The sequence below is a fragment of the Candidatus Harpocratesius sp. genome, from assembly GCF_054039255.1.
Window position 1 is genome coordinate 57,672 of sequence record NZ_JBPLBG010000035.1, and the last position, 50,183, is coordinate 107,854.

Genomic DNA, 50,183 nt, shown 5'->3' on the forward strand with positions numbered 1-50,183 from the left:
TAATAAAGGACTCTGCTTAAGATGATCAACTCTCTTCAATCTGCCACATTACATCAAAAATTGGGTGCTTTCTTTTCGAATCCTTATGATTTGGAGATTATTTTTCAACTTATTCAAAATAAAATAGCCACAGTAAAAGATCTTCAAAAATGGATATTTCCTCAGGTAAAAAGTAATAATCCACAAATTTATCGTCGATTAAAAAAACTTTCGCAAAAAGGGTGGATAATACCAGTTGGGATTAAGCCATTAACTTATGGAATTTCTGAACAGAAAATCTTTCGAGAATTACTGAATAAAGAGATAGAACAAACTCAAAATCACCTTCAAACCCAGAAAGAAAATTATTATGATATTGTAACAATTCTTGATGCTGCTCAATCTTCCACCAAAGAAGAATCTTCAAAAAAAGTCTATTATCATATAATTCCAAAAAATGTATCACCAATAATTAAACAATTGATTGCAAATGTGCATAATTCTACCAAATTGAGTATTTTTAATGGTGAATATGATATAACGATTGCTTTAAATCAAGAAAGACGGCAGTTTAAATTGAATTCAGTCGAGTTTATTACAGTTGAAAATCAGAAAGTTTTGTTTGGCGGGTTTATTTTAGTTAAAGTGCATGCAGAAAGCAATATGGAGAAGTTGATACATTTTTTACATGATTACCATGTAAATGGTCTACAATTTAGATATAAATTGGAAAAGAAGGGATACTTAAAAAAAAATGCCAGATCATTAATCGAATATAAATTTTCAGCAGATAGATCATCTTGCAAAGACCTTCTAAGTCAAGATGTGCAAAACTGCATAACAAGCACATTCCAAATTAAAATAAATACACAAATTTTCAAAGGTAAAATTTTGACAGTCCCAACATCAATTACAGTAAAATCTGAAAGAGAAGGTTTAAATCTTGATTACCTTACTCTTTGGGGCGAAAATGAGGAAATATTTCATGTTTTAAAAGAAAGAATTTTTAACTAATTAGTAATATAAACTAGTATATTCGTAATATTCGTAATATGCTTTTAAAAAATCCTTTTTGGGGTTTAAAATGGAACTCAATCAAAGAAAAATACAGAAATTTGCCAAATACAGCTATGCTATAACACTACCTAAATACTGGATTCAGAAACATGGATTGTCACCCAGTTCAAATAGCCAAAATCCTAAGAGAGAGACAGTAATTAACATGTATGAACAAGCAGATGGATCTTTAGCGCTTTATCCTACATCTCTTGAAAAATCAAAAAAAAATGTTATCTATAGATTCGATTTAGATGCAGTTTTAAAGAAAAATCCAAAATTTATTGATGAAAAGGGAATTCAATTAATTCTTATAAGTTATTACATGAACGGAGCTGCAGGTGTTGAGATACTAAGTAAATCTATTATTCCAAGAAAATTAATTGAACAAATTGAACAAGCTCAAGAGCGTTTATTATTCAATTGGAATTTAAATCAAATGTCTAATCATAAATTATTAATAAAGAATGTTTTTTCTGAGAGTCCAGAAAGTATTTTTCAAGAAGAGATTCCAAGATATATCAGAGAATGTTTCAGTATTTTAATATGGATGCTGGATGATCTTCAAGAATCTCTAGAAACACAAAATTTTGAAAGAATCTCTTCATTAAATGATCAAGATCAAAAAATAGATCGTTATTATTTTTTTATTGTAAGACAAATCCGTACAATCTTTGAACATCCACAAATTTCCAAACCTTTAAATTATTCACATAAGAAACTGATTGATTTGAGGTTACTTGCAAAAATTATTGAAGATGTTGGGGATTCTTTGAAGGAAATTGCTAATATTTTAGGTGATCTTCATAAAGTGATCATAGAACTTGGTTTACTGAATTATCTTAAAGATTTTTTCATTATTATTCATGATGAATATGGCATATTAGCCGATTTACTCCGCGATTTTGTTTCAGAAAAAGGTTCTTCTGTTGGAATGAACGAAAATGTAATGTCTTTAATTCAAAAATTTCGAAGGGATGGAAGTGTATTAGAAAAAAAATGGTTAACTCTTTCACCTAATACTCAAATTCTCCAAGATGGTCATACTTTTTATGACTATTATCGTGTAGCATGCTTAATTGAGAATTTAGAGTCTGTTTTTAAAAACATCTTCGATTTTACAAATATATTTTTCTAATTTTTTTTTTTTCACAAGGTTCCAAAGCATTAAAAAAAAGGCTTTATATACTATCAAAATTCTGCTTTCATATATGAAATTTTATAAATTGATAGAAAGCTTTCATATTGGGAATTTAAACATACGAAATCGTATGATCATGCCAGCGATGCATTTAGGTGCTTCTGATGATGGTTTTGTTACTGATAAAATAACTGAATTTTACCGTCGTAGAGCTGAGGGAGGAATAGGAATGATCATTGTTGGTGGAATTTCAGTCTCTAAACGAGGAGCTAGTGCACCTTTTATGCTTTCATTGGCCGATGATAAATATATTCCTGGTTTACGAACTCTAGTTGATAAAGTACATCATGAAGGTGCAAAAATTTGTGCTCAACTTTATCATGCAGGAGCATATGCATACAGCAGAATTATTGGTGAAAAAGCAGTATCTAGTTCAGCTGTCTATTCCAAATTTACACATGAAATTCCACGGGAACTTACTACCTCTGAAGTTGAAGAAGAAATTGAAATAATAACTAAAGCAGGTAAACGAGCAGTAGATGCTGGTTTTGATTGTGTTGAAATTTTAAGTTCAGCGGGTTATTTAATTGATCAATTCTTATCTCCATTGAAAAATAAACGAACCGATAGATATGGTGGTTCTACCCTAGAACAACGGCTAACATTTCCATTAGAATTAATTCAAAAGATGAAAAAAAGCTATGGAAATAAAATTATAATCGGTTGTCGTTTATCTGGAGATGATTTTGTTCCTGGAAGTAATACTTATAAAGAGAAAAAGAAAATTGCTCAAGCATATATGCGAGCTGGAATTGAATATCTTAATGTTACTGGAGGATGGCATGAAACAAGAGTACCACAATTACCAATGGATACTCCTCCTGCAGCTTTTGCATACCTTGCAAAAGAAATTCGAAAAGTTGTTGAAATACCTGTTTTTGTTAGTAATCGTATTAATGAACCGATGATAGCAGAACAATTATTACAAGATTTCTATGCTGATGCTGTTTGTTTCGGTCGTCCTTTAGTTGCTGATCCAGATCTTCCAAGAAAAATTCAAACAAATTCTTTAAACAAAATTCGATATTGTATTGGTTGTAATCAAGGATGTTTTGATGGTATTTTCCAATTAAAATCGCTGCAATGTACAATAAACCCACTAGCTATGAATGAATTGAAAATGCAAGAGATTAAACCTGCAACCCGATCACAAAAAGTGTGTATTATAGGTGCAGGTCCAGCAGGTTTAGAAGCTGCTCGAGTATTGGCTAAAAATGGTCATCAAGTAACAATTTTCGAAAAATCTTCCCGAATTGGAGGTCAAATCAATGTGGCACATGTTCCTCCTGGTCGCGAAGAAATTCGGCGAATTATTGATTATTATCAAAATCAAATTAAAGATTTGCAGATTGATCTTAAATTAAACACAAAAATCGAAATGAAAGAAATATTGAATGAAAAACCAGATTATATTCTTATAGCTACAGGAGTAAATTTCAAAATACCGCCAATTCCTGGATTTAACGGAAATCAAAATTGTAACGTATGTTTTGCTGATGAAGCGTTAAATGGTGATATTCTAATTGGTAAAAATATCGTAATAATTGGAGGTGCAGCAACAGGTGTGGAAACTGCACTTTGGGCTGCAAAAAAAGGTGCAATGTCTCCTAATATTGCTCGATTCTTAAGTTTTTATGGTGCTTTAGAATCATCAGAAGCCATGCAACGTACATTTCGTGGAGATCGACAGGTAACAATCATTGAATATCTTCCTAAAATTGGAAAAAGTATAGGAAAATCAACAAAATGGGTCTTTTTAGATGAAATCAAAAAATTAGGAATTAATGTAATAACTAATGCGGATATTATTGAATTAAAAAATAATACTGTGTTCTATAAAATACGTTCAGCTCCAGAATCTGATAAAGATAGAATTTTAAGCATAGGTAATGTTGATAATTTTATTTTGGCGACAGGTGTCATTCCAAATCGCTCTTTTGGAGAAGAATTAAAAGAATTTATAAATAACCAGAATGATTCTTCAAAACCAAAAGTAAAATATATTGGAGATGCCAAAAAAGTTGGCACAATTTTAGATGCAGTTCATTCTGGATTTAGGATTGCTTTTAAACTCGGCAAAGTCCGATAATTTTTTTTTTTAATTTAAATTTTCAAGGAATTTTCGAATAATAGTAAAAATAATAGCAATCTTTTTTTTATTTTTAATATTCTTTTAAATTGTGTGATTTTTCATTGTGAGCCATATAAATTCGATTAGTCCACGCATTTCTAAACAAACAGACAATTTTTTAGCTATAAATAATGGAATTTTAAAATTGCCGAAGGATGCAGAAAAATATATTTTTGAGGTCGTTTCTACTGTTTCTCATTATCTTGGTAAAGATTCAATAAAATCTATTGTATTATTTGGTTCTCTTTCTTATGGAACAATTACTAATAATTCAGATGTAGATTTATTGTTAGTTGTTTCAAATAAAGTATCATTTAGGAAGATCAAAAAAATTCATCATATTTTACAAACCATAGAAATTAAACATGATTATCTTTCATATCCAAAAAATTTAATTGAGAGAATTCTTCGAGTTGTAGAGCGAAAAACTGGAATGTTTTGTTCTCATTTCATATGTAGGGAAGCTGATTGGCAGAACGATAAATTTGCAAGAATTCTTTCTGTAAATCGAACTGTTTCAAGGTTATTAGCTCCTGATAAAATTGTCCTTGATTCGTTAAAACAAGGTGCAACTGTTTTATACGGACAATTGGATTTATCAATGGATGAAACACCATATTCATATCTACAAATTCTAAAATCTCTTTTTATGACACTTTTTTTGGCTTATGGGGCGATATTAATTATTCCGTTTGATCGGAAATTTAATAAATATATTTTAGAAGCATATAAATGGGCTCTTCGCGCTTCTTTTTTTTATTTATTTCAGAAAACAGCCAAATTGACCGAAATCTGTGATTATTTTACTTCTCACGGTTTTTCAAAACACTATATGAGTTTGTTTAACTTTTATCGTAAGCAAACGTATTCAGGATTTCATGTTCGATTTTGCTTACGCGTTCCTTTTGAAATTATGAAGCTTCATATTATGGCTTTAAAACTACAAAAAAGACTGGAGAATAATAATGACACAACAAAAAAGTGACACTATAGATAAGAAAAATAATGCTACGTTATATTCAAATGGAAATAAGGAATCTGATTTAATCGCTCAAAAATTTCCGATACTGGATATTAGAGATAAGAAATTAACTGAATTTCTTTATCATAATTCGATCTTCAAAAAAAACCGTTGGATTTGGCAGATTATATCATATTTTGGAGATCCAAGATTGTGGCTTCTTGTTTTTATTTTTTTTGGAGTTTATGGATGGTATTTTAAGGATTTAACATATTTGGCAATCTTCATTACAGGATTCTTTCAATCTTTTGTGATTTATTATGTAATAAAATTCGTGATTAAAAGACATCGTCCATTTAAGCAAAATGAGACAATCATTCGCTTGGATAGAACCGGATATGGTTACAGTTTTCCATCTGGCCATTGTCATCATTCTACCATATTATATGGACTAATTGCTTTAATTTGGTTACCTTTTTGGACTTTTCCTTTTATCATTATTTTAAATTTATTAATTGCATTTTCTCGAATAATGCTGGGTTGTCATTTTGTGTTTGATACAATAGTGGGTATTATTGAAGCATATATTGAATTAATAATCTTCTGGTGGGGTACAAAAATAATCTATTTAAAAATAGTTTATATCATCCAAAGCTTTATATTTTAAAATCTTATCAGATTCTCAAGATTTTTTTACTCATTCATATATTTTTCCTTTTTTTTCCTGTAAATTTAATAAATTTATCTAATTTTGAGAAATTACATTTAAATTTTGTGTTTTTTCATTTTCAAGATTAGTTTTATCAATTACTCTATCAGCAAATGTTTATAGGTTTACTTAACTTGATTTTTCTTTAATTATTTACAACAAAATAATGTGATTCGTATAATCAAAAGTTCAATGATAAGTGGTTTTCATATGAATTCTAAGAACTCTCGTTATATTTCGGGTGTAATTGTGATATTTTTACTTTCTTTATCGACTTGGAATGTAAATATCGCAATTTCTTCTAATTCTGAATCATCTCAGAGTTCTCCTTTGCTTTTTTTTAAGGAGGACACATTTTCAGATGAAACAGGATTTTCGCCTACAAATGATATCCAAGTTCCCAATTTTAATCCTGCAAGTTCTGCAAATTATGATCCTGGATTAAAATATGAATGGTGGAGCACTGATTGGACATATCGTTTTCCAATAGAAGTAAATTCGTCCTTCTATAATCGAACAGACTATTCTATTAATTTATATCTTAATTTCACTTCGATCTTAAGCGATTTAAGCTTATCATCGGAAGAATTTGATGAAAATTCCATCAGAGTGGTTCAATATGATGCATCAGGTTCTATGATTATTGCTAACTCAAGTTATTCTGATTCAAAGCAATATCTCTTAAAATCCTTATTTATTCCCACAGAAAATGTTTTTAATGCTTTGAATAATGCAACTGGTCGTCTATGGATTGAAATTCCTGGAAAGATGGAGGCAAATACAAATGTCACCTTAATGGTGTATTTTGATATCATATCAAATGGTCCAAAGGATTCTCTCGAGTCCGCTTTAACGTGGAAAACTAATTACAATTGGTATTCCGACCCAGTAAGTGATGGAAATTATCATTTAGCCTATGGAAGTTATCGAAAAAGCGCAGATATTGGATATGGTGAATTAACTATTTGGGATGAAGATCTCTCTTTAACCATGGGAGAACCACGCCAATATGATTATTTACAGAATCTTTTTGATATGGCACCTGGTGATTTTGATGGTGATGGTAATGTGGAACTAGTAATGAATGATATAAATGATGATTTTAAATTTATTGATTATAATAGCCAAACAGGGCAGTGGCAATCTATTTGGAATACACGATACTATTTTGAGGGATTAAATACCACTTACGGAAGTACTCATTATGATATTTATGCATGGGATATGGACCATGATGGAAAAGCTGAAATCGTTGCTCCTGATTATAATTATGATGCAAATAGCAAATATTCTATCGTTATATATGGATTATATCCAAATAAAACAATGTATATCGAAAATCGCTTAATTCTTCCATATCGAATGATGCATGCATCTTTAGTGGATCTTAACAATGATGGTTGGATGGATATTATAGTAGGTAATTATGCAGGAAATTATGGATTTGGATATTTTCTATATAATACTTCTACTGGTTCTTATGATTGGTATGGTGATTCAAGTAACTCTACTGATCAACGTATTCCTGGCTATGTTTATTCAATAATTGCTGAAGATATTGACTTTGATGGAAAAATTGAGGTTTTACTAAGTGGAAATTATTATGGCTATATCCATTTATGGGAATGGAATGGAACTGCTTTAGAATGGAAAGCTAATTTCATAACAAACACACCAAATGGTATGGTTTCTGATGTTGCTGACTGGGATAATGATGGCAAAATGGAAATATTAATGGGTAATAATGAAAATACCAATTCAACATCCATCCGAGTATATGAAGTAGATGGAGATAACTCAGTCAATTTAGGTCAGATGGAATGGTATAATGAAGACGTATTGTTTTCAAGAATAACATTTCCACGATTTGGTGATCCTGATAATGATGGTAATCTTGAAATTGTTGCTAATTGTTTTAGTGGACCTGATACAAGTACCTACTATGATGGACGTATGGTTGTTTGGGAACAATCTGATATGACAAATCCAGAATGGCAAAGTCCTGAAGAAGGATATTATATCGGTAATTATTATGTATATTCTAGTCAAATGACAAATATTTTTGGTGCATATGATTCTCGTATAGTTGCAGCTGCGCCTGTAATTTCAACTTATTCTTCAGAAATAAAACCACCGGATCTTACAATACAAGTCTATGATGTTGATAAATATCCAATTTCCAATTTGGGTGTTATATTAGATAATAAGAACGGTCCTGGAGATTATTCTGAGATTTTAAGTACTTCATCTGATGGGACTGCACAATTTACAGATCTTGATTTTGCAACATATAACTTAAATGTTTCAATCCAAAATCAATTTGGAAATCATTCTGTCTTTTCAGGAACAGTTACCATAAATAATACTAGAGAATCATTCCTTATCGATTCAGATTTATGGCAGATTCACTTCAAAGTCCATGATGTAGATAACAACCCTGTGAGTCTCGGAAATCTTACTCTTTACGAAGGAAATTGGGGTGATACTTCAAATCTTGCTGAATATACTTTGGATGGTTCTGGTGAGGCATCTGCTATTTGGTTAAATCGAAATCCTGGAAATCTATATAAGTTTTCTGTTGATTATCAAAATACTAATTACAACCCATCAATTACACCTGTTCTTAATAGTTCCTTAGATCAACAAGATCTAACTGAATCAGCATATGATCTAAATGCAAGTGTTCCAACTGATTTAACTGGTGGAGATTATGAATATCAATGGTTTATTTATGCAAATGGAACTACTGGTACTTCCATTAATCAAATCGGTGAGCAATCAATAAATTGGTTGAATATTTCTCTCTCAAATATTAGTTCATATATTTCTAGAGTTGATATTTATGGTTTAGATAATCAAGGTGGATTTAATTTATTAAAAACATACACTGAAGATTTTACTGGAAATAATGTTAAAGATTGGTCAGAAGAATATTATCTCTGGAATTATGTTAAACCAATATATGGATTAAATATAAAGATTCGTACGCATAATGATTCAAATATTGTTCAATATGGTCAAATCTATATGGAACTACAAGAAACATATGTAAAGAATGTAGAAATCCCTATTGCTCAGCAAAAAATTACTGTAGTTGATCCTGATGGAACTAATATTGAAGGTGCAATGGTAGAAATTATTCAAAATGGAATTTCACTAGTCAATTTAACAAGTGATGAACTTGGTATTGCTCAAGATTCGTTTGGATTTAATTTTTGGTATAAATTAAAAGATGGATCATCTTCACAAGGAAACTATACCGCATATATTTATTATGGAGGGAGTAAAAAACCATTTAAAAATGTAAGTGATAGTGGAAATTTTGTAGATTTCTATAATTTTACTTTAGCTGGATATAATGAAGTAACATTTAACGTATCTATCTATCCTGATGATTATCAAACATATCTTACAAATATTACCGCTATTCCAACCAACTTTGATTTTTCAAGTACGCTATCATTTGATGTAAATGTATCTGTTTCTTACAAATCAAATCCAGCTACATTATTTAACGCTGATACAGTAGGTGTTCGTTTAGAAAATGTAGAATCATTGCAAGAAGTATATTACAATGCAAGTGTCACTCGAATAAGTACTGGAGTTTATCGTATTAAGATCAATCCTGAAAATGATGGAATTTCAGTGGATGAAGCTAGCAATGTTTATCAATTGAGTGTTTGGGCATCAACTACAGGATATGGTGGAGATCCAACCCCTCTTGTAAAAACAATAACAATTAATCCGATCGCTACAACTGCAGCAGTCTATACTGAATCATCTCTGATTGGATCTACTCTTGAAGTATATTATGGAACTCAAGTTTCTGTCACTTTAATTTATCAGGCAAATTCTGCAGATGTCGGCAGTGCCACTGCAACCATTGATTGGGATTATGATTCAAATCAAGCAATGAATGAAGTAAGTAATGGTGGATACACAAACTATACTTTCACAATTAACACATCAAAGGTAGCAAGTTTGGGACAATATCAAATAAATTTTGATGTTAGTCATCTGAATTATAGTTCTCAGACGCTTTCATTTGATTTGATTATTAAAGAGATTAATACTTCCATTAATAGTGCAGATTACATTGATCCTATAGAGCTTTATTGGGAAGAGAACTTTACATTTACAATAAATTATACCGATGTTGTAAATAATCTTGCTGTAAGTGGGGCTGATGTCTATTATTATATTTTCGGAGATCCAACATTTACACCTCATCCATTAACTGAAACTGCAACTCCTGGAATTTACAGTATTACGCTAAATAGCACTGATTTTGGACAAGCAGGTGAATATAATTTCCAAATTTTAGCTGAAAAGGAATTTTACAAAACAAGTCAAGTATGGATAACTGTTGATATATCAATTGTTCCTACGGAATTTACAACTCCAGTGTCTAATATTGCTATAACATGGGGTGAAAGTTTCACAATCTCAACAACATTCATGGACGTTAGAGGTACTGCTGTTGCTATTACTGATGGGAATGTTTCTGTTGATTTTACTGGACCAAATGGTTATGAAAATCATACTCAATTATCCCACACAGGTAATGGAGATTATAATATCACATATAATGCAGAAAATCATACTTTTCCTGAAGCAGGAACCTATACTTTTGTGATTACAGCTACTAAAAATCAATATGAAACTCAAGTACTTACAATATCTGTTGATATTGCAATTGTACAGACAAGTTTAACACCTGATGCGACAACTATTGATATATATTGGGGAGAACTTTTCACTTTGGGAGTAACATATGAAGATGTTTCAGATTCACAAAACCCAATACCAATTTCGACAGATGCATCCGTTTCTTATAGTGTTTCTGGAATGGATAGCCTTGTAGGTACATTAGATTTCCAAAGTAGTGGATATTATTCAAAAGATTTCAGCTCAACGATGTTTGGAACTACAGGGTCTTATACAATCCAAATTGAAGCAAGTAAATCAGAATATGAAACACAGCGAATTTCAATTATTGTAAATGTAAATCAAATCACCACTAGATTGACAACTGTAAACACCTTAATTTCAGTTGCTTGGGAAAATGATTATACATTAAATTGTACATTTGAAGATACTCATGGAGCAAGTACTGTTCCAATAACTGATGGAACAATTACCTACACTGTAATTGGTCCTAATGGATATACAAGTTCTGGATTTTTAACCCATTCAAGTGATGGAATTTACTTAAAATCCTTTAATCCATCTGAAGATTTACCAGAGAAAGGAACTTATGTATATAACATTATTGCTCAAAAAAACCATTATGTAACACGTAATTTAACCATTACAGTAGAAGTTGCAACAATACCTACTTCCTTAACTGCTGCAGATGAATCAATAGTAGTTCAATTAGGTAATTCATTTACTCTCGCTTTACTTTACCAAAATAATGAAACAGGAACTCCTGTACCAATAACATCTGATGCAACTGTCTCATATGAAGTTTCAGGACCAAATGGATTTTCTGATACTGGAGTAATTTCTCATATTGGAAGTGGTTGGTATAATATTACCTTAAATGCTGACGATTTTGGCCAGGGTACTTTTACATTTTTAGTCACTGCAACAAAGAACCAATATGAAACGAAACAATTAAGCATAATTGTTGATATTGGCTTAATTCCAACTCAACTAAATGCTTCAAATGAAGAAATCACACTTTATTGGACTCAAAATATCACACTTCAAGTTCAATATATGAATATTACAAATTTGAATAACCCTGTTGCTATAAACGATGCTTCTGTCACATATACACTTACAGATGATTCTAGCTTTACTGGGAACTTAACCGGTCAAGGATCTGGTATTTACTTAATTGAATTTTCAAGCACACTTTTAGAGCAAACCGGAACTTATACATTTATAATTTCTGCATCAAAATCAACCTATGGTGCTCGTGAAGTTCTAATTACAGTAAATGTTTTAACAGTAACAACTAACATGACGAGTGATTATTCTGTTGATTATTCTTTGACTTGGAATGAAAATTTCACTATTAGTATTTTATATGAAGATCTGGTGAATGACATTCCAATCACAGATGCATTAATTACATATTCTGTTGGACAGATTGCAGATTTTACAGGAGAATTACTTCATACTGGTAGTGGTCATTATGAAATAACTTTCAATTCTACTCAATTCCTTGGAGTTGGAACATATACAATTCATATCCAAGCAGCAAAATCGCAATATGCAACTCAAACAATAAGTATTTATGTAGATATCAATCGAATTGAAACAACTATTAATAATTCAATCTTTCTACAAGATACTTTGAAGATAAATGTAACTACAGAACATCTTTTCATGATTACTTATGAAGATGCAATGGGAAATGGAATTGAAAATGCTGATTTAGCTTATTATGAATGGGAAGTTGGTGGTGTAACTCAAATTGGCCAGCTTCAAGAGTTAGGGAATGGGATCTATCTTCTAGATTTCGATACTGCAAATAGATCAATTGGCACTTACCTTTTGATAATTCATATGGGTAAAGCAAACTATCTAGAGCGAGCTGGTTCAATTACAATACAAATTGAACCAAAACCAGTAAAATTGACAGTTCCAACGGAATTACAAGATAATGTGGTATCTCAACCACAAGGAGAAGATATAATCATTCAATTAACTTTGACTGATCCCGTGAATAGTAATCAACCATTGACAAATGCTACTGTTACTATGAATTATCGAGGAAAAACATATACATTTGAAGAGAAACAAGCTGGAGTGTATGAATATATTATTAAAACTGATACGGATGAATATAATGCATTGGTTTCTGCCATTACTGATTCTGCCACGATTTACATTCAGAAAGCCAACTATTCAATTAATCCATATACAATAACAATTTCAATAACACCTCCAGAATATGTAATTGCAGGTACTCATATCCCGAAGATTTTCGTTTATATTGGTGGAAGTGTAGCTCTAATTGCAATTGCTATTGTTGGAAGTACAAAATATATTCGATATCTCAGAATTCCTGAAACAATTAAGAAGATCGATCAGACAATGAAGGAAATTAGTAAAAATGCAACGATCAGTGATGACCCAATTATGCGTAGTTATCATGAACTTCTTGCTGATAAATATGGAAATGCTTGGAAATTCCTTGATCTAGATTTAGAAGATATTTTAGACCTAAAAGGTCCAAAAGCTCTCAAAATAGGTTCTAAAATTGGTCATGACGACCAAAAACAAGGAGGAGGTTTATAAATGCCAAGTGGAATGGTTATAATGCATTGGGATGAACGAACTGGTGTTGAAATCGTTGCAACATATCCCGAAGGAATCAATTTAGAAGAAAAAACCATGATGCAGCTATATTCGCAACATGAGTTTACCGGAGAAGCAGGTATGGTTTCACTCACAGCAGGGCCAATAAACCTTGCTTCTTATTATACAGGTCCAGAATCTTCTATTTATGTGATTCTTCTTCTGTTAACGAGTGAAGATCCCGACTCATTTGAAGAAGGGATGATCGAAATATCTCGGCAGATTTTATCAAATATTGGGACTCCAAATTTAGAACAAATCTTGCCGACTTATTTCCAACGATTATCTGTTTACCCAACTTTAACCCAAGAACAACGTTATGCATCTATCATAAATAACGAGATAAAGCGTTTGATAATTAATCGATTACACCAAGAAGTAGCTATCCCAAAATCCGAGCTTGCAGTTTGGTTACGAGATGTCTATCGAGATGGTCTGGTCGATTCTGAAAATATTATTGCATCGCTTGTAAAAAATGGTATGGTTAAAGTCGTTTCTGTAAAGGGTATTTCATCAGATTTAGTGTTTCTGATTGAAGATCTTGCTATATTTCGACTCCCACCAATTCAATTGTTGAAAGATCCTGTGGATAGACATCTTCCAGAAACTCTGGTTGATATGTATAGAACTGAAGTAAGGCATTTCTTTACAAATTATATCCCAAGTGAAGCAGATAATCTTAAGATTATTGAAGAGATTATTTTAAATCCTCCTGCTTATGAAGTTTTAAAATTGATACGTGAAGCGATTGTTACTCGTAATGATTTGGAAAAACTCCGTAAAAAGGGAGTAGATGATGTGGATCAAGTCTTGAAAATCATGTGGGAAAATAAAATGATTGCAGTTTTTCAAGATACAAATGGTAATGAATATTATTGTCTTACCTGTGATTTTAAACTTGAGCCAATTTATCCAGAATATCTGATAGATACTATTCGAAAACAATATCGTGAAAAATCACAAAATGAGCAAGTTCTCTTAATGGCTTTAGATACCTTGAAGGACCAATATTATATTTTCAAGAAAACTTACGAAACCGCTAAGAAAGAATCAGCAAGTGAAGATATTTCTGCAACTGATTAAATGTAAAGCCATGTATTTTTTTTTATTAATTAGAACTTTTTTTTTGTTTTTTTTGAATAAACAATGTAAATAATTGAGAAATTCATAAAAAAGCGAATTATCTATGATAATCTGGAAAAATATATTTAAATAGAACAAAAATTTAACTAGGTACAAATATCGGAGTATTACAATGAGCAAACGACAAGAATTATACATTCTAGATCGCGGTGGTCAGATTCTATTTTATTTCTGCACAACAAAAGCAGAAAATAAGGAAGATCAATCAATGTTATTAACTGCCAGTTACCTTACAGGCGTCTTACAATTCGCACGTATGGCTAGTGGTGATTTTATTTCAACATTTGAGCTTGGTAAACTACGGATAATGTTACGAATTGGAAAAAAAATGCCACTTTATTATGTATTTATTGTAGGTAAGGAAACAAAATTAAAAGAAAAAAAAATTGATCAAATTCTAACTGCTATTATAGATGCCTTTGAAAAATTCATAACTCCAGAAACAATGAAAAATTGGAGTGGAAATATCTATGAATTTGAAGAATTTACTCCAATTGTAAAGAAAATCCTAAAAGTAAAATAAATAAATAAATATTTTTTTATCTTCTTTCCCAAACAATTTCAATTTTACTTGAATATTCAATATATACATGAATTTTATAAATAAAGCCCCATTTTATCTGTTTTATTGTAATTGTGTGAGTACATGATGGAACTGAGAATTTTTCTTTAGCAAAGAAATAGAGATCACCTGCATGCTTTCCTGGTAATTCCAAATTGATTGTCATTGCACCACTTTTTTCATTTATTTCTAGTCTTTTAATTTCTAATACTCCTTGGCAAATGTGAACGGTAGATGAAATAAATAAAGGAAAGGCTTCAACTTGAATAAGTGGAATTATTGCTAAGTATTTGCAACCATGTGCAGGAATTGGTTGCAATAAAATATTTTCATCTATTTTATAAATTCCTAATATTTCTTCATTCCAATAATCAAAAACAACAAATTTCTGTCCTTGTTTATATAAATTACAGTATCTAAATATAATTAGTTGATTTAACTTGTATGTTTTTGCTGATTTTTGATTTTTCCAGTTGATGACACAAATTAAATGCCTTTCTGAAGCATCAATATCACATATCCTAATAGTTTTAGCATAAAGAGAAGGATTTTGAGAAGAAAATATATCTAATGGGATTGACTCCGGTATTAAGTCTTGATCTTGATTAACTAATTTAATACTTTCATGATAAGGCAATTTTTTGAATTTATGTGAATAAGGTGGTAATAATCGGTTAAGGAGATCCAGACGTTCTCGACTTACAAGTTTTTCATCATCAGAAATCAATATTTGTCCTCCACTTAAACCAAAAATGGTCAACTCTAACTGAATTTCGGCTTCTGTTAGATGGGATCGATTTTCTCTGACAATTACACAATCAGGATCATTTATCCACCAAGTATTATGCATATAAGAACGTTGAATTGTTGATTTTAAGGCAGCTTTTAAAGATGTTACCGAAATTTTTGCTAGTTTATAGAACAAAAATTCGTTTTTAAACCAACTTGCTGCCGTATCAGGGCCTATACGCATGATATCAACCATCCCTACTGCAGGACCAAGAGGACAACCACATCCTAATATCTTCTTTGAATTACCGAATCCATTTCGAATTGATTGTAAACCTCTTCTGAGAATTTGAGCGCGTGAATATTTTTGATCATGATAAATAAAATCAATTACTTCTGAAGCATATAAAAAATCGATTTTTAGGAAATCAAAACCCCATTCGTTAGATATAGTTCTGGCTTGATTAGATAAATATTCCAATACTTCAGTTCGACTTAGATCAATGGCATATTGGTTTGCACCCCAATTGAAAGCAGTCGATACAGGCATATTTTTCTTATTTTTTAGTATCCATTCCTTGTGCATTTGAAAGAATTCTGAATTTTTAGTCATAAAGAAGGGTGCAATCCAAAGTCCTGCTTGAAACGATGTTTGATGAATTTTCTCTACTAACCATTTTAAACCATGAGGAAATTTTGAATTAAACTGGGAATTTTGCGTTCCCCAATCTCCAATAGCTCTTTGATAGCCATCATCTAACTGGATTAAATCAATTGGATAATCGATATGATTCTTAAAGAACTCCAAATTTGAAATAACATCTGTTTCTTTAACTTTAGTGTAATAATAGTACCAGCTACACCACCCAGTTAAGATTTTATCTGCATTTGGTTTTTTTGCTATTAAACCTCCAATTCTACAGGTTTCTGTTAAGATTTCATAAGCTTCAGGAGTTATATTTAAAGTGACCATTAAGATTTCCGATTTACGCAAACCTTCATTCAAATCTTGAAGGATAATTGAATCGCATTGTGAATAAGCGCATAACCATTCTATTTTTCCTTCAGATTTGAGACGATTCATTACAATTCGAGAGAATTGGTCTTTAAGAGTAATAAAGCTAAGAATTAAGTTCGATTGGCTTGCTATATCAGAAATTACTGTATGCCATTCACTCTGGTATCTACCCTTAAGTAATTTTTCTTGATTTTCCATGTTAATGCGTGCCAATTTAACAGGTGATGATACCCATTTATCATAATAGGTAAGTAAATAATTATTCGACCAAGACTGCCATCCGTTTGAAAAGAAAGTGATATTCTCTGGATTTTGAATCTTATTTTCTTGTATCAAATGTAATGTTCCGTTATTTTCACAATATAATGGTGCATAAGCATATAATCCATAAGATGCCAACTTAGTTGGAATTAAATCAATTAATATCTGAATACTTAAAAAAAAAGGATTAGAATGAAATTTCAGACCATTTTTTCGAGATGTATAAAATTGAAAGCGCCATCGGCATGGAAGCTCCAGTGTTAAATCTTCCAATGATTTAAAATAACATTTTAATTGAATTTGCTTACCAGTTCCTATTTCGTTATTAAAATCTATAATTTCAGTGGTAGCTAAGGATTTATTAATGATAGATGGAAATAATTTGAATAAATTTCGATCTTTCTGCAAAAAAATTGCCCCAGTACAGCCTTTTAAAGATATAGTGTCATTTTGAAGAGAAAAATAAATTATATCATTATGAAGATGAAAATTTATGGTATGATCACCTAAATTTAGCATTAAAGATTGAGCTGATTTTTCAAGATGAATGGTTGGCATTATATATTGATAATTTGGTGATTTTTCCATAAAAGAATTTGTAAAATCTTATCTATCCAAAAATTGTTACATGTTATCAATGATTTTATATTGTTAAGATTTATTTTTTTCTCATATCTCAATATACTTCAAAAAGAATCAAAAAACTTCAAAAAATTTTCTAAAATTTTCTAAAATTTTCTAAAAGAATCATAAATGATAATATTGCTTTCTCCGATCTTTAAAAAGATCGTTATATTCGTTCATCTCTTTATTCTTTGCTTCAGAAGGATCTATATCAACAATATCGACTTTATTTTCACTTTTTTCTGCTGAAGTGAGTACATTTCCACTTGGATCAGTAATTTGGGAACTTCCTGAAAATGAAAAGTTATCTTCTCCACGATGTTCTTCACCGAATCTATTCGCTGTAATAGTAAAAACGCGATTTTCTAAGCTTCTGGTGATCATAGCGCGTTGACAATATGGAAGAACTAAATTCGCAGGATGAGCTATAATATCCGCACCTTGTAATGAAAGTGATCTGCAAGATTCAGGAAATATCCAATCAAAACATATCATCACTCCCAGATTCCAGTTCTGAAATTTCCATACTTGAAATCCCTTAATACCTGGCTCAAACCAAAGTTTTTCTTTGTAAAACAGATGAACTTTTTCATATATGCCAATTAATTGCTTCTCATTTACCACTAAGGCTGCATTAAAGATGTTATCACCTTTCTTTTCAATAAATCCTCCTACTAAAATAGCTCCAGTAGACGATGAAAGATCTTGTAAGAAAGTGGTTGTCTCTTCACCTGGTTCTTCTGACATTTGTTCTGCTTCGATTTTTGACCTAAATGCATATCCAGTACCAAATAATTCTGGAAGTACTAATAAATCAGCGTTTATTCCTTTAGTTATTTTTTCTATTTGATGAAAATTTTCTTCTTTTTCTCCAAAAACAGGATTAAATTGAATGTATCCAATTTTCACTTAACTGCCACCCTTTAAAATTTAATTAACGGAAATATTTGAAGAGAGAAACTCAAAAAATGCATTAAGATCTACATTTCCCCCACTTAAAATTACTCCAATTTTTTTATCTTTGATTTCGATTTCTCCAGTTTTTAATGCAGCCAAGGGAACAGCGCTTGATGGTTCCACAACTAATTTCATTCTTTCCCATAGAAAACGCATTGCACTAATGATTTCACTCTCAGATACACAAATTATACCATTTACATTATTTTTGATGATCTGAAATGTCCGTTGGCATAAATTAGTTCGAAGTCCATCTGCAATCGTTTTTGGATTTCTATTGTTCTGAATTTTACCTGAAATTAATGAACGATATGCATCATCGGCATTTAAAGGTTCTCCGGCATATATTTTGCATTTTTGATTGAATCCTTTGGCAGCAATGCAAGTTCCGCTGAGTAATCCTCCTCCACCGACTGGAGTAATTATTATATCAAGATCATTAATATCTAACAGTAATTCATAAGCAGCCGTCCCTGCTCCAGCAATTATTTCATCATTATCATAAGGATGAATTAATGTTTGACCTTCATTTTCTATTATTCTTTGGCATGTTTCTTGTCGTGATTGGACAGTATTCTCACATAAAACAACTCGGGCTCCATATGTATTTTGAGTTGCATTTATCTTCACTTTGGGAGAATTTTTAGGCATAACAATTGTGGCTGAAATATTTAAAAGTGAAGCAGCCAGAGCCACAGCCTGAGCATGATTCCCTGATGAATGTGTAATGACTCCTAACTTTTTCTGTTCAGGAGAAAGTTGACTGATCGCATTAAAAGCACCTCGAAATTTAAAAGCCCCAATCCTTTGATAATTCTCACATTTGAAGTAAATTTCTGCACCTAATTCTTTATTTAGCATTCTAGAAGTCATTACAGGAGTATGATTAATTTCTGATTTAATTCGTTGATAGGCTTGCTGAATTTTTTGATATGTAATCATTTTTTTCAACCAAAATTTGAATAAGATATTTTATATTGAATGCAAAGAGTCTAAATTGTATAATTTATCGACACCAATTGTATTAGAATATAATAATAAATATTTTCTACAACTTTTCATTCTTACCAATAATGAATCCTTCATCAAAAAATCAATCACAACGAATTGATCTTGATACTACTTCTCTGGACAATACGCTTGGACTTCAACCGACTTCCATCCATTTAAAAGATGTATTTGCCGATGCTTGGAAATTATTTATAAAAACTGCACTTCCAACATTGGGTTTATTAGTTACAATAAGTTTTTTTACTGCATTATTTAGATTAATTTATATTCCAGCTGATTGGTATATTCACAGTATTAATCCAGAATATAATGCAATTATTGAAAAAATATCCAATTCAAGTGCTGATTTAACTCCAGAAGAAAATTCTTTGAAAACATATTATCAGATTTTTACTTCTCTGACGTATTTAGGAAGATGGTCAATTCCTTTCTTTTCAATCTTATTCTTAACGTTAATCACGACAGGAAAAATCTATTTTATACAAACAAACGAAATAGATGGTTCAAAATCATGGAAATCATCCTTTATTGCTCCATTTCGATCCAAAGAGCAAGCATTAATAACAATTCTTTATCTCATATTTTTTCCGATAATTATTACATTTGGTACAATCTTGATGATTTTTCCAGGAGTATATTTCTTTATTAGAGGAATTTTCATAATTCATGCAATAATTGTTGATGAACACGGAGGAAGACAAGCAATTCGTGGAGGCAAATTTTATCTACAAGGTAATGTTAAAACCATGTTAATTCTGTTTTTTATAGGTGTTTTTATTCCCTTTTTAATGGGAACTTTAATTTCAGACCCAATCATTGGATTATTAGGATATTCTGATGAAAAATATTATCAATTTATAGATCCTTCAACTCGAAATATCTGGATGGTTTTATTTTATTACTTTTGCATGCATTTACTGGAGAACATCTGGTTTTTACCTTTCCCTGTCTTAATTGGAAGTGCTTTTTTCCATATTCGAAAACAAAAATTAAAAATTTATCAAAATGATGATAAATTCTATATAAAAAATCCATCTCTGTCAAAAGTTCATAACATTAAGGTAGATCCTTCAAAAGATTTTTATTATTGTCCAGTTTGTAAAAGAAAATTACCATTATCCGCTAGAAAATGTACAAAATGCGGTGCTATTATTCAACTAGAACTAAAATAGAATGGAATAAAAAATCAAAGTTATTTATTTCAACATATTATTTTTTTTCTTTTTCCCCAAAATTCTTATTAAGTTCATTTTTATTATCATGATATCTGTTATTTTATCGAAAGTATTATTTCAGATTGAACAAAACGGATAAGAAGGAGTGTGATCAAGATCAGTGTAAATAGTATAAAAAGGAATTTCAGTAGAAAAATTGTAAAATTTTTTCAGATCTTGATACTAATTACCTTTTTATTGATTGGAGCCACTACAGTGAATTTAATTCCCGCAATTTACAGTATAGTTATAGATTACTTTTCTCTACCTTCTTTAACATACATTATGTTTGAAGAAGCAATATTTATATTAATAGGGGCATTAATCTCACTAATTTGGGGTTATCTCATAGATAAAATTCATCGAAAACGCATCCTGCAAGGCTCTCTTCTATTTTTTATACTTGGATTAATTTTTTGCACAATTGCTAAAACATTTCCACTATTTTTAACTGGTAGAATTATTACAGCTATCGGATATGGTGCATTCATTCCTATTATTTATTCTCTTTTAGCAGATTATATTTCAGCAAAATACTGGTCAACAATATTCGGAATTCTGGCTTTTGTTAATGCTTTAGGGAATGTATCAGGAAATTTTCTTTCTGGTTTTATAACTCCAATAAATGTGTGGAATTTGCATTGGAAATTTTCTTTTGTTATTTTATCTATAATAACAGTAATTCTTTTTGTTTTAATGCTTTTTTTCGAATTTCCCGAACGCGGCGCAAGTTCAGTGGAATTATTTGATAAAAATTTAGGAGAACAACTACGCGAAGGAAATTTAGCTTATCCATTCAGAATTTCGCGAAAAGATTTTAAAATTATTTGGAAACGGAAGACTAACCGAAATATTGTGATTTTATCTTTCTTTGCAGTTATCCCTGGGGCAATTATGAGTTCATTTTTGGTTTTTTATCTCACTTCTTTCCCTTTTGCATCGTTTCCTGATATTATTCGCATTCAAATATCTCAAATATTTGCAGCTGCTGCTGGAGCAGGCTATTTTATTGGAACTCTTGTATTAGGGCCTATTTTTGATCTAATTCACCGCAAATCTCCTCGACTAAGGGCACATTTTACATATTTGGGGATTATTCTTGCCATACCTCTATTTATTCTGGCGTTTTTAGTAATAAATCCTATAGAATATTCGAATTTGGGCATAAATCCTACTTTACTGAATAATACAATTAACCCTATTCTGTATTTTAAGTTGATAACCTCTATCTTTTTCTTTTACCCTGCATATTCCTTTTATTTCTTAGCACTTTTCTTTGGAAGCTTTTTTATGGCTAGTATAACGATTAATCGCACTCCGACTTTACTTGAGGTAAATCTACCAGAACACATGGGCACTTCACAAGCTATGCTTCACTTTTCTGATCAATTCGGTAAGGGATTCACCTATATGTTCATTGCATTTCAATATTACATTTATGAATTCTTATTTCATGTAGTAAATGGAAAACTACTTTTGATTTTAAGTATTTTCTGGTACTTTATTCCTTTATGGTTTTGGCGAAATATTTCTAAAGAAATTGAAGTAGATAGCAAAGACATAATGGAAATTATTGCTTTTAGGTCAAAGGATGAAAAATTTGTTTCAAAAATTAAAAATAATAACAAGTGATTAAAAATAATCACAGGCAATTAAAAATAATCACAAGCAATTAAAAATAATCACAAGCAATTAAAAATAATTACAAATAATAACAAATAATTAAAGAACTAAGCAAATGAGGGAAATACCAGAGAGGCACGAATAATGAAATGAAAAAAAAAAAAAATTTTGAACAGCAATTAAAGAAAGATAACAATCTCGTAAATCTTAAGAAAAATGATGTATATATTGCTTCTAATTCCCTTTCCATTATACTTCGGGCTCTTTCTATGATTTTTCACTCTAATTCTAAGATGTCTCAATCTAGTTCTAGGATATCTCCTAATTTTTCCTTGAATATTAATTCAAATTGGATTTATCATTATAAAATTGAAATATTAAGATATCAGAATCAACTTCAATACATCGTGCAAAAAACTTTTCGGGGTGTCAAAACAAAAAAGGAGATTCCATCTTTATTAAAAAACGGTATATTTTTGTATATTGCATATCGAATTCGTTATGAACATGCTAGTTTTGAAGATCTTTGGGAAGAACTTTATTCACTATTAGCAAAATATCTCATTAAAAAGCAATTTTCTTATTTTTATCGGAGAATTATAAGTTTTAATTGGGATATTGCTTTAAAAGGAAAATCTTTAATTGAACAGCAAAGTCTCCTGTTTGCCATGCCATCTTTCTTTTTAAATCAAATGAGTAAAATAATGGATTATCATTTGTTAAAAGGACAAATTAAGGCGATTTCAACCATTAATGAGAAAGGATTATTCGGAGTATTTGTTAAATCAAATAATCATGAAAAATTTGAAAGAATCTGTAAAAAAAACCAAATTATTTTTAGACAACATTCCAAATTTCCTTCACTTTTTATTATTGAAAACAAATTTAAACCGATTTTAAATTCACAACCTGATTTTGATAAAATAAGCGGATTTATTCAAGAAATTCCTTCAATTCTTTCTATATATGCAGGATTTAATGCAATAGGTACTGTTAATGCAAAATATTCCCGTCCTTTAATGATTTTGGATTATTGTGCGGCTCCAGGGAGTAAAACACGTATTATTTCTTCATTTGGAAGTGATAATGATAAGATTTTTGCCCAAGATATTCATACTCGGCGTGTTCGTTTAATTTCATCCCTAAATTCTAAAGAAAATATACATATTATTCAATCGGATGGAATAAATCCATGTTTTAGAAGAATAAATACTTTTGATTTGATTTTTTTGGATGCTCCTTGTACTGGTAGCGGAACATTCCATTCAAATCCTGGTATTAAATGGCGACAGTCTCCCAATTTTCTCCAAAAACATGTTATATTGCAAAAAATGCTGCTTTATAATGCTTTAAAATTATTAAAACCTGGTGGAATTTTGGTATACTCCACATGTAGCATGTATCTTGAAGAAAATGAATTACAATTTATTGATTTTATTTATAACTTAGAACCACTAATTCCAGTCTCTCTTCCTTCTTGGTATCCTTCTTCCTACTCCATTGAACAAATAGCACTTAAGAAATCCAATATATCTGATATTTTATCTCTTCAAAAAGCCATGAGTCGATTTTCCCCCCTATATAATCATACAGCTGGATTTTTTATCGCTACCTTTGCTAAGAAAAAAAATCGTTAAACTTATTCGCACTAATCCGGACTCTTCTAATTCCCAATAACAACCAAATTTTAAAGAGTAGATTTATATTTTATCAATAGTAACTTACATTAGTAAAGATCCATAACTGGTTCTTTATACAATTCAAATATAATATTTAAATATTGGAGTGAAATACCAGACTTGCCAAAAGATTTAGTCGGAATATGCCCAAAATGCTCGCTCCCTATCGAGTTATGTGTTTGTGAGTCATTGGCTCAAGAAGATCAGAAAATTACTATTACGATTGACAAAAGAAAATGGGGAAAATTAACAAGTGTCGTAAACTTCAACAATTTTCAAGGAGCCAACCTTAAAAAGATAGCAAAAAAAGCGAAAAGTTTTTGTGCGAGTGGAGGCACTGTAAAAGGGAATTCTATTGAAATCCAAGGTGATCATCGCAAGAAATTGAAACAATTTTTATTGAAGCTTGGATATGCTGAAGAGAATATAGAAATTATTTAAAATTTTTTAGGTTATAATTATTTTTTCGTTGAAAGTCTCTATTTTTTCTCTACTTTTATTCACAATATTTAATTTGGGATCATAAAATAAAAAAAGCGATATTAATATAAATGATGATATTTGATTTTTTCACTCATTGTGTTTGCCTATTTTTTGGGCTCATGTCTATCTTGAATATAGTTGAATTCAACTGCTTTGGGAAAATCATAGGCATAATTCACCCCATTATCCCAAATTAGAGAAATTGACTTCCTTTTGAATTGGAGAGCAGAAATTTTAAATAGAAGGTTAAATGAACACACTTAGGAGATAATATTTAGAAGTGTGAACGAGATCTTTTTGGTATTGGGGTCTTGTGAGAACTCGCTACCCCACTCTCACTGCTCGTTCATAGATTTCCTCCCTTCATTTGTGAACGTATTTTACGTTTAAGCGAATAAAGCGGAGTCATTTTTATTCATTGCCATTAACTTAATCTAAAATTAAAAATAGATTAGAATCTGCAATATATTAAAAATAATAAAAATTGCATAAAAATTGCTTAAAAATTTAGAAAAGCATAATGAAAATTGAGGAATTACTATGGAACGAAAAAAAGTTGTTATTATTGGTGCTCTTGGATTTGACTTTCACTGTTTTAACACAGTCTTCCGAGATAATGAAGAATATGATGTGCGTGCCTTTACTATGGCTGGAGAACAAAATGTGGGTACCTTAGAAGGTGTTGAGCGTAAATATCCTGCTGAATTGGCTGGAAAATTATATCCCAATGGAATTCCAATGATTCCTGAAACAAATTTGGTTGATTTCGTTAAAGAAAATCAAATTGATGAAGTTGTTTTTGCATATAGTGATGTTGCTCATGAAGATGTTATGCATAAAGGTGCTCGAGCATTAGCCGCTGGAGCGAATTATCGTTTAATCAGCCCCCGCTTTACTCAAATTAAATCCAAAAAACCAGTTGTTGCAATTACCGCTGTGCGAACTGGGTGTGGTAAATCTCAAGTTTCTCGAGCTACTTATCGATATTTAAAAGAAAAGGGATATAAAGTCGTAGCTGTGCGTGAACCTATGCCATATGGTGACCTTGTTGAACAAACTTGCATGCGATTTGCTACATATGAAGATTTGGATAAATATAAATGCACAATTGAAGAACGTGAAGAATATGAACCATATATTGAACAAGGATTGGTTATTTATTCTGGTGTTGATTACGGTAAAATTTTAGAAGAAGCTGAAAAAGAAGCGGATATTATTGTCTTTGATGGTGGAAATAATGAAATCTCATTTTATGTTCCAGATTTAATGTTCACAGTTGTAGATCCTTTACGACCAGGACATGAACTGAAATTTTATCCTGGAGAAGTTAATGCTCGAATTTGTGAAGCATTTGTTTTAAACAAATTAAATTCTGCTAAACCAGAAGATGTTAAAATTGTTGAAGATAATTTGAAAATATTAAATCCAAATGCACCTGTTATCCGAAGTAATTCTGTTGTAACAGTTCAAGAAGGAAAAGCAGATTTGATTAAAAACAAGAAAGTAGTTGTTGTTGAAGATGGTCCAACTTTAACACATGGACATATGGCAATTGGTGCAGGATATATTGCAGCCAAACAAAATAATTGTGAAATTGTTGATCCAAAGCCTTATTTACATGGATCACAGAAGAAAATCTTTGAAGAATTTAAGCAATTACAAGAAATTGTACCTGCAATGGGATATGATGAAAATCAAATCAAGGATTTAGAAGCCACAATTAATGCCATTCCCGCTGATGTTGTAATTGATGGAAGTCCTATTGATTTGAGCAGATTGATTAAATGTAATAAGCCAATTGTTAGAATTGACTATGATATTGAATGCATTGGCACTCCTTCAATTGAATCAATGCTCGATGAATTCATCGAAAAGTATGTAAAAAAATAAATGCATAAAAAGAAATTGTAAAAAAATACTAAATGGTTATTGAAAACTAATGAAAATTGATGAATTACTGAGTTGTGTAATTCATCTATTTCCTTTTTTTGATTTTTCCAGTCAAATTATAGATCAAGGAGAAAGAAGGTATTATTATCGATACAATAATATCGACAAAAATTAACAAAAAATTACTTTCCCAAAAAAAGAGAAAAAAAAGGTGAAAAATATGGCTTTACGACATTTAACTAAAGTATCGGATTTTACACGTGCTGAATGCGAGCAGATCATTGATTACGCAATTCAAATGAAAGCAGATCGTTGGAATCCGAAATATACTTCAAAATTAAAGAATCGAACTCTTTTAATGCTATTTGCAAAACCTTCTTTACGAACTCGAGTTTCATTTGAAACTGGAATGGAACAATTAGGTGGGCATGCTATTTTCTATTCTGTGAAAGATTCTCCTTTAGGAGTCAAAGAAACTATTGAAGATACCACAAAATGTGCGTCTCGATATGTAGATATGATTGCAGCTCGAGTTTTTAAGAGAGAAGAAATACAAAAAATTGCTGCAAATGCTGGAGTTCCTGTAATTAATATGTTAGATGATTTTGCACATCCTTGCCAAATCTTATGTGATTTCCAAACTATAAAGGAAAAGAAGGGTACTTTCGATGGCTTAAAATTATCATTTTATGGTGATTGTCGAAATAATGTTACTTATGACTTAATGCGAATGTGCGCAATGTTTGGAATGAAAATGGATGTTGTTTGTCCATCAGATCCTGAATATGCACCCGAACAAGAAGTAATTAATGAATGTAATGAAATTTCAAAAGATACAGGTGCTGTTGTTCGTGTGATTCATGATGTAATGGAAGGTGCACATGATGCAGACATTATTTATGCAGATTCTTGGATGTCTTATGGGATTCCTAAAGAAGAAGAAGAAAAACGGGTAAAGGATTTGATGCCTTATCAAGTTAATTCCAAGGTAATGGATGCAGCTAAACCCGATTGTATATTTATGAACTGCTTACCCGCGAAACGTGGTTATGAAGAAACTGCTGAAGTAATAGATGGTCCACAATCAATAGTGTTTGATCAAGCAGAAAATCGGCTGCATGTACAAAAAGCAATTATTCTATTCTTACTCAATCTAATGAATTAAGTAGGAATAATTTAGTCTCTAACAAAAAAAGATAATGGCAACAGGTGAAAAATGATGAAAACACTTATCGTAGCTTTGGGAGGAAATGCTTTAATTCAGAAAGGTCAACGAGGAACTGCAGAGGAGCAATTAGCGAATATCCGGATGCCTGTTCGCCAAATTGCCGAGCTCTCACGTGATTATCAAATTGTTATAACTCACGGTAATGGTCCTCAGTCAGGAAATCTTCTACTTCAACAAGAAGCATGTGATGAAGTCCCAAAAATGCCCCTCTCGATTATTGGAGCGCAAACACAAGGTCAAATTGGATTTATGATCGAATCTACCTTAGATGAAGAACTTATGAGAATTGGATTAAACAAAGCTAAGTTATTTTTAACCGTTTTGACCTACACTCAAGTCAAAAGAGATGATCCTGCTTTTCAGAATCCAACTAAGCCCATTGGCCCTGCTTATGAACATCCAAAACCAGGTTTTGTTCATACATCTAAAGGATGGAGACGTGTTGTTCCTTCACCAAAACCTCATAAGATCTTCCAATATCGGGAGATTAAGAGACTTATTGAAGATAATTTTATTGTAATTGCTTGCGGTGGCGGTGGAATTCCTGTAATTAAGGAAAATAAAAAAATCACTGGTGTTGAAGCAGTTATTGATAAAGATTTAGCAACTGCACGTTTAGGTGCACAAATTGGAGCAAATATTCTAATAATTGCAACTGATGAAGAAAAAGTCGCTCTTAATTTTGGTAAACCAGATGAAATCAGATTAGATCGACTTTCTGTATCTGATGCAAAGAAATACTTGGAAGAAGGGCAATTTCCTGCAGGAAGTATGGGTCCTAAGATTCAAGCATGTATTAATTTCTTAGAAGAAGGTGGAGAGCAAGCAATTATTACTTCTATCGACAATATTAAAGCGTCATTATTAGGTAAAGCCGGAACTTCCTTTTACTTAGAGTAAATAGGAATTTTTTTTTTAATTATATGAAAAATATGGTGAATATCATGCCAACATCAAAAGAATATATTGAAATGGATCATAAATATGGTGCACATAATTATCATCCTTTAGAAGTGGTAATTTCACGAGCAGAACGATGCTGGGTCTGGGATCCAGAAGGTCGAAAATATCTGGATTGTCTTTCTGCATATTCCAGTCAAAATATGGGGCACTGCCATCCAGAAATCATAAAAGCAATGGAAGAACAAATTAAAAAAGTAGCTGTTACATCTCGTGCTTTCTGTAATGATCAAATGGGGCCCTACTTGAAAAAACTCTGTGAAATAGTCGGACCTCATCTAAATGATCCGAAGAATTCTGGAATTATGGCTCTACCAATGAATACTGGGGCAGAAGCTGTAGAAACTGGATTAAAAGTTGCTCGCGCATGGGGATATATTAAAAAGAATATTCCTAAAAATCAAGCAAAAATTATTGTTTGTCGCGATAATTTTCATGGAAGAACGATAACAATTGTTGGTTTCAGCACAGATATCCAGCATGGAAATTACTATGGAAATTTTGGACCTTTTACTCCAGGTTTCGAAATCATTTCCTATGGTGATGCTCAAGAATTAGAAGATACAATTCTAAAATTAGGCCCAGAAAATGTTGCTGCATTCTTATTTGAGCCAATCCAAGGTGAAGCAGGTGTTAAGGTTCCAGTAAAAGGATACTACAAAAAAGTCCGTGAAATTTGTTCAAAATACAACGTGTTAATGATTGCAGATGAAATTCAATCTGGGTTATGTCGCACTGGTAAATTATTTGCACTAGATCATGAGAATGTAAAGCCAGATATGTTCCTCCTTGGGAAAGCTTTAGGTGGTGGAGTATATCCTGTATCTGCTATTGTAACCACTGCAGATATAGTCGGACCTGAAGTAATAAAACCAGGAACTCATGGAAGTACATTTGGTGGAAATTCCCTCGCTTGTGCAGTTGCATCTAAAGCATTAGATATCTTGATCGAAGAGAAATTAGCAGAGCGTGCAGCTGAATTGGGTGAATATTTTCAAGAAGGCTTAAGAAAAATAGCATCGAAAGAAACTAAAGTACCTATTAAGGAAGTTCGAGGGCGCGGTTTGTTAATTGCAGTAGAATTTGATGGAAATGCGCGCCAATTTGTTGAACAGTTTAAAGAACACGGAATTTTAGCAAAAGATACTCATATTACTACAATCAGATTTGCGCCTCCCATAGTTATTAAAAAAGAAGAAATTGATTGGGCTTTAGAGCAAATCGAAAAAGTATTAGTTAAGTAGGATGAAATTCTTCAAAACTATCAAGGTACTGCAAAAAGTCTTTGATAAATTTTGAAATTTAATTAATTTAATTAGTCTAACTTCTTTTTTTTTCTTTTTCTGAGAGATGAATCATTCGTTGATAAAGTATTATTAAAATAGATGTTGAAAAGTTCTAACACTATTTTTTCAAAACTGTTTATATAATTTGCAATAAAAATGCAAATATAAATATAAATAATTTGCAATAAAAATGCAAATATATATAAATAAAAAACCTATTTTTTACCTATGGAACGTTATAATCCATGGTGGATAGGAGAAGAAGACGAGAATTTTCAAAATTGGCAACAAAAACAAATAAAATGGGTTCCTGATATAATTAAAAAAATCACATTAGAACCATTTTCTCTTCATTTTTTAACTGGTCCTCGTCAAGTGGGCAAAACAACCACTTTAAAAATATTAATTCACAACTTATTAGAGAATGGTGAAAATCCGCACAATATATTGTATTATCCATGTGATGAATTGATAAATTTTCAAGAATTGGGAGAAATATTAGACATTTTTATTTCTAACCAAATTAGTAGAAATAGTTCTATATCCATTATTATTTTGGATGAAATAACTTTCGTAAAAGAATGGTGGCGCGCAATTAAATCTCGAATAGATCAAAATCTATTCAAAAAATCAATTTTAATAATTACTGGCTCATCTAGTATCGAATTATTAAAAGAAAAAGAAAGATTTCCTGGTCGACGTGGTAATGGGCAGGATTATTTATTACTTCCTTTGAGCTTTCAAGAATATTCCTCACTTTTTTTAAAAGATTTAGTCATCTCATCATTTAATTCATCTTTAACAGTTGAACAAATAATTCAACCAAATTTTATATATAAAAATCGAATTCAAGCTCTATTTCAAGATTATCTTAAAACTGGAGGATTTCCTATCCCAATTCAGAATTATTTTAATTTGAAAAAAATCCAAATGAGTACAAAACGCACTTATCTCGATTGGATTCGTGGAGATCTTCTTAAATTCAAAAAAAATGAAACATACATGAAAGAAATATTCAAATATTTATTAGAATCTCGAGTTTCTCCTATTAGTTGGCTCTCAATCTCAAAAAACACTTCAATCAATTCCCCCCATACTGTTTATGCATATATTGAAACGTTAGCGAACTTGTATTTATTAAATATTCTCTATTTAATTTCACCTGAAAAGCAAATTAAATATCGAAAAAATAAAAAAATTCACTTCATTGATCCATTTATTGTCAAAATATTATCGGAGTATACAAATTCAACTGTTTTAACAGAAAATTTAGTTGAGAGTATTGTAGCTTCACATTTCAGCAGAATTTATCCCACATTTTATTGGAAAAATCACTCTGAAGTAGATATTGTATTACTAATAGATAATATTTTGATAGGATTTGAAATAAAATGGGGTCCTAAGAGATGGAAGAAGCCAATTCATTTAAAAAAAACATCTGTTTTAGAAAAAGATATACTTCCGTTATTTTTAGCATCAATAAAATGGCACTAAGAAGAAACTTATTTGCACATGAAGTGTTTCTAAGCATTATTTCAAATGAAGAAAAATATAATTAATATTTTTATTCCAAAGATTAATGTAATAGGTGAAAAAGGCTATTTTCTTATTCTATATTTGCTTGTTCACATTTTAATTTTAAAGCGGTATATTTTTCTTGAATTTCATTCAATTCATTCTGCATTTCAAGAATTACCTTTGTTAGCTTTGTTATCATCTCGTATGATGTTTCTTTTGATAAAATATTAGTATTATCATCTGCCAAAACGGCTTCCACACCTCTAATATTCAGATGTGTATCAATATACAATGTGGTTAATACATCTTTTTCATGATCTTCAATATTAGTCGGAGATTCGAATTTATGCATAAATGCAAATGTAAAAGGATATTTTACTCGATTTTTTGCAAAATCAGGTTCAAATTTAATTGTATGAATTTTTTTACATACAGGGCATTGATATTGTTTCACGACTAATTTTTTTGAAGAATTAACCATAGTTATTTTTAAGTAAACTTAAAAAAAAAAATTTACTTCTTTACAACTTGATTTGTTAATGTACAAATTTCTTTAAAACTTCTGTAAAAAATTCTTGTTGATGGCTATTACCTGATTTTGATAGTCGAGTAAGAATCAATTCTGGAGTAGAATTTGCAAGATAGTGATATCGGGGATTTCGATCAACAATCAAGTTAAGTTTTTCATCTAAACCTTTAGCTTCAATACCATCTAGTCTAATTTGTCTCCGTGTGTCTCCAGATAATTCTGAAAGTATTAATTCTCCTAAATGTGTTACAAAAATACCAAAGTTTTGTGGATTTGAGAGAATCAGTGTGAATATGCTTGCTAAAACTTTTGCTGCAGCAGTTGGTTCAGTAATTGCTTCTAATTCATCTGCTAAAATTAATTTTAATGATGAAGATTTTGCCATTGAAACAAATTGTAACAGTGTGGTTTCAAATGCTCCTGCTGATATTTGCCCACTTGATTTTTTGAAGAAATACAATTCATCGAATGGAAAAAAGTGAAAACGTCCTAAACTCGGAAATCCCATTTGCGCTAAAATTATTGATTGAGCTGTGGTTAAAAGGCACATAGTTTTTCCTCCAGAATTACTTCCTGTTAATAATGCTAGATTAGCATCAATTGAAATATCTTCTTTTTTATTTTGCGATTCAGAAATAAACCCAATCTGATATGAGATAGGAACAGGTGGTTTTGCTGAAATTGAGGGATCTTTTTGATTATTTAAAAAATTTTGAACTAAACTAAGATTTAACAGTGATTTTCCTGAAAATCCTTTATTATTTTCAACTAGTTTAGGTATTGTCAATTGATATTGTAATGCAAATTCCCCAATACTGAAGAAGAACTCGAATTCTAAAAGTGTTTGATGCAACTCTAGTAGATATTGATGAGTTTGTCGTAATTCTGTAGAGATTTTTCTCATTAAATTAAATCTATGTGTAAAATATCTAGCTGTAATTGCTTTTTCGATAGTAAGAATTCCAGCATCATCTAGATGAAATGGATATTCTAAAAACTCCGGGATTAGTCTAGTAAGCAAATCATCCATAGAATTTGAGAGAAGTAACTCTTTTTTCATGAAATCTAAATTTTTTTGAATTATCTCATTGATTAGTTCATCAACTTCTGCAGGTATATAACTCCGTAAGGATTCTGCAGTCATATCATTTCGAAAAAGATTCAATATTTGTTTCCCTTGAATTTCAATTGATCGATCTCCGATTTCTTGTTGGATCTCTTGATTTATTCGTCCTTCAACTTCAGAAATAATTGAATTAAAGTTTCTATACACTTGTTTATAACTATCAAGGGTTAAATCAATTCCTTCACGTATATCTCCATTTGAATTTAAAATTGATGCATTTTCTTTAATGTGCTTTAATTTTTGAAGATCGATTTTGTCTAAAAAATAATTTAACAATGTTGTTTCTTTTGTACTTTTTAATGCAACTACGATTTTTATCATATTTTGGATGAGATCTTTATTATAACTGAAAAAATTTATAATATGCTCTGGAATTATCTGTTCTTCAGAGATTTCTTGTGGAAGAAAAGTAATTAAATTAGGTAAATCAGGAATTTTACTTAGATTATTTCCTAAATATATTACTACATTAAAATTTCTTGAGTATTGAGATAATAATCCATCTATATCAGAGTTTTTTTCTAAATCGATAAATTCTGTGATTATGGCTTCTCCAAATCTACGCTGCTGTAAATTTTGGATTACCTTCTTTGAATCACTTAGATAAATTCTGCTTGAGATTTTTGAATATGATTCTAATTGTTGTAAATTATTTAATTTTTTCAAGAATGAAGAAAAATTTTGTCTTTCAAGCATTTTATGGTAATTTGAGAAAAATTCAATCGCATTTCTAAAATATTTTTGGCGTTTTTTAATCAATTGGATTTTTGAAGAAGGAAGAGGAAAATAAAAATGTAATTTTTGCCTGGAATATTCTGTTTTCATATATTTGCCAATAAGTGTCTGAATCTGATGGAATATCTCTAACATATCTGGTGTCCTAATAACATCAGAAACAGACAGTTTTTCAGTTAGTTCAAAATATGTTTGAGAAAAACGAAGTGCCTGTTTAAAAGTAAATCCCGGTGCACATCCAATAAAGCCCTTTTTAATTGCATCTAAAGCTTTTTCATCTGAACCATAGTATATGAGTAATTTTTCCATTGTTTTTTGACCAATACCTGGAAAATGAGCTAGATCTATATGGTGGTCAGTATTAAGATGTGGTATTGTTTTTTTTTGAGTAACTGCCATGTTTAAGGGTATTCTGGAAAGTATACATATAAAAAACAAAGAGATTGATAATTTAATAGAATATTTTAATGATTTTGAGCTGAAATTTGTCGGTGAAATCAAAAAGTAATAGGTGGGGTATAAATCTTTGGCGAGTTAATAATATTAAAATAAAAATAAGAGAATGACAGATAACAAGCAAAAAGTTAAAAAATTGACACTAGCAAATGGCAAAAGAAAAAAAATTAGAGTACTTGAGAGTATCGCTTTAATTCCCATTCAGTTACTTGAGTGCGGTATAAATTGTATTCTTTCCATTTGAGATCGCTGTAAGCTTGATATGCTTCATCACCAAGCAATTCACGAGTAAATGTTGATTGCTCCATATGGCGAAGTGCTTCATCTAAACTTGTTGGTATATTATCAATTCCCATATTTTTTAATTCATCTGCAGATAAATGGAACAAATTAACATCAATCGGCTTAGGGGGTTCAATCTTATATTTAATTCCATCTAATCCTGCGTTTAGTAATGCTGCATACTGTAAATAGGGATTTCCCGCAGGATCGGGGCTCCTAATTTCACATCTTGCAGAATTGGCTTTATTAAAGAAATTTGGAACTCTTATTAACATAGATCGATTTTTAAATCCCCAAGCAATTAAAGTAGGTGCTTCATATCCAGGAACTAAGCGTTTGTATGAATTTGGCCATGAATTAAGCAAGGCAGTCATACTGTGGGCATGTTTTAATTGACCTGCAATGAAATAGCGAAGTGTTTTTGAAATTTGATTTGGATCATCTGGATCGAAAAATGCATTTTGGTTGCTATTAATATCCCATAAGCTCTGATGAACGTGCATTCCTGAACCGTTTTGTCCTGCCCAAGGTTTCGGCATAAATGTTGCTAACATATTATGCTGAGCAGCAACAACTTTTACTACCATCTTCATTGTCATCGTAGAATCTGCCATTTTTAATGCATTGTCATATTTCATACTAATTTCATGTTGAGAACGAGCAACTTCATGATGAACAGTTTCTACAGTAATTCCAGGGAATTTTTCTGCGTAAACTGCAATTTTCCGACGAATTAAATGATCTAATTCAGAGTCATCTGCTCCGAAATAACCTCGAAAATCAACAGGTTTTGGTGTCTCAAAGTGATTTCCTTGCTTTAAAAGGAAAAATTCAAGTTCAGGTGCTAAATAAAATTTATACCCCATGTTTGCTGCTTTTTTCAGTGTTTTTTGAAGAATATAGCGAGGATCTCCTGTAAAACGATCACCATTAGGTTTATAGATATCACAGATAAAACGTGCATCGATTTCCCCTTCTTCGCGCCATGGAATCACAGCAAATGTTTGAGGATCTGGAACTGCAACCATATCGCTTTCTTCTAATCTGCCGTATCCAGTAATTGAAGATCCATCAAATCCTTCACCACTATAAAAAAGATCTTCCAAATGTTCAGTATTGATTCCTATAGATTTAGGGCGGCCATCAATAGAAAGAAATTGAAAAAGACAATATTTTATCTCTTTTTCTTGAATTTCATTAAGAATTTTTGAGATTAATTCTCGATTTTCCTGATTATACATTTTTTTTTCCCTACGAAATGACTTTTTTTGTTGAAATTCGCTAAAAGTAATAATTTAAATGCAATAAATTGAACATTGATAAAAATATTTTAGATGCAAGTAAATTATAATAATTATCTATTTATGTTCAATGAATTTAAATTTTTTCTGATATTCTTTTAATATAATGCATATTTCTGTCGAAATAATACACTTTTCCGATCCTTCAATTGGACCAACTAGTTCTTCTTTTTACAGTTTATTTGTAATTTCATTTATCCTTTTTTTATAAATCAATGAATTTTATCGATCAAGAAAACAAAATAATTAAAAAGGATGGAGTTTTGGAGTTAATCTGCTGATGGAGACTCCTACTTGTAATATCGATGAATTGGATGAAAAAATTCTTAGTATCTTAGATCAAGATTCGCGATTAGGTTATACTCAAATTGCAAAAATTTTGAAAAAATCTCATACAACAATTAAAAAGCGATTAGATGAATTACAACGGTTGAAAATTATAAAAAAATATACTATTGATATCGATTTTGAAAAAATTGGTTATGAAATTGTTGCGATTATAGAAGTTTCTATTGCCAAGGGAAAACTACTTGAAGTTCAACAATTAATTGCTTCTCATCCTAATGTATTTGGTGTTTATGATGTTACAGGAGATTATGATAGTATTATTTTGATGCGTTTTAAATCTCGTACGGAGTTAAGCAAAATTATAAAAAAAATTCTTAAATCACCTGATGTCATACGTACAAACACCCATATTGCTTTAACTGTTATTAAAGATAATGTAGATTTTGACAAAATGATAAAATCCCAGAAATGGCAAGAATGGAGTGAGTGGAAAGAAAATAATAATAATGGGCAAAATAGTGAAGAACTAGATGATATTAAAATAGATCCAAGTGAAATTTTAACAGATATTAAAGTTGAATCTCAATTATCTAAATCGAAAAAAAAAGAATAAAAAAAATTACAGATGAATAAATTAGTTAAATACAATTTTTGTTTTATATCCTAATTATATTCTTCCTTCCATAATATTTTCTGCAATTGTAATCGCTTTACTGTAGATCTCATCAGAGATTATTTTTTTAGCTAATGCTTGATCAAGAAATTCTTTATCTATAATTGTTCTCTCTCCCACCATATTTTCAACAATATCTAATTCTAAATCAATGTAATGAATTCCTTTCTTAGTAATTTCAATTGGTGTATTAATATTATAATATCTGCCTTTTATTTCTCGATTACCTGAATAATATGTGGAAATATAATACCAGTTATTATTACCAATTTCAGTCATTGCAAAATCACCACGTTCAATTGGTGTTTTCAATCCATCGTATTTACCTCCAGGATGTAGATTTCTTCTTAGTAAAATCCGAACTGGTAAATCATCTTGCCATTCAATTTCCTGAATATATCCAGATGATAATGAAAATCGTTTACCAGTAAGCTTCTGATGAAGAATATTCATGCGTGAACGTGGGATTAGAAATCCTTTATAATATATTTTAGCAAATTTCTGATCGATAATATTTTGTGCTTTTTTATCTAAACCATCCATCAACATTTCAGTATATTGTAATAACTTATCTAAATTATCTTCTTTTATTGCTTCTTCATCAGAAAAATCTTGACCTTGATATAAGTGCCAAATTCTCTGAAAATGTTTCTGATATAATAAGGATTTGATTTCATGATGATTATTTAACGTAGGGATGATTTCGCGTCGAAGATTATCGAATTGATACTTAATTGGCTTTGGAAAAAGTAAATTTAATGATCGAAAATTTGAATAAATTTCACCAATTTTATTTGGAAATTGAGTTATTATTGTTTGAATTTTTATTAAATCTTGCTCCAATTCTTCAACTTCATCCAATATTTCATCATCTGATGCTACTTCTGCTGCTGTTCGAAAAATAAATCCATATTTCTTATTTCTTTGAATTTTTTTTCCTAAATCAAACAAGTGTTTTTTTACTCTACCTTGTCGAATTTCTTGGCTAATAATGATTTTATTATTATAGGGGACAATAACGATTAGATCTCCTGGAACTGTATAGTAAGATCCCAAACTGGCTTGATTTATTCCGTTATCTTCATGAGTCACTTGAAATATTCCTTCTTTTGCATCGGGAATAAAACGTGAATAGCGTGCTAAGGTAGTATGGAATTCCGCATTAATCTCTGATCCATTTGAGCTTAAATCTTCAGGTATTAGCCGAACTAAAGAATAATTTTGATTCTTATCAGAATTGACAATTAATCCTCTGTAAATTGAATTCTTATGAAACCGCGCTGAATACTGAATCAAGTTAGGAAATTGTTTATGAGTTAGTGGAAATTCTGTGAAATTTTCTTTTTCTAATTCTTCCCATACTTTTTTTTTAAACATTATTGAAATTCCTTGTCGATCCAAACGATCTTTTATAGTAATATCTTTTGAATAAGACCCTTTTGGTCGATATGGAAGTTTAAATCGTTTTTGTATCTCCTCAGAAGGAAAAATGATAGGATAACCTGAGTCAATAAACAATTTCGTTAAAGCTGTTGAATAAATTCCTCTAATAAAGACATTTGGTTTCATCATTAATTGTGTTACCCGCTTTGATAATGATTGGTCAATATTTCTCTAAAAAGCAACAAAAAAGTTAAATATTACGAGAAATGATTTTTATTAATTTTCTTTTGTTTCAAGTAGATTAAGTAATTTTAGTGTATTTCCTAAATTTTTAATTAAAGTTGGGATTTGTGTTTCTTCTTTAATTCCAGTTATTATAACTTTACCTGAAGAAAAGATAAGAAAAACAGTTTTTGGAGAATAGATACGATAAATTAAACCAGGAAATATTTCTGGTTCATAAATTGAATGTTCCAAAACAAGAGAAGCAATATCCAAATTTATATGTGTTCTTAAATTAACTGAAACTACGATATTTACAATTTTATAATTGGGATTTGGTGGAAGATAAATATCAATAAAAGATAATCTTTCATGTATTTTAGCTAAGATTTTTGGAATATATTTTATTTTTTTTAATCCTGTAATTATCATTTTTCCATTTTTAAAAATTAATACTGTTGATTTTAATGTAGGGGGTGTTAGGTGGATGCAAATTCCAGGAAATTTTTTTGGATTTGATTCTACATCATGATATCGTTCAGCTATAAGCGAAAGGGGGATTTCATGATTATAATCAACAGATACCACTATATTTTCTGTTGAAAATGTTGCAGAATATTGTTTTTGAGATTTTTGTGATTTTTGTGTTTTTTGAGATTTTTGAGATTTTTGAGATTTTTGAGATTTTTGTGATTTTTGTGATTTCTGGGAATTTTGAACTTTTTGCTGCTTTTTTTTTTGTAATGATTTATTGATCAACTCACTTCACTTCTTTAACTCTTTAGCTTTTTCAATATTTTATTGGTGTCAACTTTTTTAATTATTTAGATGTAATACTAATTTTATAAAAGGTCAAGATTTTAAAAAAGGCAACATATTTTTCAATTAAAAGCTATCTGGAGACTTTTATTTCATGGGAAAAATTGAATATGAAGGACATTATTATGATTTCGACTGGCTGTCAGTCATGATCTTATTTATCGGGGCTCCTATCATTGCATTATCTATCTGGTTCTCGCACGATTGGGTTTGGCTTCATGGTATCACTGCAAAAATTACAGCATGGCTTCTAAATATAGTTACAAATACTCATAGTGTTGTGATATACGATCCAAAATACTTTCCAACACCTTATTATTTCATTGTTGATGATGTGAATAATTTAGGACTTGGGTGGATATTTTTTGAGTCACTCTGCACTGGAATTCATGCAATTGCTATTTTCTCTGCTGTGATTTTATGTATTCCAGCATCATCTGATCCCGAATTGAAAAAGACAGTATGGCAGCGAAAATTGAAAGCAATTGTAGTTACAACAATAATTTTCTATATTGTAAACATATTACGAATGATTTTACAATTATATCTATATCAAATTGGTTATCAATGGGAAGATGTACACTATCCTATTTCTTCAGCTAGTTCTTTTATTGCAGTAGCATGTGTTCTTGTAATGCATAAATATGTCCCCGAATTTATTATGATGCTCATTTGGATTGGAGATGAATTAAAGAGCTATCGCCGTAAAGGAGACATCAAAGAAAAGATCGATACAAATAATGATAATGATGAAAAATCAAATGAGGATGAATCTGAAAAAAAGAAAGAAGAAAAGCCAATAAAACAAAAAGAGTCAGAAACACAACCTAATTGAAGTAAAATTGCAAAAATATTTGACAAATTCTTCGTATGAAATATAATCATAAGGAAAATTGAATAACTTTTTTCGTTCTCACTTTTTTATCTTATTATTATTAATGTTATTATAATTAATGTAATTATAATCTTTACAGTGAATTATTTTATATAAAGAATAAGCAAATTATGAATCTTTTTCTGAAATTTTGGGAATTCCTTTTCTAATATTTCGCCACATTCGTTGTTTTTTGAGTAGAATAAAGCGAAAAATATAAAATCATTTACTTGAAATTTATATAAAAAGACAAAATCAGTATTTGAAAATTGATATTTACTCACACCTCCTTTAATTTCTGGATGAAGATTGCTGAATTGATGCGCAATTATGGTGAATTGAGGCGCAGCTATTTCAAAAACTTGATTTACTGAAAGATATTTTCGCATCATTTCATGTTTTCGTTCAACTGATGCAATAACTAACCCATTTTCATTCAATAAAAGACTGCTGATAATATTATGTTCTGCGGTGAAATCACGTAAAATATGTTCAAGTAATGGTCGATTTGGTGAAAGTTGTCTTAGTCCATAGCTAAAAGCGTTTAGAACAGAGTATATAGAAAAAATTGATGTATGAAAGAATTTATAAGGATGATCTCGTAAAATGCCAATCATATTATTTTTAATTTTTGATAAGTTTTGTAAAATATTTTCTTGCTGACTTATATCTTCATCAAATTTTGTTAATATAAAGATAATTGGTATTTTTTGCTTATTTTCTTCACAAATATCCAATATTTTAGCTAAGAATTCTAAATTTTCTTCTATTCGAGGATTTTGAACATCTATAAAATAATATAACACATCAGTTTCAAAAATAAATATATCAGATTTTTGAAGTATTTCTTCACGAATTTCTTTTTTGCCGGGTATATCCCATTTAAGAATAGTAGTTCCCAGAAAATCTAAAGCATCTTGAGTCGGCTTGGTTGTCGGAAGTAAAGAAGGAAGTGCGCTAAAATTCCGTTTTATTGTTAATAAAAAGCTGGTTTTACCAGTATTTTCTAGTCCTGTAAATAGAATTTTAATCCGGCGGTGTTTAGTAACAGGGGAAATCGGTTTACTTTGAATGGATTGAAGTTTTTCAAAAAATTCGATAAAATTAGGAAGAATTTGTGGAAAAATTGGAGCAGCTTCCGCTTCAGATGTGATATTATATTGCTTTATGGTATCAATTAAAAATTGAGCAAATTTTCGAGTAGGTTCCTTTAAACGAGGAAGACTATCATAAATAAAGCTTCTATGATGTTCAGGAATAAACAATGTAAGTGTAATGGGGGAATATCGTTGTGAATTTTTGGAGAAATAATAAGTAAAATAGGTAAACCCAATTGTATGTATATCAGGATAAGGAAGAACACCAAAAATTTCGTTTTTTTCTAGATGGTCTTCTTCAGAACTTTCTAGAGAATAATCACTTAATAATAGAGCGATACTTTTAATTGCAACTTGCATGTAACTTTGTTGAGTGAAGTCAGAAGTAATATAAACTTCCTTTAAATCTTTAATACGACCATCTTTAGGAACAGGAAAGCCAAAAATCGCTTCTGGACCCATTTGGCCAAAAATAGAAAAAACACTCCCTTTAATGATGAGATTTTCTGTTTGTTTTTGCACCATAAATACTCCCTTATTATATAATTAGCTCTATTGATGTAAAATATCTTTTTTATTTTTGATTCGTTGATATATGTAGATAGTTGGTTATTTTTACTTAAATAATGTATGAAAGTATTCTCTATTTGAAATTTAATCAATTCTTTATACAATAATTGGGAAGTATAACTAATGGAACAAAAAAAAATAAGCAATAAGCAAAAGTTATATAATATTTATAACCATTTTCATCAATCAAGAAATATCAGTGAAAAAAGAAGATTAAATCCAATTTTACAGAAAATCCAAATGGAAAGTTATTCTCCGCATATTGTCCAGAAGAATTTAGGAGAAGATGCTGCTATAATTCCTTCAAAAAAATCAAATTCTACACTTTCATTGATTACTACTGATGCAATTCTACCTGAATTTGTAAAAAAATCACCGTTTGGTGCTGGTTTTTCTTCTATCTATGTCGGAATTGATGATATAATTGCATGTGGTGGCAATCCTACTGCCTGCAGTATAATTGTTGCTTTTCCTTCCCATAAGATAGGAAATGAAATAATGCGTGGAATTTTACATGGAACAAAAATATTTAAAGTTCCATTAATTCGAGGACATTCTATCACTGACTCAGAAAACCTTTTTTTATCTTCAACTATAGTAGGTGAATGTCCAGCGGAATACTACATTTCTTCTAAGAGTGCTCAAATAGGTGATTTTTTAGCAATTGTTTGGGATAGAGAAGGATATCCTGCAAAAGCTAACCCAATGTATTGGGACACAATTACAATGAAAACCAGCGAAGAATTTTATAAAAAGCGAATATTTTTTCAAACATTAGCAAAGAAAAGACTTATTCATTCAAGTAAAGATATTTCAAATGGTGGAATTTTAGGAACTTTATATCAAATGATGCAATATAATGGATTGGGGGCTAAAATTGAGTTAGAACAGATTGAAAAAGCAGTTGAACAAACCCAAATGCCATATTTATTCGAAGATTTTCTATTTTCATTTCTTACATCTGCATTTTTAATTAGTGGATCAAAAGAAAATATCGATGAAATTCAAAAAGAAATTAGAAATTGTAAAATGGAATTTACTATGATTGGAACAGTTCAGAACGAACCTGAAATTTATATACAATTTTATAATTTGCAAAAGAAATTGATTAAAATTGATTAAAATAGATCAGTAATTGTTAATAAAATCTTTTTTTATGACATAATAATAAATGAAGTGTTAAAAGTAATAAGTGATTGAAATTATGGAGAATTTTAAAAATTTTAAGCTTATTGTTAGTGTTTGTGGTTCAAAGACAATATCTAAGGAAATATACAAAATTTCAGAGGAATTGGGAAGATTACTCGCAGAGAACGGCTTTATTGTAGCTTGTGGTGGACTAGCTGGAGTCATGGAAGCTGTAGCTAAAGGTGCTTTTTTAAAAAAAGGAATTGTTATTGGAATTCTTCCATCTGCTACTAAAGAATCTGCAAATCCCTATATTTCAATTCCAATTCCAACTGGAATGGGAGAAAGTAGGAATGTAATATTAGTTTCTATGGCTGATGTTGTGGTCACTGTTTCAGGAGCTTCAGGTACTTTGAGTGAAATCGCTTTAGCATGGAAAATGGGGAAAAAAATAATCTGTCTATCCCATACAGGAGGATGGTCTGAAAAATTGGCAGGAAAATCAATAGATGATACTCGTACTGATAGAATTTTTAATGCTCATTCAACACAAGATGTGATTAAATTAATTAAAAATATTTATCAGTAAGTGCACCCATTTCACAATCAAAGTATGCTCCTGCAAGATAAACCTTTTTTGAATATATTGCTAATTTATCGAAAATTTCTCGTTTAAGAGTTGAGAAATTTTCTGAGGTTTTAGCTGAAACTGATATTATTGGAATGTGCTTATTCTGGTTAAATTTTGTCAAACATTCTATTTCATCGTTAGTAAAAGGAAATATCTCTATTTTATTCCGAATTAATATAAATTGAACTTTATCTTTGTTTAGATCTTGAATTTGAACAATAATATTATTAAAAAAAACTGCTTCATTTTCAGAAAATAAATCAGTTACTAATAATACTAATTGTGTATCTGCTAAAAATGGAGATATAAGTAAATTTGAAATAGATGTGCCTCCAAAATCAAAAAAATGAGCATAAATTGCTCTTTTTGAATAATCTTTAAGCATGAAATCAACACCAAGGGTTGGGAAATAATCTTTAAAATAGTCCCCACTAATTAAACGAGAAAGAATTGCAGTTTTTCCTACAGCTGCACGCCCAATTAATATCACCTTCACTTTTATTTGAATTACAATTCTTCCTCCAAAATTGTTTTTTAATATTTTGTTGTGTATATAGCAAAAGTAAATGCTAATTTTACAGAAAAATAAATACTTTATGAATTTTTAAAAATAAAAGAATTTCGGTGTCTGATTTGTGTAGATTAGTTTGGAAAATATATTCAAAAGATTTTTTCTTTATCGGAAAAATTTTTAAAGTTGAAAAATAATTCCTTTTTAATCAATTGGGAGATATTATCTTTCAAAGCAATAAAACGGAAAAATAAGGGGAAAAATAGAATAAAACTAAAAAAAAAAAAAAGTTGAATTCTTATGAAAAAAAAAAATAAAATAATTCTGCTCTCAATTTTATTCTTGATTGCTGTGAGTAGTACTAATTTTGGGGTAGCTGATCTATCCTTATCAACAAATACAACCATTACTATAGAAGGAACAGAGCAAGATGATTCATATACAAGGCTTGCATTGATTTCTGCAAAGAATACTATTAATGATATTTACGTTTCAGGAAATAAACCCGGAATGTTCTCTTTTACTGATAAATATGGAAATCCATACATGGGATATCCTATTATAAGCAATGATATTCGACAGTATCCCCAATATATTGGTAGTGTTAGTTATTTTTCAAGTAATTACATTGATCCATGGGAACAAGTTAACTGGATGAAAGTTGAAAATGCTACTGAATTAGATGGAGAGACTCCTAGATACAATATTTCAATGAAATTTAATAACATTGGTGAAATTGCACCAAATGAAATAAGTTACTTCAGATTAGATGCAATATCTATGCTCAATTTGCAATTTAACTTGATAGTCAATCAGAAAGGGCTTCATATTCTATATTTTGATCATGATGATGTCTCTACAATTATCGCTCTTTTATCTCCATCTGGAAATCATGTTGACTTTTCATTCCAAAATCTACCTGAAGTTGCACCAGGAGGTGATCCATATCGAACTATGTTAATTTTTACCGCTGATGAATTAGGATTATATCAGTTAAATTTCATACCGAAATCTAAAGATATTATCCTAGAGTTACAAGAAATTTCACCTACATCAAAAATAGAATATGGTTCTTATATTACATATAAGTCAGAAGATTATGATAAGATTAACCCAGGCAGTCTACAATCTAAAGATTCTCTACCGATTCAATCTTATGCTATTAATGTTGAAGCCAATCAAATATTAAATTATAATTTCGATTTTATTTGGGGTCAAGCGAGTTCTGCTTATATTCAATTGGCAATTCCTACTCCAAATGGATATGATTTAAGGCCAATAGTCGCAGATGGAGAAGATCACGCAGAGTTCATTTCGTATAGTGGAACAGCATATCTACAAGTGATTTATAGGGATTTTTACTACTGGGCTGGTTCAATCCCTGTTCGAGATCTCTGTTATTATAATTTTAATATAAATCTTATAAATCCATCTGAATATACTTTAGGTTCTACTCAATTATTAGAAATTTCTGTACAAAATCCTAATAATGTCTGGAAATTTCATGTAAATGAGAGTGTAAGTGCCTATTTAAACGTTTCAATTATTGCTGGTAATCCAAAATACACATTGGATTCTGCACCTTCATCAAGTATATATTATAAAGATTCATCTGGAAATGTTCATACTTGTTTAGAATTAAGTGAATTATATGGTGCGCATCTATATTCATTTGATCCTGGAGATTATTACATTTTTTTCACGCATTCAGGAATTGGAATAAATAATGAATATGTTGAATTAAAATCTGTAATTACTAAGAAATTTGCAGATTTAGCTCATAAAAATCTAACAATAAATGACAAAATCATTGCAATCTCTGAAAAATCAAGATATTCATTAGATCATATTGCTTCAATTGATGGAGATGGTAGTTTTCTTGAACCTTTTGTTGTAAATTTCACTTATGAAGATCCAATTTTGTTTGGAGTTAATTTAAGTATTGTTAGAGCTGATAACTCTGATTTTGAAAATTACCCATTTCGGATAAGATTTAAATATTCGTTAGTTCAATTATCAAAATTTGATAATTTTACCTATATTGATAGTAATTCAGGTCAATCAAGTTCGATTTTGCTGGATACAGATGAAGAAGAAAGTGTTGGAATTAATCAATATCTCTTTGAAGATAGTTCTCTATTTATTTCAAAAAATGGAAAGGGATTACTTGCGATATGGCCATACCAAGCAGAAATTGATCTAGGTAGTGGATTTGTGAGTTATAATGATTCATTAGATGTTCGTGTTTGCTCCTATAGTTCAAAAGATACTTTTAAAATCCACTCAATATCTGAAATTTCTGAAGTAAATCGTCAAATTGGACCAAGTTTAGATTATGATACTGTATATTATACAACTATATCATCAATTAATATCTCCCAAACTAATAAAATATTAATTGATGTAAATGCATCCCGGCAATTTGATTGGTATCAATTTATATTAAATTCGAATATGTCTGCTTCAGGAATATTATGGATTGCTCTTTTATATAATAATGTATGGTCTACTATATCAGGTCCTGGTACTAATAATCAAGATTTTATTGTTTTTGGGTCATCAAATGCAAACCAATCATTTGAGCTAGGAATTGCGCCAAAAACTTTCAAAATATACATCCAATTTACTGATCCTGCATCTGAAGTTATTTCTTACAGATTCCGTCTTTCTCACTATAATTTAACTGTTCTTCATTCTCCAATTTACACCCCAGATTATAAAGCCCCATTACCTAAATGGGTATTACCTGCAAGTATTGGAGGAGGCGCAGCAGTGATAGTAGCAGGAGCTGTTATTTTAATAATAAAGAAGAGAAAACGATTTTAGATTTTTACTTTCTGTAAATTTTTTTTGTTTTTTTTTGTTAGACTTAATAATGACAATTTCTTATTGAACATACATAAACAGAAAAATTATCTGAAGTTAAGTTTTAATAGGAAAAAATGTAACTTATTACCATTAAATAAATTAAAGGGATAATTTTGACAAAAGAAGATTCAATAGATACATCTCAAATTCCGCCTTTAGAAGCGATGTTAAAAGAAAAATCTGCTTTGGAAGAAAAAAGAGAAACTGAAGATAAAATCCTTTTCACAGGACTTGATAATTCAGGAAAAACATCGATAATTTATTCATTAAAAAGAGAAATCTCACAGATTGCACTTCTTAAACCCACTCGACAAGCGCAACGGCAAATATTTAAATATTTAGGAAAACAGATCTCTGAGTGGGATCTTGGAGGACAGGAACTTTATAGAATTGCCTACTTGAAAGAACCAACAAAATTCTTTGATCATACATCAGTTTGCATATATACAATTGACATACAAGATTCAAAACGATATGACGAAGCACTTTCGTATTTTAAAGATGTGATTATTCAATTTAAAAAATTGCAAATCAATCCTCTTATCTACGTTTTCTTTCATAAAGCAGATCCTGAATATTTAAAGTTGAATAGTGTTCACATAAAGGGTAAGCTTATTGATTTGCAAGAACGGATTAAGAAAATTGTAAATGAAGAATTCAATGTTACTTTCTTTGAAACAACGATTTATGAACTTTGGACAATTATGTCTTCTTTTTCTCAGATTTTGCTTCAACTTTATCCACTTTCACATTTGTTAGATGAAACTATTGGGCAATTTAGCAATAAAGTGAATTCTGATGCATCAATTGTTTTAGATCAAAATTCTTTATTAATCGCTAAGTACTTTAAAGATGAAACTTCTAAACGTATTATTCAAAATTCAACACCATATTTTCTTACTCTTCTTGATTCTTTAGATAAAAATTCAGGTGAATCGAGAGAAATGTTAGTAAATCGAGCTGAAAAGCAATTTTTTATTGCTCGCTTTCCTTTGGAAAAAACAAGTGGTTGGATTTATTTGATAATTATGCGTGAACAAACAGAATCTCCAATTTCTCAACAAGAAATTGAAGCATATATAAAAATTCTTTATAGTATTCTATAATACCGAAAAAAAATTTATTTTATATTTATTTTTAACATCTTTTTTATTATATTAAGGAAAAAAAATATCAAATTTTATTCTAGCATTTCTCTTTTTATTTTTAATTTATCCAGATCTCCACCAATAACTGTAATAAAAGATAATTCATTGCATTCACGACAAAATAGTGCCGAACGTTGGATAAGTTTATTCTCTAAAATTTGGCAAAAACTATTTTGAAAATCAAGTTTTTTAACAATATTTGTACTATGGCAATTTGGGCATAATGAAATATCAGTAAAGTAGGGAAAATTTGCTTTTTGAATAATATTTGATACCATTGATGAGCTACGGGATTTAGAAAGATCCGTAACATTTGATGTTCCAATTAATGCATTTTCATATTCTGATTCACTTGATAAACTTGTAGTTTTTTCAATTCTACGAACAAATTGGCCATCTCTAATTACCAAAGTATAATCTGCAATTTTTCTAAGAGCGGGGTCATGAGTTACTATTAGGAGTGCTTTATTTGGATTTGATGCCATAAATTCTTGAAAAACTCGCATGATATTTTCAGCTGAAACTGAATCGACATTGGCTGTAGGCTCATCTGCAATTATAATGGATGGATCGTTAGCGAAGGCCATTGCAATTGAAAGTCGCTGCTTTTCTCCTCCAGATAAGGTGCTTGGTCGATGATGTTGGCGATTTTCTAATCCTACTTTTTTAAGCAATTCTCCAACTCTGGTGCGGCGTTCTGATTTTGATAACTTTCCTAAAACGACCATAGGTAATTCTACATTTCCTGCAGCTGTTAAACTAGGTATAAGATTAAAAGATTGGAAAACAATACCAATTTCTTCTTGTAGTAATTTTTGAATACCTTCATCCCTTAATTTTGTGATTTCCATACCTTTAATTTTTACAGAACCTGCATTAGGACGTTCAATCCCGCAAAGACAATTCAAGAGGGTAGTCTTTCCAGAACCACTGGGTCCCATTATTACAATAAGTTCTCCAGGATAGATTTTTAAATCGATTCCTCTAAGTGCCATTACTTCAATTTTCTTTTGTTTGAAAATTTTATACACTCCAGACATTTCTGCAATTGGTATTCGTTCTGCCTCAGATTTTGTAGATTGACCAATAGTTGTCAAACCCTTTCCTCCATATTATCATAGGTGTGAAATTTTATAATTCTTCTCTCCAAATTATAATTAAGTTAATTGGAAGGAGAAATTTCATCTGATGAATAATGAATATTTTGAAAAGAATAAAATTCAGCTCCCAAAACACGAATTAGAAGTTCTAGCTGCGTTTAGAGAATTGATAGGTGAGTCACTTCCTGTAATTGATAATTTTCGCTATTCTTCATTCGGGATAAAAATTCAAGATGGAAAAATTAAAGGAATTGGTTTATACGGGAAAAGTATCAAGAATTTGCCTGAAATAATCGGACAGCTAAATAATTTAGTTGCTTTAATTGTTCAACATAATGAACTGCAAGAATTGCCATCTTCACTTTCCAATATCTCAACTTTACAGTACTTAGATGCTTCTGAAAATCATATTCAAGAGTTACCAGAGAATTTTGGAAAGTTAGAAGCATTAGAAACACTAAAAATGAAGAAAAATAAGCTTACAAATTTGCCAGAATCTTTTGGTAATCTTCAAAATTTAAAATTTCTCGATTTATCAGATAATAAAATCGAAAATTTACCAGATACTTTTTCTTCTCTTAAAAAATTATATATCTTAAGGTTAAGTTGTAATAAAATTAAATATATCTCTATTCCATTTAGGAATTTCACTCATCTTCGCGAGATGTATTTAGAAGAAAATGGTTTGTTGAATTTTCCATCTGATATAGGTGAATTAAACAAATTAGAAACGTTGTATGCCAATGATAATAAACTCTCATTTTTACCTAAATCAATAGAAAATCTCAGTGCTCTAAAAATATTGGATGTAAATAATAATCGACTTCAATCTTTACCGAAAAACATTGGAAATCTTAGCAACTTAGAAGAACTTCTTCTTGATAATAATCGAATCTCTCAAATTC

The 50,183-nt window shown here is 30.3% G+C and carries 35 protein-coding genes; 24 read left to right on the plus strand and 11 right to left on the minus strand.

Annotated features, from left to right (window positions below):
- Positions 1 to 21: 21 nt before the first annotated feature.
- From ACXLDF_RS09020 to ACXLDF_RS09055, 8 genes are all read left to right on the plus strand, one after another.
- Entirely contained in the window at positions 22 to 993 is a 972-nt protein-coding gene (locus ACXLDF_RS09020; RefSeq protein ID WP_457558187.1) for a hypothetical protein, read from the plus strand.
- A 70-nt stretch (positions 994 to 1,063) separates the two neighbouring features.
- Positions 1,064 to 2,173: a PhoU domain-containing protein gene (locus ACXLDF_RS09025; protein ID WP_457558188.1), complete on the plus strand. Its 1,110-nt coding sequence runs from the start codon at positions 1,064 to 1,066 to the stop codon at positions 2,171 to 2,173.
- A gap of 73 nt (positions 2,174 to 2,246) precedes the next feature.
- Positions 2,247 to 4,325: an oxidoreductase gene (locus ACXLDF_RS09030; protein ID WP_457558189.1), complete on the plus strand. Its 2,079-nt coding sequence runs from the start codon at positions 2,247 to 2,249 to the stop codon at positions 4,323 to 4,325.
- A gap of 106 nt (positions 4,326 to 4,431) precedes the next feature.
- Positions 4,432 to 5,352, plus strand: coding sequence for a nucleotidyltransferase domain-containing protein (locus ACXLDF_RS09035; protein WP_457558190.1), 921 nt, complete (start codon positions 4,432 to 4,434; stop codon positions 5,350 to 5,352).
- Positions 5,333 to 5,995 carry a phosphatase PAP2 family protein gene (locus tag ACXLDF_RS09040; protein WP_457558191.1) on the plus strand — a complete coding sequence of 221 codons (663 nt, stop codon included), beginning with the start codon at positions 5,333 to 5,335 and terminating at the stop codon, positions 5,993 to 5,995. Before ACXLDF_RS09035 ends, ACXLDF_RS09040 begins: the two co-directional genes overlap by 20 nt.
- Positions 5,996 to 6,247: 252 nt before the next feature.
- The gene (locus ACXLDF_RS09045; protein WP_457558192.1) at positions 6,248 to 13,291 is read left to right on the plus strand and encodes an FG-GAP-like repeat-containing protein; all 7,044 of its coding nucleotides are present in this window, start codon (positions 6,248 to 6,250) and stop codon (positions 13,289 to 13,291) included.
- Positions 13,292 to 14,434: a hypothetical protein gene (locus tag ACXLDF_RS09050; protein ID WP_457558193.1), complete on the plus strand. Its 1,143-nt coding sequence runs from the start codon at positions 13,292 to 13,294 to the stop codon at positions 14,432 to 14,434.
- A gap of 172 nt (positions 14,435 to 14,606) precedes the next feature.
- On the plus strand, positions 14,607 to 15,017 hold the full coding sequence (locus tag ACXLDF_RS09055) for a hypothetical protein (protein ID WP_457558194.1): 411 nt from the start codon (positions 14,607 to 14,609) through the stop codon (positions 15,015 to 15,017).
- A gap of 16 nt (positions 15,018 to 15,033) precedes the next feature.
- On the opposite strand, the gene ACXLDF_RS09060 is transcribed toward ACXLDF_RS09055, so the two are convergent.
- The 3 genes from ACXLDF_RS09060 to ACXLDF_RS09070 form a co-directional block, all read right to left on the minus strand.
- Complete coding sequence (locus tag ACXLDF_RS09060) at positions 15,034 to 17,652, minus strand: glycoside hydrolase family 36 protein (RefSeq protein ID WP_457558195.1); 2,619 nt, start codon at positions 17,650 to 17,652, stop codon at positions 15,034 to 15,036.
- Positions 17,653 to 17,811: 159 nt separating this feature from the next.
- Positions 17,812 to 18,597, minus strand: coding sequence for a nitrilase-related carbon-nitrogen hydrolase (locus ACXLDF_RS09065; RefSeq protein WP_457558196.1), 786 nt, complete (start codon positions 18,595 to 18,597; stop codon positions 17,812 to 17,814).
- 21 nt (positions 18,598 to 18,618) lie between these two features.
- The gene (locus tag ACXLDF_RS09070; protein ID WP_457558197.1) at positions 18,619 to 19,587 is read right to left on the minus strand and encodes a threonine ammonia-lyase; all 969 of its coding nucleotides are present in this window, start codon (positions 19,585 to 19,587) and stop codon (positions 18,619 to 18,621) included.
- Between the two features lie 131 nt (positions 19,588 to 19,718).
- On the opposite strand from ACXLDF_RS09070, the gene ACXLDF_RS09075 reads away from it, so the two are divergent.
- From ACXLDF_RS09075 to ACXLDF_RS09115, 9 genes are all read left to right on the plus strand, one after another.
- A complete protein-coding gene (locus tag ACXLDF_RS09075; RefSeq protein ID WP_457558198.1) occupies positions 19,719 to 20,828 on the plus strand; it encodes a hypothetical protein in 1,110 nt (369 codons plus the stop codon).
- A 150-nt stretch (positions 20,829 to 20,978) separates the two neighbouring features.
- Positions 20,979 to 22,502, plus strand: coding sequence for an MFS transporter (locus ACXLDF_RS09080; RefSeq protein ID WP_457558199.1), 1,524 nt, complete (start codon positions 20,979 to 20,981; stop codon positions 22,500 to 22,502).
- A 140-nt stretch (positions 22,503 to 22,642) separates the two neighbouring features.
- Positions 22,643 to 24,130: an RsmB/NOP family class I SAM-dependent RNA methyltransferase gene (locus ACXLDF_RS09085; protein WP_457558200.1), complete on the plus strand. Its 1,488-nt coding sequence runs from the start codon at positions 22,643 to 22,645 to the stop codon at positions 24,128 to 24,130.
- Between the two features lie 162 nt (positions 24,131 to 24,292).
- Positions 24,293 to 24,613 (plus strand): stress response translation initiation inhibitor YciH, encoded by a 321-nt coding sequence (yciH, locus tag ACXLDF_RS09090; protein WP_457558201.1) that lies wholly within the window; start codon positions 24,293 to 24,295, stop codon positions 24,611 to 24,613.
- 582 nt (positions 24,614 to 25,195) lie between these two features.
- On the plus strand, positions 25,196 to 26,545 hold the full coding sequence (locus ACXLDF_RS09095) for a cyclic 2,3-diphosphoglycerate synthase (RefSeq protein ID WP_457558202.1): 1,350 nt from the start codon (positions 25,196 to 25,198) through the stop codon (positions 26,543 to 26,545).
- A 220-nt stretch (positions 26,546 to 26,765) separates the two neighbouring features.
- Positions 26,766 to 27,710, plus strand: a complete 945-nt coding sequence (gene argF / locus ACXLDF_RS09100) for an ornithine carbamoyltransferase (RefSeq protein ID WP_457558203.1) — start codon at positions 26,766 to 26,768, stop codon at positions 27,708 to 27,710.
- A gap of 51 nt (positions 27,711 to 27,761) precedes the next feature.
- A complete protein-coding gene (arcC, locus tag ACXLDF_RS09105; RefSeq protein ID WP_457558204.1) occupies positions 27,762 to 28,673 on the plus strand; it encodes a carbamate kinase in 912 nt (303 codons plus the stop codon).
- Positions 28,674 to 28,717: 44 nt separating this feature from the next.
- Entirely contained in the window at positions 28,718 to 29,977 is a 1,260-nt protein-coding gene (gene rocD / locus ACXLDF_RS09110) for an ornithine--oxo-acid transaminase (RefSeq protein WP_457558205.1), read from the plus strand.
- Positions 29,978 to 30,247: 270 nt separating this feature from the next.
- Positions 30,248 to 31,513 (plus strand): ATP-binding protein, encoded by a 1,266-nt coding sequence (locus ACXLDF_RS09115; RefSeq protein ID WP_457558206.1) that lies wholly within the window; start codon positions 30,248 to 30,250, stop codon positions 31,511 to 31,513.
- 112 nt (positions 31,514 to 31,625) lie between these two features.
- Here ACXLDF_RS09115 and ACXLDF_RS09120 read toward each other — a convergent pair whose 3' ends face one another.
- From ACXLDF_RS09120 to glnA, 3 genes are all read right to left on the minus strand, one after another.
- Positions 31,626 to 32,018 carry a hypothetical protein gene (locus ACXLDF_RS09120; protein WP_457558207.1) on the minus strand — a complete coding sequence of 131 codons (393 nt, stop codon included), beginning with the start codon at positions 32,016 to 32,018 and terminating at the stop codon, positions 31,626 to 31,628.
- Between the two features lie 55 nt (positions 32,019 to 32,073).
- Positions 32,074 to 34,326 (minus strand): hypothetical protein, encoded by a 2,253-nt coding sequence (locus ACXLDF_RS09125; RefSeq protein WP_457558208.1) that lies wholly within the window; start codon positions 34,324 to 34,326, stop codon positions 32,074 to 32,076.
- Positions 34,327 to 34,550: 224 nt separating this feature from the next.
- Entirely contained in the window at positions 34,551 to 35,906 is a 1,356-nt protein-coding gene (gene glnA / locus ACXLDF_RS09130; RefSeq protein WP_457558209.1) for a type I glutamate--ammonia ligase, read from the minus strand.
- A 340-nt stretch (positions 35,907 to 36,246) separates the two neighbouring features.
- On the opposite strand from glnA, the gene ACXLDF_RS09135 reads away from it, so the two are divergent.
- Positions 36,247 to 36,867, plus strand: a complete 621-nt coding sequence (locus tag ACXLDF_RS09135; protein ID WP_457558210.1) for an Lrp/AsnC family transcriptional regulator — start codon at positions 36,247 to 36,249, stop codon at positions 36,865 to 36,867.
- Positions 36,868 to 36,921: 54 nt separating this feature from the next.
- On the opposite strand, the gene ACXLDF_RS09140 is transcribed toward ACXLDF_RS09135, so the two are convergent.
- Both ACXLDF_RS09140 and ACXLDF_RS09145 read right to left on the minus strand, forming a co-directional pair.
- Positions 36,922 to 38,499 (minus strand): DUF402 domain-containing protein, encoded by a 1,578-nt coding sequence (locus ACXLDF_RS09140; protein WP_457558211.1) that lies wholly within the window; start codon positions 38,497 to 38,499, stop codon positions 36,922 to 36,924.
- Positions 38,500 to 38,586: 87 nt separating this feature from the next.
- Positions 38,587 to 39,291 carry a TATA-box-binding protein gene (locus ACXLDF_RS09145; RefSeq protein ID WP_457558212.1) on the minus strand — a complete coding sequence of 235 codons (705 nt, stop codon included), beginning with the start codon at positions 39,289 to 39,291 and terminating at the stop codon, positions 38,587 to 38,589.
- A 154-nt stretch (positions 39,292 to 39,445) separates the two neighbouring features.
- Here ACXLDF_RS09145 and artH point away from each other — a divergent pair, with 154 nt between their 5' ends.
- A complete protein-coding gene (artH, locus tag ACXLDF_RS09150) occupies positions 39,446 to 40,186 on the plus strand; it encodes an archaeosortase H (protein WP_457558213.1) in 741 nt (246 codons plus the stop codon).
- A gap of 143 nt (positions 40,187 to 40,329) precedes the next feature.
- Here the strand turns inward: artH and ACXLDF_RS09155 are convergent, their stop codons facing one another.
- Entirely contained in the window at positions 40,330 to 41,847 is a 1,518-nt protein-coding gene (locus ACXLDF_RS09155; RefSeq protein WP_457558214.1) for an ADP-ribosylation factor-like protein, read from the minus strand.
- A gap of 168 nt (positions 41,848 to 42,015) precedes the next feature.
- On the opposite strand from ACXLDF_RS09155, the gene ACXLDF_RS09160 reads away from it, so the two are divergent.
- Both ACXLDF_RS09160 and ACXLDF_RS09165 read left to right on the plus strand, forming a co-directional pair.
- Positions 42,016 to 43,014: an AIR synthase related protein gene (locus tag ACXLDF_RS09160; protein WP_457558215.1), complete on the plus strand. Its 999-nt coding sequence runs from the start codon at positions 42,016 to 42,018 to the stop codon at positions 43,012 to 43,014.
- Positions 43,015 to 43,096: 82 nt separating this feature from the next.
- Positions 43,097 to 43,609 carry a TIGR00725 family protein gene (locus ACXLDF_RS09165; RefSeq protein ID WP_457558216.1) on the plus strand — a complete coding sequence of 171 codons (513 nt, stop codon included), beginning with the start codon at positions 43,097 to 43,099 and terminating at the stop codon, positions 43,607 to 43,609.
- Here the strand turns inward: ACXLDF_RS09165 and ACXLDF_RS09170 are convergent.
- Positions 43,590 to 44,147, minus strand: coding sequence for an ADP-ribosylation factor-like protein (locus ACXLDF_RS09170; protein WP_457558217.1), 558 nt, complete (start codon positions 44,145 to 44,147; stop codon positions 43,590 to 43,592). The two genes, ACXLDF_RS09165 and ACXLDF_RS09170, sit on opposite strands and share 20 nt — an antisense overlap.
- 315 nt (positions 44,148 to 44,462) lie before the next feature.
- Here ACXLDF_RS09170 and ACXLDF_RS09175 point away from each other — a divergent pair, with 315 nt between their 5' ends.
- Together ACXLDF_RS09175 and ACXLDF_RS09180 are read left to right on the plus strand one after the other, a co-directional pair.
- Entirely contained in the window at positions 44,463 to 46,988 is a 2,526-nt protein-coding gene (locus ACXLDF_RS09175) for a hypothetical protein (protein WP_457558218.1), read from the plus strand.
- Positions 46,989 to 47,143: 155 nt separating this feature from the next.
- Entirely contained in the window at positions 47,144 to 48,136 is a 993-nt protein-coding gene (locus tag ACXLDF_RS09180; RefSeq protein ID WP_457558219.1) for an ADP-ribosylation factor-like protein, read from the plus strand.
- A gap of 74 nt (positions 48,137 to 48,210) precedes the next feature.
- Here the strand turns inward: ACXLDF_RS09180 and ACXLDF_RS09185 are convergent, their stop codons facing one another.
- Positions 48,211 to 49,275 (minus strand): ABC transporter ATP-binding protein, encoded by a 1,065-nt coding sequence (locus ACXLDF_RS09185; RefSeq protein WP_457558220.1) that lies wholly within the window; start codon positions 49,273 to 49,275, stop codon positions 48,211 to 48,213.
- A 91-nt stretch (positions 49,276 to 49,366) separates the two neighbouring features.
- On the opposite strand from ACXLDF_RS09185, the gene ACXLDF_RS09190 reads away from it, so the two are divergent.
- On the plus strand, positions 49,367 to 50,183 hold an 817-nt coding region (locus tag ACXLDF_RS09190), incomplete at its 3' end, for a leucine-rich repeat domain-containing protein (protein WP_457558221.1).

Coding starts and splice junctions, on each gene's coding strand:
- ACXLDF_RS09020 (WP_457558187.1), top strand. CDS start 22: ATGATCAACTCTCTTCAATCTGCCACATTACATCAAAAATTGGGTGCT.
- ACXLDF_RS09025 (WP_457558188.1), top strand. CDS start 1,064: ATGGAACTCAATCAAAGAAAAATACAGAAATTTGCCAAATACAGCTAT.
- ACXLDF_RS09030 (WP_457558189.1), top strand. CDS start 2,247: ATGAAATTTTATAAATTGATAGAAAGCTTTCATATTGGGAATTTAAAC.
- ACXLDF_RS09040 (WP_457558191.1), top strand. CDS start 5,333: ATGACACAACAAAAAAGTGACACTATAGATAAGAAAAATAATGCTACG.
- ACXLDF_RS09045 (WP_457558192.1), top strand. CDS start 6,248: ATGAATTCTAAGAACTCTCGTTATATTTCGGGTGTAATTGTGATATTT.
- ACXLDF_RS09050 (WP_457558193.1), top strand. CDS start 13,292: ATGCCAAGTGGAATGGTTATAATGCATTGGGATGAACGAACTGGTGTT.
- ACXLDF_RS09055 (WP_457558194.1), top strand. CDS start 14,607: ATGAGCAAACGACAAGAATTATACATTCTAGATCGCGGTGGTCAGATT.
- ACXLDF_RS09060 (WP_457558195.1), bottom strand. CDS start 17,652: ATGGAAAAATCACCAAATTATCAATATATAATGCCAACCATTCATCTT.
- ACXLDF_RS09070 (WP_457558197.1), bottom strand. CDS start 19,587: ATGATTACATATCAAAAAATTCAGCAAGCCTATCAACGAATTAAATCA.
- ACXLDF_RS09075 (WP_457558198.1), top strand. CDS start 19,719: ATGAATCCTTCATCAAAAAATCAATCACAACGAATTGATCTTGATACT.
- ACXLDF_RS09085 (WP_457558200.1), top strand. CDS start 22,643: ATGAAAAAAAAAAAAAATTTTGAACAGCAATTAAAGAAAGATAACAAT.
- ACXLDF_RS09095 (WP_457558202.1), top strand. CDS start 25,196: ATGGAACGAAAAAAAGTTGTTATTATTGGTGCTCTTGGATTTGACTTT.
- argF (WP_457558203.1), top strand. CDS start 26,766: ATGGCTTTACGACATTTAACTAAAGTATCGGATTTTACACGTGCTGAA.
- arcC (WP_457558204.1), top strand. CDS start 27,762: ATGATGAAAACACTTATCGTAGCTTTGGGAGGAAATGCTTTAATTCAG.
- rocD (WP_457558205.1), top strand. CDS start 28,718: ATGCCAACATCAAAAGAATATATTGAAATGGATCATAAATATGGTGCA.
- ACXLDF_RS09115 (WP_457558206.1), top strand. CDS start 30,248: ATGGAACGTTATAATCCATGGTGGATAGGAGAAGAAGACGAGAATTTT.
- ACXLDF_RS09120 (WP_457558207.1), bottom strand. CDS start 32,018: ATGGTTAATTCTTCAAAAAAATTAGTCGTGAAACAATATCAATGCCCT.
- ACXLDF_RS09125 (WP_457558208.1), bottom strand. CDS start 34,326: ATGGCAGTTACTCAAAAAAAAACAATACCACATCTTAATACTGACCAC.
- glnA (WP_457558209.1), bottom strand. CDS start 35,906: ATGTATAATCAGGAAAATCGAGAATTAATCTCAAAAATTCTTAATGAA.
- ACXLDF_RS09135 (WP_457558210.1), top strand. CDS start 36,247: ATGGAGACTCCTACTTGTAATATCGATGAATTGGATGAAAAAATTCTT.
- ACXLDF_RS09140 (WP_457558211.1), bottom strand. CDS start 38,499: ATGATGAAACCAAATGTCTTTATTAGAGGAATTTATTCAACAGCTTTA.
- artH (WP_457558213.1), top strand. CDS start 39,446: ATGGGAAAAATTGAATATGAAGGACATTATTATGATTTCGACTGGCTG.
- ACXLDF_RS09155 (WP_457558214.1), bottom strand. CDS start 41,847: ATGGTGCAAAAACAAACAGAAAATCTCATCATTAAAGGGAGTGTTTTT.
- ACXLDF_RS09160 (WP_457558215.1), top strand. CDS start 42,016: ATGGAACAAAAAAAAATAAGCAATAAGCAAAAGTTATATAATATTTAT.
- ACXLDF_RS09165 (WP_457558216.1), top strand. CDS start 43,097: ATGGAGAATTTTAAAAATTTTAAGCTTATTGTTAGTGTTTGTGGTTCA.
- ACXLDF_RS09175 (WP_457558218.1), top strand. CDS start 44,463: ATGAAAAAAAAAAATAAAATAATTCTGCTCTCAATTTTATTCTTGATT.